Source organism: Candidatus Nitrospira nitrificans, from assembly GCF_001458775.1.
GTDB lineage: Bacteria > Nitrospirota > Nitrospiria > Nitrospirales > Nitrospiraceae > Nitrospira_D > Nitrospira_D nitrificans.
Genome location: NZ_CZPZ01000036.1, coordinates 114,689 through 159,280 on the forward strand (window position 1 = coordinate 114,689; position 44,592 = coordinate 159,280).

The 44,592-nt window shown below is 55.8% G+C and carries 42 protein-coding genes (1 of these 42 running past the window's edge); 27 read left to right on the top strand and 15 right to left on the bottom strand.

Features of this window, described 5'->3' with window-relative positions; translation table 11 throughout:
- The 6 genes from COMA2_RS19430 to COMA2_RS19455 form a co-directional block, all read left to right on the top strand.
- A protein-coding gene (locus COMA2_RS19430; RefSeq protein WP_090902494.1) for a ribonuclease HII crosses the window boundary here: on the top strand, positions 1 to 644 show its 3' portion. Its footprint begins 16 nt before the window's first position; only the last 644 of its 660 coding nucleotides appear in the window; the start codon falls outside the window, past its left edge; the stop codon is at positions 642 to 644.
- 4 nt (positions 645 to 648) lie between these two features.
- A complete protein-coding gene (locus COMA2_RS19435; RefSeq protein ID WP_090902497.1) occupies positions 649 to 1,029 on the top strand; it encodes a YraN family protein in 381 nt (126 codons plus the stop codon).
- Between the two features lie 40 nt (positions 1,030 to 1,069).
- Positions 1,070 to 1,750 carry a cell division ATP-binding protein FtsE gene (ftsE, locus tag COMA2_RS19440; protein WP_090902631.1) on the top strand — a complete coding sequence of 227 codons (681 nt, stop codon included), beginning with the start codon at positions 1,070 to 1,072 and terminating at the stop codon, positions 1,748 to 1,750.
- Positions 1,747 to 2,646, top strand: a complete 900-nt coding sequence (locus tag COMA2_RS19445; protein ID WP_090902500.1) for a cell division protein FtsX — start codon at positions 1,747 to 1,749, stop codon at positions 2,644 to 2,646. Before ftsE ends, COMA2_RS19445 begins: the two co-directional genes overlap by 4 nt.
- Positions 2,643 to 3,827, top strand: a complete 1,185-nt coding sequence (locus COMA2_RS19450) for a murein hydrolase activator EnvC family protein (RefSeq protein ID WP_090902503.1) — start codon at positions 2,643 to 2,645, stop codon at positions 3,825 to 3,827. Before COMA2_RS19445 ends, COMA2_RS19450 begins: the two co-directional genes overlap by 4 nt.
- Positions 3,828 to 3,894: 67 nt before the next feature.
- Positions 3,895 to 5,250 (top strand): S41 family peptidase, encoded by a 1,356-nt coding sequence (locus COMA2_RS19455; protein ID WP_090902506.1) that lies wholly within the window; start codon positions 3,895 to 3,897, stop codon positions 5,248 to 5,250.
- Here COMA2_RS19455 and COMA2_RS19460 read toward each other — a convergent pair.
- Positions 5,247 to 5,717: a histidinol-phosphatase gene (locus COMA2_RS19460; protein WP_090902509.1), complete on the bottom strand. Its 471-nt coding sequence runs from the start codon at positions 5,715 to 5,717 to the stop codon at positions 5,247 to 5,249. The genes COMA2_RS19455 and COMA2_RS19460 overlap by 4 nt on opposite strands.
- A 98-nt stretch (positions 5,718 to 5,815) precedes the next feature.
- Here COMA2_RS19460 and thiS point away from each other — a divergent pair, with 98 nt between their 5' ends.
- The 10 genes from thiS (at position 5,816) to COMA2_RS19510 (ending at position 15,618) form a co-directional block, all read left to right on the top strand.
- Positions 5,816 to 6,034 (top strand): sulfur carrier protein ThiS, encoded by a 219-nt coding sequence (thiS, locus tag COMA2_RS19465; RefSeq protein ID WP_245631122.1) that lies wholly within the window; start codon positions 5,816 to 5,818, stop codon positions 6,032 to 6,034.
- Positions 6,035 to 6,043: 9 nt separating this feature from the next.
- Positions 6,044 to 6,817, top strand: coding sequence for a thiazole synthase (locus COMA2_RS19470; protein WP_090902512.1), 774 nt, complete (start codon positions 6,044 to 6,046; stop codon positions 6,815 to 6,817).
- Between the two features lie 100 nt (positions 6,818 to 6,917).
- Entirely contained in the window at positions 6,918 to 7,544 is a 627-nt protein-coding gene (gene thiE / locus COMA2_RS19475) for a thiamine phosphate synthase (protein WP_090902515.1), read from the top strand.
- 138 nt (positions 7,545 to 7,682) lie between these two features.
- Positions 7,683 to 9,452: a proteasome ATPase gene (arc, locus tag COMA2_RS19480; RefSeq protein WP_090902518.1), complete on the top strand. Its 1,770-nt coding sequence runs from the start codon at positions 7,683 to 7,685 to the stop codon at positions 9,450 to 9,452.
- A 7-nt stretch (positions 9,453 to 9,459) separates the two neighbouring features.
- Entirely contained in the window at positions 9,460 to 10,959 is a 1,500-nt protein-coding gene (gene dop / locus COMA2_RS19485; RefSeq protein ID WP_090902521.1) for a depupylase/deamidase Dop, read from the top strand.
- A gap of 330 nt (positions 10,960 to 11,289) precedes the next feature.
- Complete coding sequence (prcB, locus tag COMA2_RS19490; RefSeq protein ID WP_090902524.1) at positions 11,290 to 12,105, top strand: proteasome subunit beta; 816 nt, start codon at positions 11,290 to 11,292, stop codon at positions 12,103 to 12,105.
- Between the two features lie 2 nt (positions 12,106 to 12,107).
- Positions 12,108 to 12,794, top strand: coding sequence for a proteasome subunit alpha (gene prcA / locus COMA2_RS19495; RefSeq protein WP_090902527.1), 687 nt, complete (start codon positions 12,108 to 12,110; stop codon positions 12,792 to 12,794).
- A gap of 90 nt (positions 12,795 to 12,884) precedes the next feature.
- The gene (gene pafA / locus COMA2_RS19500) at positions 12,885 to 14,261 is read left to right on the top strand and encodes a Pup--protein ligase (protein WP_090902530.1); all 1,377 of its coding nucleotides are present in this window, start codon (positions 12,885 to 12,887) and stop codon (positions 14,259 to 14,261) included.
- Complete coding sequence (locus tag COMA2_RS20980; protein ID WP_090902533.1) at positions 14,258 to 15,253, top strand: M23 family metallopeptidase; 996 nt, start codon at positions 14,258 to 14,260, stop codon at positions 15,251 to 15,253. The genes pafA and COMA2_RS20980 overlap by 4 nt, the downstream gene beginning before the upstream one ends.
- Positions 15,254 to 15,354: 101 nt before the next feature.
- Positions 15,355 to 15,618 (top strand): hypothetical protein, encoded by a 264-nt coding sequence (locus tag COMA2_RS19510; RefSeq protein WP_090902535.1) that lies wholly within the window; start codon positions 15,355 to 15,357, stop codon positions 15,616 to 15,618.
- Positions 15,619 to 15,862: 244 nt separating this feature from the next.
- Here the strand turns inward: COMA2_RS19510 and COMA2_RS19515 are convergent, their stop codons facing one another.
- From COMA2_RS19515 to COMA2_RS20395, 14 genes are all read right to left on the bottom strand, one after another.
- Positions 15,863 to 19,942 (bottom strand): hypothetical protein, encoded by a 4,080-nt coding sequence (locus COMA2_RS19515; protein ID WP_090902538.1) that lies wholly within the window; start codon positions 19,940 to 19,942, stop codon positions 15,863 to 15,865.
- Complete coding sequence (locus COMA2_RS19520) at positions 19,939 to 20,598, bottom strand: hypothetical protein (protein WP_090902540.1); 660 nt, start codon at positions 20,596 to 20,598, stop codon at positions 19,939 to 19,941. The genes COMA2_RS19515 and COMA2_RS19520 overlap by 4 nt, the downstream gene beginning before the upstream one ends.
- 682 nt (positions 20,599 to 21,280) lie before the next feature.
- Positions 21,281 to 21,481, bottom strand: a complete 201-nt coding sequence (locus COMA2_RS19525; RefSeq protein WP_090902543.1) for a helix-turn-helix transcriptional regulator — start codon at positions 21,479 to 21,481, stop codon at positions 21,281 to 21,283.
- Complete coding sequence (locus COMA2_RS20985; protein ID WP_175304743.1) at positions 21,430 to 21,789, bottom strand: HipA domain-containing protein; 360 nt, start codon at positions 21,787 to 21,789, stop codon at positions 21,430 to 21,432. The genes COMA2_RS19525 and COMA2_RS20985 overlap by 52 nt, the downstream gene beginning before the upstream one ends.
- Complete coding sequence (locus COMA2_RS20990; protein ID WP_139077531.1) at positions 21,780 to 22,301, bottom strand: HipA domain-containing protein; 522 nt, start codon at positions 22,299 to 22,301, stop codon at positions 21,780 to 21,782. The genes COMA2_RS20985 and COMA2_RS20990 overlap by 10 nt, the downstream gene beginning before the upstream one ends.
- Before the next feature lie 283 nt (positions 22,302 to 22,584).
- Positions 22,585 to 23,850 (bottom strand): ammonia-forming cytochrome c nitrite reductase subunit c552, encoded by a 1,266-nt coding sequence (locus COMA2_RS19545; protein WP_090902556.1) that lies wholly within the window; start codon positions 23,848 to 23,850, stop codon positions 22,585 to 22,587.
- 186 nt (positions 23,851 to 24,036) lie between these two features.
- Positions 24,037 to 24,354, bottom strand: a complete 318-nt coding sequence (locus COMA2_RS19550) for a hypothetical protein (protein ID WP_090902559.1) — start codon at positions 24,352 to 24,354, stop codon at positions 24,037 to 24,039.
- 56 nt (positions 24,355 to 24,410) lie between these two features.
- Positions 24,411 to 24,782 carry a hypothetical protein gene (locus COMA2_RS19555; RefSeq protein WP_090902561.1) on the bottom strand — a complete coding sequence of 124 codons (372 nt, stop codon included), beginning with the start codon at positions 24,780 to 24,782 and terminating at the stop codon, positions 24,411 to 24,413.
- A 304-nt stretch (positions 24,783 to 25,086) separates the two neighbouring features.
- Entirely contained in the window at positions 25,087 to 26,505 is a 1,419-nt protein-coding gene (locus COMA2_RS19560; RefSeq protein WP_090902563.1) for an HD domain-containing protein, read from the bottom strand.
- A gap of 14 nt (positions 26,506 to 26,519) precedes the next feature.
- Positions 26,520 to 27,032, bottom strand: coding sequence for a DUF2062 domain-containing protein (locus COMA2_RS19565; RefSeq protein WP_090902566.1), 513 nt, complete (start codon positions 27,030 to 27,032; stop codon positions 26,520 to 26,522).
- Entirely contained in the window at positions 27,032 to 28,075 is a 1,044-nt protein-coding gene (gene thiL, locus COMA2_RS19570; protein ID WP_090902569.1) for a thiamine-phosphate kinase, read from the bottom strand. Before thiL ends, COMA2_RS19565 begins: the two co-directional genes overlap by 1 nt.
- 9 nt (positions 28,076 to 28,084) lie before the next feature.
- The gene (gene lon, locus COMA2_RS19575; RefSeq protein ID WP_090902572.1) at positions 28,085 to 30,583 is read right to left on the bottom strand and encodes an endopeptidase La; all 2,499 of its coding nucleotides are present in this window, start codon (positions 30,581 to 30,583) and stop codon (positions 28,085 to 28,087) included.
- 273 nt (positions 30,584 to 30,856) lie between these two features.
- Positions 30,857 to 31,753, bottom strand: a complete 897-nt coding sequence (gene galU, locus COMA2_RS19580; protein WP_175304744.1) for a UTP--glucose-1-phosphate uridylyltransferase GalU — start codon at positions 31,751 to 31,753, stop codon at positions 30,857 to 30,859.
- A 283-nt stretch (positions 31,754 to 32,036) separates the two neighbouring features.
- Positions 32,037 to 32,207 (bottom strand): hypothetical protein, encoded by a 171-nt coding sequence (locus COMA2_RS20395; protein ID WP_175304745.1) that lies wholly within the window; start codon positions 32,205 to 32,207, stop codon positions 32,037 to 32,039.
- A 30-nt stretch (positions 32,208 to 32,237) separates the two neighbouring features.
- On the opposite strand from COMA2_RS20395, the gene bamA reads away from it, so the two are divergent.
- The 11 genes from bamA (at position 32,238) to COMA2_RS19635 (ending at position 44,317) form a co-directional block, all read left to right on the top strand.
- Complete coding sequence (gene bamA, locus COMA2_RS19585) at positions 32,238 to 34,559, top strand: outer membrane protein assembly factor BamA (RefSeq protein ID WP_245631124.1); 2,322 nt, start codon at positions 32,238 to 32,240, stop codon at positions 34,557 to 34,559.
- A gap of 13 nt (positions 34,560 to 34,572) precedes the next feature.
- Positions 34,573 to 35,148, top strand: coding sequence for an OmpH/Skp family outer membrane protein (locus COMA2_RS19590; RefSeq protein WP_175304746.1), 576 nt, complete (start codon positions 34,573 to 34,575; stop codon positions 35,146 to 35,148).
- Positions 35,149 to 35,166: 18 nt separating this feature from the next.
- A complete protein-coding gene (locus COMA2_RS19595; protein ID WP_090902578.1) occupies positions 35,167 to 35,709 on the top strand; it encodes an OmpH/Skp family outer membrane protein in 543 nt (180 codons plus the stop codon).
- An 11-nt stretch (positions 35,710 to 35,720) separates the two neighbouring features.
- The gene (gene fabZ, locus COMA2_RS19600) at positions 35,721 to 36,209 is read left to right on the top strand and encodes a 3-hydroxyacyl-ACP dehydratase FabZ (protein ID WP_407919025.1); all 489 of its coding nucleotides are present in this window, start codon (positions 35,721 to 35,723) and stop codon (positions 36,207 to 36,209) included.
- Between the two features lie 90 nt (positions 36,210 to 36,299).
- Positions 36,300 to 37,118 carry an acyl-ACP--UDP-N-acetylglucosamine O-acyltransferase gene (gene lpxA / locus COMA2_RS19605; RefSeq protein WP_090902584.1) on the top strand — a complete coding sequence of 273 codons (819 nt, stop codon included), beginning with the start codon at positions 36,300 to 36,302 and terminating at the stop codon, positions 37,116 to 37,118.
- Between the two features lie 23 nt (positions 37,119 to 37,141).
- On the top strand, positions 37,142 to 37,984 hold the full coding sequence (locus tag COMA2_RS19610; protein ID WP_090902641.1) for an LpxI family protein: 843 nt from the start codon (positions 37,142 to 37,144) through the stop codon (positions 37,982 to 37,984).
- Between the two features lie 105 nt (positions 37,985 to 38,089).
- The gene (locus COMA2_RS19615; RefSeq protein WP_090902587.1) at positions 38,090 to 39,037 is read left to right on the top strand and encodes a Gfo/Idh/MocA family protein; all 948 of its coding nucleotides are present in this window, start codon (positions 38,090 to 38,092) and stop codon (positions 39,035 to 39,037) included.
- Between the two features lie 85 nt (positions 39,038 to 39,122).
- Positions 39,123 to 40,253 (top strand): lipid-A-disaccharide synthase, encoded by a 1,131-nt coding sequence (gene lpxB, locus COMA2_RS19620; RefSeq protein WP_090902590.1) that lies wholly within the window; start codon positions 39,123 to 39,125, stop codon positions 40,251 to 40,253.
- A complete protein-coding gene (gene msbA, locus COMA2_RS19625) occupies positions 40,241 to 41,995 on the top strand; it encodes a lipid A export permease/ATP-binding protein MsbA (protein WP_090902593.1) in 1,755 nt (584 codons plus the stop codon). The genes lpxB and msbA overlap by 13 nt, the downstream gene beginning before the upstream one ends.
- A 224-nt stretch (positions 41,996 to 42,219) precedes the next feature.
- Positions 42,220 to 42,879 carry a lysophospholipid acyltransferase family protein gene (locus tag COMA2_RS19630; protein WP_090902596.1) on the top strand — a complete coding sequence of 220 codons (660 nt, stop codon included), beginning with the start codon at positions 42,220 to 42,222 and terminating at the stop codon, positions 42,877 to 42,879.
- Between the two features lie 112 nt (positions 42,880 to 42,991).
- Complete coding sequence (locus COMA2_RS19635) at positions 42,992 to 44,317, top strand: 3-deoxy-D-manno-octulosonic acid transferase (protein ID WP_090902599.1); 1,326 nt, start codon at positions 42,992 to 42,994, stop codon at positions 44,315 to 44,317.
- Positions 44,318 to 44,592: the final 275 nt, after the last annotated feature.

Consider the following 44,592-nt stretch of genomic DNA (forward strand, 5'->3'; position numbering starts at 1 on the left):
AGTTCGAGCGGGCGGCCCGGCTGTGTGGGTATCGTCGTATCGCCGGCATCGATGAAGCGGGTCGGGGTCCGCTAGCCGGTCCGGTCGTTGCCGCTGCGGTAGTCTTGCCGGCCCGTTGTCGAATTTTAGGGATCGATGATTCCAAGCAGCTGACCGAAGGGGAACGAGACCGATTGTATGCCGAGATTCTTGCGCATGCCGTGGGGATGGGAATCGGATCGGCGGATGTCGGGGAGATCGATCGGTTCAATATTCTCGAAGCGACCCGGCTAGCGATGCGGCGAGCCATCGATCAACTGGTTCCTTCCCCTGATTATCTACTCATTGATGCCGTTCCTCTTCCCGGAATGAGAATCCCTGAACGGCCCATCATCAAGGGAGACGCCCTCTCCCTCTCGATCGCAGCTGCCTCCATCATCGCCAAGGTTACGAGGGATCGTCTCATGGCAGAGTACCATGACATGTTTCCCGAATATGATTTTCTCTCGCATAAGGGGTATGGTACGAGAGGACATCTGCAACGATTGGCGCGCCATGGCCCCTGCTCCATCCATCGCCGAACATTCATGCCGGTGCACGAGGCGATCCTCGCGGCGACGCGTGAGTCTTCCGGACGGGCGAGCTCCACATTGCTCGAACAGTAACGGCATGGTCACGTCAGACCCGCGCCATCAGTTTGGCCAAGCCAGCGAAATGCAGGCCGAACAATTCTTGGTGGCCAAGGGCTATCGCATCCTCGATCGTAACGTCCGGACCACCCTTGGTGAATTGGACCTCGTCGCGGAAGATCATGGCGTCGTGGTCTTCGTCGAAGTGAAGGGCAGGGCCACAGACGCCTTCGGCGGGGCTCTGCTGGCGGTGGATCACCGCAAGCGGGTGAAGCTGACGAAACTGGCCGCGCAGTATTTAGCCCAACGGCATTGGTCCGATAAGGTTTGCCGATTCGATGTGGTGTTGGTCCAGGGGGAATCTTCCGGCCGGAAGCGGATCGAACATCTCCAGAACGCATTTGACGTGGCCGAACACTGAGCGGTGTTCGCTTTTACTCGAAGGGGTTTCCATGGATGCCATCATTCAACTCATCCATGTGTCAAAATGGCATGATCGAAGAGCCGCGTTGTCCGATGTCACCTTTGAGATCGAGAAGGGGGAGTTTGTCCTGCTCATGGGAGCGAGCGGGGCCGGGAAGTCGACCCTGCTGCGCATGTTGATCGCGGAGGAGCAGCCGGACGAGGGCCAGATTTTCGTTCACGGTAAAAATGTGACCAAGCTTCGATCGTCCGAGATCCCCTATCTTCGGCGGAAAGTCGGCGCGGTGTTTCAAGACTTTCGTCTGTTGCCGAAGAAATCCGTCTTCGACAATGTCGCGCTCCCCTTGATCGTGCAAGGGGCACCCGAGAAAGATATCCGTCGTAAAGTCACGGAGGCATTGCGCGCGGTCGGTGTCGATCACAAGAACGATCAGTTGCCGAACAGCCTGTCAACGGGGGAGCAGCAGCGTGTGTGTATCGCCCGGTCGATCGTCAATGGGCCGGTGGTGCTGTTGGCCGACGAACCAACGGGCAATCTTGATCCAGAACGTACCCGGGAAATCATTGAATTGTTCAAGTTGATCAATGCCCGAGGGACGACCGTGGTCGTCGCGACGCACGATCCTCATGTCCTGAATTATGTGAATCGGCGGGTGATTACGTTGGTGCGAGGGATGTTGCTGTCGGAGCGAAGGGTCGGGGAAGGGGTTGGAGTGTGAGACGCCTGTTTTATCTCGTGCGCGAAGCGTGGACGAACATGCGGACCAATCGGACGGCGACGATCGTCGCCGTTCTGACCACGGCATTTGCCTTGGCCTGCGTCGGCATCTTTCTGTTGCTCTATGTGAATCTCCGGAACGCGGCGGGGTCGCTCCAGGAAGATGTCAAGGTCATGGTCTATTTGGAGGATCAACTACCGACTGAACGAATGCAAGAACTCGAACGAACGCTGACGGCCGATCGTATGGTCGACGGGGTGCTCTTTATTTCAAAAGAACAGGCGCTGGGAGAATTTCGTGTTCAGTTCCCCGGTGAATCGCACTTACTCGAAGGGCTTGGGGAGAACCCGCTTCCGGCCTCGTTCGTCGTGACGCTTGCGCCGAGCTTTCGGTCTCCGGACGCGATAAAAGGTTGGGTGGAACGTGTCCAAACAATGGAAGGCGTCGCCAAGGTCGACTATAATCAGGAATGGATCAGTTTATTGGCCAGACTGATCGGATACATCGAACTGGCGGCGATCGGAGTGGGGTTCCTCCTCTCCGCGGCGGCGGTGACCATCATCGGAAATACGACCAGACTCGCACTCCTGGCCAGACGGGAAGAAATCGAAATTCTTCGCTCGATCGGAGCCACGAGCACCTTTATCCGTATCCCTTATTTCCTCGAAGGAGCCGTACTCGGAGTCTGTGGCAGCGCGCTGTCGTTGGGGATTCTCAAGTTTGCGTTCGAGCTGTTCCGGCAGCAGATTCAATTGACGGGCCGTTTCAGCGGAATCGAAGGCATGATCTCTTTCTTCCCCCTCTCGGTGTGCCTGGCTCTCGTCATGGCGGGAATGGGACTTGGCTTCGCCGGGAGCGTGGTGTCGCTTCTACGTATCGGAGAAGGGCGGGCATGAGATCCTCCTTCGCCATCCTGCTGTGGTGCCTTGCGGTGGGGGGAGGGTGGGCATCTGTGGCGGGCGCGGCGAGTGATCCGATCTCTGAAAAAATCGAGCGGGAGAGGAAAACGCTTGAGAAGCTCAAGGACAAGATCGAGGAGAAACGGAAGCGGGCTGAGGCAGCGGAGAAGAAACGAGAATCGGTACTGCAAGGGCTCCAATCCCTGGATGAACGACTGGTGCATCATCGGCAAGACCATCGCGAGATCAGCAAGAAACTGCGGCAGAAGGATCGGGAGATTGAAGAGATCACGAACCGGCTGGGAGTGATGCGAACCAATATTGATGCCCGACGTGAGGCCATTCTTGCCCGACTTCGCGTGCAGTATATGGAAGGACGGTTTGGTCGCGTGAAGACTCTCTTGACGGCGGACTCCTACAGTGATTTCCAGCGTCGTGGGCAATACCTCTCCGTCGTGTCACACAAGGACTACGAGTTGCTGGAGACGTTCCGTGCCGGCATGGAGCGGATGGAGCAGGCTGAGCGTCAGCGCGCCGAGGCCAGAGCCGGACTCGTCGCCTTCAAGCGCAACATTGAGAAAAATCTGGCCGATATCCGAGTGCTTCAGAGAGAGAAAAAAGTCTATTTGGCGAAGATCACGCACGAAAAGGATTCCTATAATCGCACCGTCGAGGAACTGGAACGTTCCGCCTCACGGGTGGATGGCTTGTTGCATGATTTGGAAACACGCCGACGCGCCACGGCCATGCCTCCTCTCTTGTCTTCACCCTCGGCGTATGGAGTCCGAGGCACACTCCCTTGGCCGGCCGATGGAAAGGTCGTGTCATTCTTCGGACGCCAGAAGCATCCGACGTTCAATACCTATGTTCAGCGCAAAGGCATTGAAATTCGAGCCGCGGAGGGAAGCTTAATTCATGCCGTCATGGCCGGGAGTGTGGTCTACGCGGACTGGTTGAAAGGATACGGACTCGTTATAATCTTAGATCACGCCAACGGGTTCTTTTCTTTATATGCGCATGCCTCCAAGATTCTGGCCAAATCGGGCGAGCAGGTTGCCGAAGGTCAACCGATCGGGGAGACCGGGGATACGGGCATGATTGGAGAAAATACTTTATACTTCGAGTTGCGGGAAGGGGCTGAGCCGGTGGATCCGCTCCATTGGTTGGCCAAACGATGAGCACGGCCTTCTTGGTGTATGCTGATCGGAGGGTCCGACAACTCAGGGCAGAAGGGATGTGAAGATTATGGAACAGCAGCCTCGGAAGAAGTCTTGGGTGGTCGTGCCGATGATTGCTCTTGCGCTGCTCGGTGCAGTCGTCATCGGAAAAGGTTGGGAGCCGACCGGTTATGCGGGCGAAACCTATGAGGAGCTCAAAACCTTCTCCGAAGTCCTGAATCAGGTTCAGAAACATTATGTCGATGAGACGAAACCGAAGGATCTCATTCAAGGGGCCATCCGCGGCATGCTGTCGACGCTCGATCCACACTCAGCCTATATGACTCCGGAGATGTACAAGGAGATGCAGGTTGAAACCAGGGGAGAATTCGGCGGAGTCGGCATTCAAATCGGTGTGAAGGATAACCGTCTGGCCGTCATTGCGCCGATCGAAGGCACGCCGGCACATCGAGCCGGGATCAAAGCCGGCGATTTTATCACCAAGGTCAATGACGACACGACAAAGGACCTGACCTTGATGGATGCGGTCCAGAAGATGCGAGGGCCGAAAGGCAGCAAGGTCAATCTCACCATTCAACGAGATGGCACGCCGGACCCCTTGGTATTCACCCTCGTCCGGGACACTATCAAAATTGAAAGCGTGAAGTCGAAGGTGATCGACAACCTCGGCTATGTCCGTCTCACGCAGTTTCAGGAGGCGACCGGACGAGACCTTTCCAAAGCGATCAAACAGTTTAAGGAACAGAAGGTCCAAGGAACGATTCTCGACTTGCGAAACAATCCCGGCGGTTTACTGACTGCGGCGGTTGATGTCTCCGAGCAATTTCTTCCCAGCGGGAAACTGGTCGTCTATACGAAGAGCCGAGAAGGGAAAAAAGACGAATGGTTCGCCAAAGCCAAGGATCAGCTGGAGGATCTACCCGTCATAGTTTTGGTCAATGAAGGATCCGCGAGCGCGTCGGAAATTGTCGCCGGAGCGCTGCAGGACTATGGACGAGGTCTTGTTGTCGGGACAACTTCATTCGGAAAGGGGTCGGTGCAGACGATCCTGGCGTTAGGCGATGGGTCGGGGCTTCGTCTGACGACCGCGAAGTACTATACGCCCAAAGGTCGGTCGATCCAGTCGACCGGGATTACTCCCGACATCGTGGTGAAACTGCCGGCACCGGCGACGGTGAAAGCGCCCGATGCCAAATCGATTGAAAAAGAGGCGGAGGGCAAGGCCGGTAAACCTCCCGTGGGAAAAGATGCTCCACCACAGAATGGGAAGTCTCCGGACGAGACGGGTTCGAAAAACGGAATGCCTCCCTCGGCCTCGCCTGAAGTGAGCGGGGAGCTCTCACTTGAGCAAGATGTTCAACTGCAGAAGGCGGTGGAGTTGTTGAAGAGCTGGAAGATATTCAAGGAGCTGAAGGTGTCTTAAGAACCGGGATTCTGCATTCGACGCTGAACGGCCTGCAGCAGCTGCTCTTCCGATCCTGAGAAGTTCGGCAACGTGCGAATCAGGTGCGATCGGACGAGCTGGTCGAGATCGGGAAGCGTCCGTATCCCGAGTCGGAAGTAGAGATAGGTCACGAGTGAATCAGAGAGCCCGGGAAGCGTCACCCAGTTCTGTACTTCCGGCGGGAGCGGGGTTTTAAGCTCTTCATAGGCACGGATGGTCCCCGTCGCAAGAAACTCTTCGATCTTTTTTGCTAGATCGGTCCCAATCCCGTCAATTTCCTCGAGCCCTTGGCGGTCAGCCACGGTCGACACATCTTCCTCGATTGCAAGCAGAGCATCCGCAGCCCGTCGATAGGCCCGCACTCGATAGGGGTTGGCCCGTTGGGAGGACAAGAGGTCGGCCATTGATCGGAAGATCGCGGCCAGTCGATGATTCTTCTCTTTCATGTGTGGGACCGTGGAGTTCTATTGTGCGGTTTCTTCAGCCCTCCAGGCAAGGGGCACTTTGTTGACAAGGTGAATTCTACTCTCATAGGATGACAGGTGTGCAGGATGCAATCCACATCCATGTCAATGGAGAGGCGCGGACTTGGCGCAACGGCGCAACGGTTGCCGATCTGTTGCAAGACCTGGGTCTGCAAACGGAGCGGGTGGCGGTCGAGCTGAACCTTGAAATCATCGACCGGGCGGCCTTTGGCCGACGGTTGCTCAAAAATGGGGATCGGGTCGAGATTCTCGGGTTTATCGGCGGCGGGTCATTTTGAGAGGGCATTATGGCGGACGATCGGCTGATCATCGCGGGGCGTGAGTTCACATCCCGTTTATGGGTCGGGACGGGGAAATATAAGGACTTTGTCGAGACAAAAAAGGCGATCGAGGTCTCCGGCGCCGATGTCGTAACGGTTGCGGTGCGGCGAGTGAATATCACCGATCGATCGAAAGACAATCTGCTCGATTACATCGATCCGAAGAAATATACGATCTTGCCGAACACGGCCGGATGCTACACGGTGGAAGATGCGGTTCGGTATTCTCGTTTGGCGCGTGCGGCCGGGGTCTCCGATTTGGTGAAGCTGGAAGTGCTCGGCGACGAGAGGACCTTGTTCCCCGATACGGCCGGATTGATCGAAGCGGCAAAGATTCTCGTCAAAGAAGGTTTTATCGTGTTGCCCTATACGAATGACGATCCCATCGTCGCTCAAAAGCTTGTCGACGTTGGCTGTCCAGCGGTCATGCCGTTGGCGGCACCGATCGGATCAGGACTCGGGATCCGCAATCCCTATAATCTCAAAATCATTATGGAGATGATCAAGGTGCCGATCATCGTGGATGCCGGTGTCGGGACTGCTTCCGATGCTGCATTTGCGATGGAATTGGGCGCAGATGCGGTGCTCATGAATACAGCCATCGCGGGCGCGCAGGATCCGATCGCCATGGCGGAAGCGATGAAGTACGCCGTGCATGCCGGTCGCCTGGCCTATAAGGCCGGTCGCATTCCCAGGAAACTCTATGCAACGGCGAGCAGTCCGATCGAGGGAATGTTGTAAAAGCAGGTAAGGGGGAAAGGCGTGAGTAGTGAAGGGTAAAGCATCGGAGCAAGAAATTCTCGTCACTCCCCTGACGCCTTACCCGTAACTGTCTTCGAGCATGCCGCCGGTACACTTTCGTCTGCTTCTTGTTACTGATCGCCACCTGGTCCGAGGACGTTCCCTCTCAACGGTACTCAGTCAAGCGATCATGGCTGGCGTGCCGTCTATTCAACTTCGAGAGCGGGATTTGCCTACGGGCGAATTGCTTCAGCTGGCACAGGAGATCCGGTCGATCACGACCTCGTACGCCGTTCCCTTGATCCTCAACGATCGTGTCGATCTCGTGCTGGCGCTGAACTTGGTGGGCGTGCACCTTCGTGCCAACAGTCTTCCGGTCTCCGTGGTCCGGCGGCTCATTGGGCCCGATCGATTGATCGGAATTTCCACGCATTCTGTTGAAGATGTTCGACGAGCGAATCATGACGGAGCCGACTACGTCATCTTCGGGCCTATTTTCGATACTCCGTCAAAGCGTTCATTCGGCGCTCCGCTCGGGCTCGATCTGCTGACCGATGCCTGCCGTCGATCCTCCATCCCCGTGTTTGCCATTGGCGGGATCACACGCGAACGAGTGCGTGACGTTCGTCATGCCGGCGCTCATGGAGTTGCCGTGAGCGGAGCGTTGCTGACTCGCGATGACATCGGCGAAGCGGTTCGAGAGCTCGCACATGCTCTGGAGACGTGAGATGCCATGGCACGGCGAGGACGAGTCTCGCGCGAGATCGTCCGTTGCTGTTGACCACCCCTAGGTCGGGTGTTAGAATCCGACCACAAGCTCATTCACGCACTCAGTGGCGTTGTGCGCGATGCCTGTTGTGGTGAAATGACGTCTAGCAAAGGTCAGCCCGGTCGACTCCGGTCCCTCCGAGATTCCGTTAAGAAGATGACGAAGCGGTTGTCCGAGGGGAATGAGGAGATGATTCACAAGAACGACGAACATGCGCGCGAGCTCGACAAGCTTCGCGTTCAGATTCAGTCGATGGAAGAAGAAATCCGTCGGCTCTATCAGTCCCGCCATCAACTCGATCAGGCGACCAAACACAACGAAAAACTTGTGGCGACGCTGCAGGATGCGAAAGCTCAGATCGAGGCGCTGCGGGCCGAGGTCGAGAAGCTGACAGCGCCTCCGTCGGCCTACGCGATCTTCTCAAGCCTGAACGAGGATGGAACGGGCAACGTGTATGTGTCGGGACGAAAAATGAAGGTCAGTCTTCATCCCTCGATTAAGCGCGACGAGTTAGGGAAGGGGCGGGAAGTTGTTCTAAATGAAGCGCTCAACGTGATCGAGGTGAAGGGGTTCGACAGCCAAGGAGAGGTCGTTCGGCTCAAAGACGTGTTGGAGGGAGGACGGGCCTTGGTCACCCTGCATTTTGACGAAGAGAAGGTGGCTGAGCTCGGCGATCCATTGCTCGCTGAACGACTGAGTGTGGGGGACCATCTCCTCTATGATCCCCGTTCCGGGTATGTCATCGAGAAGTTGCCGAAGTCCGAAGCGGAAGAGCTGGTGCTGGAAGAAGTTCCGGATGTCGACTATGAGCATATCGGTGGTCTTCAGAAGGAATTGGAACAGGTCCGTGACGCGGTCGAACTTCCGTTCCTGCATCCCCACGTATTCTCCGAATACAAGCTCAGCGCGCCGAAAGGAGTGCTGCTCTATGGCCCACCCGGTTGCGGGAAGACGCTGATCGCCAAAGCCGTCGCCAATTCAATCGCGAAGAAATTAGGCCATCGGGCAGGAAAGGAAATACGGAGCTACTTTCTTCATGTGAAGGGTCCTGAATTGCTCAATAAGTATGTCGGGGAGTCGGAGCGTCAGGTGCGTGAAGTCTTTAAGAAGGCGAAGGAACGGGCCGATGACGGCCATCCGGTGATCGTCTTTTTTGATGAGATGGATGCGCTCTTCAGGACTCGTGGGACCGGTATATCCTCGGATATCGAATCGACCATTGTCCCGCAGTTTCTCTCTGAGATCGACGGGGTCGAGCGGTTGCGCAACGTCATCGTCATCGGGGCCAGCAACCGCCAGGATTTGATCGATCCGGCCGTGCTTCGCGCCGGACGATTGGACGTCAAAGTCAAAGTGGGACGACCGGATGCCACCGCTGCCAAGGACATTTTCTCGAAGTACATCTCAACCGATCTCCCCTTTGCCGCTGAGGACCTGGAACGACACGGAGGCGATCGACAGGCGCTCGTGGATCGATTGACGGCGTTGACGGTCGAGACGATGTACGCAGCCAGTGAGGAAAACAAGTTCATCGAAGTCACCTACGCCAACGGCGAAAAGGAAGTCCTGTACTTCAAGGACTTCGCCAGCGGAGCTTTGATCGAAGGCATCGTCTCGCGCGCCAAAAAGTTTGCCGTGAAGCGCGTGATCGCGCAAGAAGGCACCGGCCTGCGCTCGGACGACTTGATCCGCGCCATCCGTGAGGAGTTCAAGGAACACGAAGATCTCCCCAATACGACCAATCCGGACGATTGGGCAAAAGTCGCCGGAAAGAAGGGCGAGAAAATCATCCATCTCCGGACCATCAGCGGCGGACCTGCCGAACATCGGCAGATTGAAACCGTCAATACCGGTCACTATCTCTAGCAATCTTATGCCTGACCATACCTCCACGAATCGCTTGCGTGTGCTTGGCACTGAAACCGAGTTCGGCATCGCGGCAAAAGATCCGTCCGCGATGGACCCTGTGTCAGGCTCCTTCGCCGTCATCGGACAGTATCCAGGATTGCCGGCTCCGGCGGCGCTGTGGGATTACGAGCACGAAAATCCACTCGTGGATGCCCGAGGTTTTGAAGTCGAAGGCGAGCGAGAACGCCCCAATCCTGACTACAACCGGCAGTTGAACAAGGTGCTGGCGAACGGCGGACGGCTCTATGTCGATGGAGCTCATCCGGAATACTCGACGCCGGAGTGTTCAAATGCCCGGGAGGTGGTGGCATTCGAACGAGTCGGAGAACGTATTCTCGCCCAATGCCTTCAGGAATTGGCTCGGGTGAGAGGAAGCGAACAGTACATCCTCTACAAGAACAATTCCGACGGCAAGGGCAACAGTTACGGATACCATGAAAATTATTTGGTCTCGAGAGCCGTGCCGTTCGACCGGATCGTTCGGGTGCTGACGCCGTTTTTTGTCACACGACCGATCTTTGCCGGAGCCGGAAAAGTTGGGGCTGAAAATCAGACCAGCCCGGCGGAATATCAAATCTCGCAGCGCGCCGACTTTTTTGAATGTCTCATGGACCTCAATACGATGGTCAAACGGCCGATCGTCAATACGCGGGACGAACCGCATGCCGATGCGGCGAGGTTTCGGAGGCTCCATGTCATCACGGGCGATGCCAATATGGCGGAACTCTCCACCTATTTGAAGGTGGGAACGTTGGACATTGTCTTGGACTTGCTGGAATCAGGAGCCGATCTGCCACAGCTTGAACTGGACGAGCCGGTTCGCGTGTTCAAGCAGGTGTCGCGCGACCTGGAGGTGAAGGAAACCCTGAAACTTACCGGTGGAAGGCCCACCACGGCTCTTGCCGTCCAGCGGGCGTACCTGAGCGCCGCCAAGACTTTTTATGCCTCGCAGGCTCACAGCCCGACCACTCAGGATGTATTGCGTCGTTGGGAGGATGTCCTAAACCAGCTCGATCGCGATCCGCGGCTGTTGGTGAACGCATTGGATTGGGTCGCCAAGCGGCATATGATCGAGTCCTACATGGAGCGTAAAGGCGTCGGATGGGATGATCCCCGAATGAAGCTGATGGATCTCCAGTACCATGATGTTCGTCCGGACAAGGGATTGTTTTATACCCTGGAACGCAGCCGCCTCATCGAACGGATCGTTGAGGAAGAAGAGATTCAGCGCGCTGAATTGCACCCTCCGACCGGCACAAGGGCCTACTTCCGTGGGCGCTGTGTCAGTAAGTTTTCAAAGGCGCTGTATGGGGCCAGTTGGACCTCGGTGCTGTTCGACGTCGGCAATACGACGATCAAAAAAGTGCCGCTGATGGATCCTCATCGAGGGACGCAGGCATTGACGCAGGAGTTGCTGGACACAACCGATTCGGTCGATGCCCTGATCGAAAAGCTCAAGGTGTGACGAAATGGTGATTCTAAGAAACTACGGAAAAACCCAGTTCATGCCAAAAATACGGCCGGCAGTTTCATTCGAGGCTAATACCAGAATAACTTCAGTATGCTCAAAAGGGCTGCTGTTCTCACCCGCCCCGCCCCGGCGCGTCCGCTTCGCCCGCTCAGCGAGGCGAGCTCGCCTCACGCCTGCGTCGACGCTCGGCGCGGCGAAGCCGAGGGCAAAGACGCACCTCTCCGCAGGCAAGGCCGCTGAGCGACGCGACTTGCCTCACGAAGCTGCTTCGGCAAGGCGGGGAAGGCTGCAGGCGGACTTTTTCAGCATCCCGCTAAGACCACGATGAAGCTGCCCTATCTCCCCGACCACGACGGCTCCAGTTTTTTTGACTTCGTCTCGACACATCATCCCGAGTTGGCGTTACGAAGCCCCGGCATGGCGCCCGTTTCAGACCAGGTGCGCGCCGTGGGGCCGGTCGCTGTGCCTTCCGCCACGACCGTGCTGGCGCTCAAGTATCAGCAAGGGGTTGTGATTGCCGGAGATCGCCGAGCCACGGAAGGGTTTCAGATCGCGGATCGTCGGATTGAAAAGGTCTTCAAGATCGACGGCTGGTCGGCCATGGCGATCGCGGGAGCGGCTGGTCCTTGCATCGAGATGGCCAAGCTATTTCAGACCGAATTGGAACATTACGAAAAACTGGAAGGCATGCCGCTCTCCTGTGAAGGAAAGGCCAATAAGCTGGGTCAGATGGTCAAGGCCAATCTTCCAATGGTGTTTCAAGGACTGGTCGTCATGCCATTGTACGTCGGATATGACGAGAACCGCGGCGAGGGCCGCATCTTCAAGTACGATATCACCGGCGGGAGGTATGAAGAGTCCGATTACCATGCGATCGGTTCCGGGGGGAAAGATGCGCGGAACACCATGCGTGAACATTTTCAACGGCAACTCTCCGAGGGGGACGCGATTAGATTGGCCTTGCTGGCGCTCTACAATGCTGCGGATGACGATGTGGGCACCGGCGGACCCGATCTCGTACGGGGCATTTATCCCACGGCGAAGGTCGTGACGGCTCAAGGCATCGCCGATGTATCCGACGACACCCTGCGTGCCGTGTGCAATGATGTGATGGCCGCACGCCGTTCACGGGAGACGTAATCATGCCGATGCCCTATTACGTGTCCCCTGAACAGATGATGCAGGATAAGGCGGAGTATGCCAAGAAGGGGATTGCCAAAGGTCGCTCGATCATCGTGATGGAGTATGTCGACGGCATTCTGTTGACGGCGGATAATCCGAGCGCCTCGCTGCACAAGGTATCGGAAATCTACGATAACATCGCGTTTGCGGGAGCGGGCAAGTATAGCGAGTTTGAGAACCTTCGAAAGGCGGGTATCCGTCACGCTGACCTCAAAGGGTTCATGTACAGCCGCGAAGACGTCACGGCCCGCTCTCTGGCGAACGGGTATTCTCAAAGCCTGGGGACGGTATTCAGTCAGGAAATGAAGCCGCTGGAGGTGGAGATTCTTGTGGTGCAGGCCGGTACCAACACTCACCCGAATGAAATCTACCGTATTTCGTTCGACGGCAGCATCATCGACGAGAAGAACTTTGCGGTGATCGGTGGAAAGTCTGAGGCGGTGCAAGCCATCTTGAAGGAAAAAAGTCCTAGTCAGGCACCGCCCTTGGACGCCGCGTTAAAGCTGTGCGTCATGGCATTGGAGCAGACAGCCAATCAAAAGCTGCAGCCGGAAGGGTTGGAAGTCGCGGTCTTGGACCGAACCCGTGCCGGTCGAAAGTTTCGCCGGTTATCGATCACCGACACTCGACCCATCCTCTCTCCCTGACCTCTGCTTTTCGTAGAGGCATCCTTGGTTGAAGATCCGCAAAGCGGCGTATACTCTGTCTAAAGGCCATTCATGATGTCTGGCGGTCCTATGAAGCAACGGATTTACGGGCTTGAGAACGAATACGGCCTCATTTTCTCCCCGAATGGCCGTATCTATCTTCCCATGGAAAAAGTCCTGGGGTACATCTTTGAAGGACTGATTCCGAACAGCTGGCCCTCGAACGCCTTCTTGGTCAACGGCGCGCGGTTCTATCAAGACACCGGCTGTCATCCCGAATACTCGACTCCGGAGTGCGACAATATCGTGGACCTCGTGGTCCACGATAAAGCGGGGGAGCGATTGTTGGAAGCCTGTTTGCCGGCTGCGGAGGAACGGCTTCGAGAGGAAGGGTTGTCCGGGGAAATCTATATTTTTAAGAACAACACGGATTCTCTGGGAAATACCTACGGCTGCCACGAGAACTTCCTCATGCGGCGTGACGTCGATTTTTGGAAAGTCACTGAACAATTGATTCCGTTTTTCGTGACGCGGCAGGTGTTCAGCGGGGCCGGAAAAGTATTAAAAGTATCCGGAAAGCCGCAGTATTTCATCTCGCAGCGCGCGCAACATATTCACGAGAAGACCTCCTCGTCGACGACGTCGTCGCGAAGCATCATCAATACCCGCGACGAGCCCCATTCGGACGCCGAACGCTATCGGCGCCTCCATATCATCGTCGGGGATTCCAACATGTCCGAGTACGCGACGTACCTCAAGGTGGGGACGGCTGCGCTCGTCTTGTCGATGATCGAAGATGGGTATACGGTGCATGGGTTGGAACTCGAGGATCCCGTCAAGGCGATCCGCGAGGTTTCGCGGGATCCGACGTTGAAGAAAAAGGTGAAACTCGACGACGGCCGGCAGATGACCGCCATTGAAATTCAACTGGCCTATCTCAAGCGGGCCAAGGAGTACCTGAATCAACAGGCGCACGAACCCATCCTCGACGATGTGTGGGGCAAATGGGAACGGATGCTTGAGCAGCTGGAGGAAGATCCGATGCAACTCGTCCATCAGGTCGATTGGGTCACGAAGAAACATTTGATCCAATCCTATGTGGACAAAAAGAATTGCGGGTGGGACGACCCAAGGGTGTTCCTCCTGGATTTGCAGTTCCATGACGTGAAGCGGACAAGAGGGTTGTATTATCTAATGGAGTCTCGCGGGCTCATCGAACGAGTCGTCGAGGAGGAGGCGGTCCAGCGCGCGATGTCCACCCCACCGCAAACGACCAGGGCCAAGGTCCGCGGGGATTTCATTCGATTCGCGCGGGCCAAGAACCGATCCTATACCGTCGATTGGACGTATCTGAAACTGAACGGGTATTGGGAAGAAACCATTCTCTGCATGGATCCCTTCAGCGCGGTGAATCGACGGGTCGAAGAATTGATTTCCCAAGTGTCCGGAGGAAAGTTCTACCGATGAAGTCGTCTTGGGATCTGCTACCTTCACGGCGCGCCCGCCCGGTTCAGTGCTTACTTGGGCTCGCTCTGTTGATCGCCGGTTGTCTCCCGGTCGATCTCTGTGCCGGATCTTTACCGGTCGGTCAAGGTGCTCATGGCCACTATACCGGCAAACAGGGCGACATTATCGTCGTCAAAGTCCCGGTTGATGATCCAGCCACCGGCGTACAGGGGAAATTCCTGGGACGCTCCATCAGCTTCTTCTCGGACATGCGACTCGACGAGCCGAAAGGATTTGTCGGATTGCTCGGGATTGATCTGCAGGACGAGCCTGGGACTCATGAACTGACCGTCGAACTGAAGACGGGCGAGCACAGTCGTACGCTGACCTACAGCGTATCGGTCGCCAAGGGAAGGTTTCATGTCGAGCATCTGACGCTGCCCAAAGACAAGGTCGATCTTGACGACAAGAGTGTGGTGCGTTGGAAAGCCGAGCAGGAGCAGGTGAAAACAGGACTGGCCGGCGATTCACCGACAAGGATATGGCAGCCTGGTTTCGTGGAGCCGGTGAACGGCAAGCGGACGGGGATCTTCGGCAGTGTCAGAGTCATGAACGGGCAGCCGCGGAATCCGCACAACGGAGAAGACATTGGAGCTCCGTTCGGAACCGATGTGCTGGCGACGAATGACGGGGTGGTGCGCCTCACCGTCGACCATATTTTCTCCGGGAAAGGTCTGTTTCTGGACCACGGCTTGGGGTTCTACTCGATGTATTTTCATCTATCCGAAGTGCTGGTCAAGGACGGCGATCAGGTGAAAGCCGGGCAGATCGTCGGGAAGGTGGGAGCGACGGGTCGCGCCACCGGTCCGCATCTCCATTGGGGGGTGAAACTCAACGGCGCGCGCGTGAATCCGTATGCGCTGCTGGATCTTCCATTCAAAGGCGCGGTACAGTCGGCAGCTCCAGTGTCCGTCACCCAACCTGCTTCCGGCGCGGGTTCGCCGGCTCCCTAGTTTCAATCGGGTTTAGTTCTCGCCCTTAGTAGGATTTCCGATTGACCTCGTTCCATCCCAAGCATACTCTTTGTCTGACTTCGAAATATGAGACCTCCGGCATGAGAATCTTCCTGTTCCTCTGCTCGGCGCTCTGTCTTCTGCTCGCCGCGCACCGGTTTTCCATTGCCGAGCCGTCCGGGCAGTACAAGGGAGCCTTATTCTTTCTCCTCATCGGCATCCAACTGCTGATCACCGCGGCGCTCATTTCCGACCATCGAGAAAGCCGGACGCCCAAGTCGCCAATGGCGACAGAAAAGGAAGACCGCGAAGAAGCCGAGCCAAGTGTTGATAAGACCTCAGTGGAACAAGAGAAGAAGTCTTGAGAGGATAGCGAGCTCCCTAGGCTTGCCGATTGATGTTTCAAAACTCGACGTTGCGCGGGGCCAAACAAACGTATCCGACCACTTAAAGTTAAGGCATGAAAGCAACATAAACGAGGGCACGACAAGGATGGCGATACATGTATAATCATGCAGGAGAATTCCTTTTCTGTTTCTCCTGGCCTGGGGCTCTCAGTCATATCTCATTTTTGTGCGTCCTCATTGTAGGATGCACCGTGGAGTCGGATTATTTGGCATTGGGATCTTTTGGGTTTGCCGCGTCGCCGATGAACATGATCGCTTGCTCATATCGGTCCAACGCGCGATTGCGATCGGCCAATATGTCCATAACCTGCTCTCCTACAATCCTGTGCACTGCAGAGACCGCATCTTTTATAGCTTGTGCCGAGGCATCGGGAGGATTTATTTCTTTAATGCGTGCCGAGAGCATCTTCTCAAGACGGGAAAGAGCGCGTACATCCTTGATGATGGCCTGACCTCGATCCTGGTCCGCTTTGTCTTTTAGTGCCGAAGCGGATTTATCCCATTCCAGAATTTCCGCTTCCAGGGCCTTATGTAAGGAAGTATAAAAACCGGAATCCTTTTTGATGCCGTCTACCGCATCCCATGCGGCAATGATGCTCGCTTGAAGTTCACTTTTTTTGTCCTTGGTATGCAGGCGTTCGAGCTTGGCCTGGATTTCGTTCGTATGGGTTGCATACGCGTCTTGATGCTTTTCCAACACTTTCTGCAAAGTTGGTGAATCTTTACTGTTTTCGGAATACTCCTCTGGGCTAGAAGCGTTCTGCAATTTTTTGGCGAGATCAATTGGTACCTTGGTCCCTAAACTGAACAGGGCAAGATTCTTGGCCGATTTCCAGATTTGTTCGGTATTGCCATAATATTGCTTCACATACCAATTGCCGACGTCGTCCTTGACCAGCGCCTGGTTGGTCAAGCCGGCTCCAGACACGCGCACGCGGTTGATGTTTTGCCAATACTGCTTATCCAAGTCGGACGTCAGTACTTGATCTTGTTTCACCGCAGGATTCAGAATATCCCGCAGCTCTGAAGAAAACGGAAGATTACGGAGTCCTTGTTTGAGCAACATGTTGTCCCATGCTAAATTGGGATCCTCTTGTAACGACGTCGAGGGGAAGCTGGTTCGCAGATAGGCGGAGGAAGGCCGGATATAGATCATGCCCGCTCGATGGCGATAAGCATTCTCGAGTGCTTCCGTCGCCTTCTTCTCCTCGGGAGAATCCTTCCCGAATCGCTCCAAGACCTCCATTTGTCGATGGCGCAGGAGGGCTATCACAGCATCCATGACTTCCCTCGGGCTTTTGTAGTCCTTAGGGTCCAGCGGCGGCATGGCAGGAGGAGGCATATAGGACGATAAGACCGTTTGAGCCGTCCGACTCGATTCGGTATGTTGTTTCTCTAACAGGGACCGTATCAACGAATATATGGTTTCCGGTGAGACAAAGTGGGTACTCTCGTTGGCTTTCTTAAAGCTATCAGCATCCTTGAGGACATCTGCCTGTACGGATGCAATCTCCGTCCTGGCGGTTTCTAATTGAGCGATTTTGTCAGGAAGTTTCGAGATCTGATCAGCCTCTGCGGTCAACGCCGCAATCTTTTCCTCAATGCTTCGAAGCTCCCCAGCGTGTGCATCCTGTTCATTTTTATAGTCTGCAATCTGCTTGCGTCGTTTGTCCTCCAATGACTGGATATGCGTGATGAACTCGTCCAATAGTGTGGATCGTTTCTCGGGTGTGGTGCCCTTGGGAGTCCTGTACTTCGTGAAGTCGTTTAAAGCGTCCTGAGATTTGACATAGCTGATCGCTGTATCAAATTTGTCACGTTTCTCGATCTCAGGCGAGGTAGTGAGATTACGAGCAGCGGTCAGTTTGTTCTCCAACGATTCACTATCGCTTGCAAGGAACTTATCAAGTGTACTCTGCTGGTCTCCCCAGTCTGTCTTCCATCCAACTTTTACCACTTCGTTCACGTGATACAACAAGACCTGATGCATCGTTTCCACTGGAGTGAATTGATCCTTATAATTGGCAATCTTGATCTTGATGGCATCCAACTTGTGCGTAGCGGTGTTTTGCTGCTCAGCGAGCCTACGTCGTTGCTCCGCAACGGTTGGCTTTCTCGCGTTTGCATCATCGAGTACCGTCTGAGCGGCTTGTTTGTCATGTTCCAGCTCGGTTAGAAGATCCGTCAATACTTTCGCTGGGTCCGGTGAGTAGATGGATTTCGCCGCAGTCACTTCAGCTACCACCTTCTTCTGGCCTTGCTCACGATAGCGGTCTCGTTCACGCAACTCATTAGCTGAAAACAAGATCGAGTTACCAATAGCTTGCAAAACGCGAACATACCGTCTTGTCATGGCTTTAGGCACATGCGGTTGACCGAATAAAGTGCTTTTTTCGTAACCATCCATGAATTCATCACCGAGCAGTCCTCGTAGGATGCCTTTACCTCCTCCAACAATAAGGCCATCGCTTCCGGGCGGTGAAGCCAAGCCCTCATGGTTGGCTAAGAAGAGTATTTTTTGTGCGAATTCCACTAAACTTTCGAGAAGCTGCTTTTGTTCATTGATATCCGCACCATTCCCCGCGCCGTTATGCAACTGTAGGTACCTCTCCGTTAGCGTGTGCAAGCCATCGGATAATCGTCCACGTCCAAATCCATTTGCCAAATCCCGGTTCACTTCCTCCACGACTTGAAAAACGGATCCCGGTCCAGACACTTCACTTCCTTCTATAAAACTATTGAGAAGCCCTAGCCGCACTATTCGTTTGGGATTAGCCGTATTAATTCCTTCGATCAACTTCTGGGCAACACTGTTCTTCGGAGCGGCATGTTTCTCCAAGCTGTCAAGGGTCAAAAGAAAAAGTGCCGTGTCCGAAGGCGTGCTGGATAGCGCTTGTTTCAAGATCGTCTCGAAGTGCGCGGAATTCTTTGTTACATTCTCTGTTGTCCATGCTATTCCCTTCGAATCACCGTCACATAGTCGTTTCCATTCACGCAGTAACGTATCCTCTAGTACCGAACAGGTGCCGTTGTCGCTTAAACGAGCTAAGGCTGATGCAATGAGACGCGGATTGGTAATTTTCATCACCAACTGAATCACCTTTTCTTTGAGGGCGTGATATCGGCCTGTCTCTTCCCGTTCCAAGCGTTCAATCCGCACCAGTAATCCCAAGCCTTCCTCCCATAGTTCGCGAGTTGCTTGTCGCACATCCCAATAGGCATCGGCTAGCTCCTTGGTTCTCTCATTCAGTTGACGGCAGGCTTCTTCGCCACGAGTGCCATCCACACACAATTTTCGGGTCTCCTTAGTAAGCTGCGTATCTTCATTTCCTTCACCCAAAAGCTTCCATACGGCTCGAAACGGCAACTTCTGATCATAAAGTTGATCTTTGGCGTTCTGTTTGTAGAATTGTGATCCCTTCCATTGATCAATGAGGTCAGGTTCTATTCCGCTCTTAAATTTGTATTTTGCTTTTCCTCCGTCACTCTCCTGACCCGCTTGGGCAAGCTTTTGGAACGCATCCATCAATCTTCCCACTCGTCGTATGGGGTCACCCGGCGTTTCCGCGGGAGGAACGAGCAGGTCTTTTTCATAGGCTTCCAACAGATCTTGAAGAAGAGGGGTAGTATCGAGGTCCTTTTTCTGTTTCAGACCTTTTGAGATAGAGGCAAATATCTTTTGATCGCGCTCCTTATTTAAATCATAGATTTTCGCTGCCCGACGCAATTGTTCCACTGCCTCTCTTAACTTTCTGCCATAGGGATCAAAATCTGGTGAATCTACATCTTCGTATAAGCTTAAGATTATATTTACGCTACGAGCATAGGGATTTTCAAAATGCGCTTGGCATGTCGGCGGCGGACCTTCGCGGACTTCTGTAATCCACTTCCATATTTTCTGAAGTGCCGGTTGAGGTTCAACCTCAGGTATGTAATCTTCTGCTGACGATACATACTGAGATCTGTACCAACTCTTGACTCTTTTGTCTCTATCTACGCATTTCTTAATGGTATCTTTGTCGTTGTCCTTGTCTTTGTCTTCTGCATAAGGCATCCCATTAGTGTGGGGCCATTCCAAAATGTCTCTTAACTGAAGCAACATCGGTTTGGCTGCAGTCGCCAAGGCCACCAATTGATGGAGTTGCACTTCTTCTTCGTTGACCAGCGCACCCTTATAGACATCGACATCTACAGTCAAGACTGCGCAGCCGACGAATAGGCCTCCGAGAAGAACTGTGACTCCTAGCCTTTTGACACCGTTCAATGTACGAGACGGATTCATGGCTTGGCTCCTTCTGTCGCCGAGAATTGCTCTTTCGCCGCCTCCAGCTGTGCCTCAATCAGTCGCTTTTCCGCTCGCACCTTCGTGATGGCTTCAAAGAGCAGTCCATTCAATGCTCGGCTGTCTTGATCGATCTTGGCTTGGCTGACGGCGCCCAAGGCTTCGTCCATGGCCTTGAAAAAATCCTCGGGATCGGAGCCCATTAGAATGACCAGACGATGATCCTTGGGCACTTCTCGAAACCCCTCCGGGCCGAATTGCATGAGGCGGCGTCCAATGGTCAGCCTAGATAATTGATCGCCTTCAGCCCTAGTCATGACAATCTTGCCGTCCTTTTTGCTAATCTCCACTGAACTTCCCAATGAGTCGATCAACTCGGCTGGAACCCAACCGGAACCGAAGCGCATCCAGCTGATAATACTGGCTTGCCCCCGTACCCGGACGCGATAGAGCGCCGGAGGAACTTGTTCCTGGGGATCGAACGAGCCGAGGTAGTACACCTGTTCGATGTCATGAGCAGGGATGATGGCCCCAACTCCCGTTCCGATCACCGCGCCCAGTGCCGCGTTTTGCGGGACGGAATTACAACCCGTGAGTAGACTCACGGCCAGTGGCAAGAACAACCAACAAGGGTTAAGGCGAAATGGTGTAGGCATTGTATGTCCTCTGTAAAATCCGAGCACACCATGCAAACTTTCTGAGACGGAACTGTATTTGTGGTAAGGAAATGTGCCGGGAAGTATTGTTATTTGTACTTGATTGAATGAACATTGAGCACTGCAGTTTCTTCCCCAGATACTTCGTTCAGTGAGCTCACTCAGCAAGGAACGGACCCAACGGAGATCAGATAAATAATGGGAATTTCTCAGAAATTGTGAGGTCGGGACGGAAGAGGATCGCCTTGAGCTGAATCGTTTTCGATTCGGGGCGTATCTGAATGGATTCATGGCTTCCTCGCGAAACCACTGGTCTCTTCAAGATGCCCCGCAGTCCTGAACCATCAGCGCTCTTCGAGGAACAGACGGTGCTCAATCGTGACGGGGATGGTAGCGCCGAAAAAAAGACAAAGATATGACTCGTAGGTTTGGGGGGATTCGGACCTATGATATAGGTAAATTAGGCCCTACATATAAATAGAGTCCATTGGAGCGACCATGATGGTTCAGCCCACGCGAAAGATACCATCCTTGAGGATTATGCCGGACCGTCAGATCTTGAATGTGAGAACGCAGTGTCTTGCGGCGGCAGGACTGCGTTGAGTTGAGCACGATGCGTCGCAACGCCAAAACTTAAGGGGTCGGATACCTTTATTTGGCCGTGCAGCGTGTAATCTCGACCTTAGGCCATCCCCAGGCAGCGGAGAATTTTCAGCGCGGATTCCAACGTAATGGTCGTCCGTTGCTGCTCGAAGGCATTGACCGTCGGCCCGCTGACTCCAGCTAGGACGGCCAACTTCTTCTGGCTCAGTTTCTGTTCCTTGCGGCGTCTTACCGCTTCTTCGACAAGGCCTTGCCAATCAAGGCGAAAGTTCCGTTCCATCGCGTTTCCATGTGGGTGAGAATTTCATCTCTTAACGCCTTGCTCCCGATCCTGCTTTTTGCCATGGCCTGCTTGCGTCTTTCGAGCTGGTCAGTGGCCATAGCCATGGCTTCCGTGGACAAACCGAACTCTTGTCCTAACCGGATCAGCGTTTGCGGCTTTAAGTTGCCTATGGGAAGGTTGGCGGCACCGTCGATCGACAAGGCGATCGTCTTGTAGCCATACAAGGACACCGATATGGCGTCGTAAGCGGGCGATAACCGCAAGCCGGCATCGGTACAAAACATGGCGAAGTTCTTCAGATGCATATCGGTATTGCCGAGCAGGAGTCCGGCGAGGATGCGCAGGTAGAGTCGATAAATTTCAGCGGGCAGGCAACGCGGATAAAGTCGGCCATGCTTTTGTGACTCTCCCCATATTTTGCTTCGGAGGGATAGCCCAGCAACTGATTAAATTCCTCGAAATGGACCCGATGTCCGTCCGCCGTCCGGTCAAAACGCTTGATGATGAGGGCCTGCTCCATAAAGCCCTCAATTCGTCCCATGTGCAGATCAACGATATTGTCGCCTGGCAAGAATGCCTTAAGCGCCATTGTGGTCAGGTATTCATTGGTAGTCAGGTCTTCATGCCGCGGCGAGGGAAATTTTCCGATATGTGTGCTCAGTTCCTTCTCACGCGCCGGACGGAATTTGCCGTCCTGCTCGATCAGAGTCAGCTTGGGCTGGATACCTGAGAGCGATGCCCTTCCGGCCATGACTGGCATGTCCATGGCGTTGTCCGGATGGACGGTGCCGCGCTCCTGCGGTTCCGGATCGATCACGGAGACGGCTCCGGCGCAGTCCTGGCCGAAGGCGAGCAGCAGTTCAAAGCGGGAGACGCGCCGCTTTGAACTGCAAACGCGTCTGCGCTTTTTCCAGCCAGCCTTCGGCTACCAGGTTGTCAAAGAACGGCGGCAGGCCGGACTCCGATATGAAGGGACTCTTTCTGAAGAGGGAGGCTATGTGCGATCGACGGCAGGCCGGATGACAGGTATTTATTAACCGATTGGTAAACAATAGCTTGCCAGGCCAGATGAACGGACATTGTTCGGAGCGCCGGGTTTTTCAACCGTGATCCGGTACAGCACAGGCAAGACGGGAGTCGCGTACGGCTTGGTCGAAAGCTTCCGTGAGGTTGCCGGTTAAGGGCGCCGCTCGTTCATAGACGGTAAAGTTGTAAGGGTCCTTCGCGGTGAGACCATATTTGTCGATGAGCATCTGGTGTTGCCGTTCCGTTTGGATGTGGTAGCGGACCTTCGCGATTAATTTGAGCCCGGCGTTCTCCTTCGGCACTTGATACTCGAACGTATAGCCCCGGCTGGCCAACGGCATGAGCCGATTGTCGTGGAGTTCGATGATCGCCGGTTGCCACATGATCCATCGCCCCATCGTATCCGACTGCTGTTCCAAGACCTTGCCGTTCTGATCTTCAACCGCAAACTCGACCGTGAAGTGACGATCGGGATCTCCCGTGGGGAGTTTATGCCCCGCGCCCGCATTGATCAGAGTCAGTGTGATCCGGACCTTGTCGCCTGGTTTGGGTTCGGCCGGGGCGGCCGCCACCTTCACGTCGATTGCCCGCTTGACCATCGCGGGGTCGTGTCCACCCCGCCAGAGATGCTGCCGTCCCTGGCGAACCGGCCCGCCGACGGCGACCGGCCGCTCGATCTCGGGCATGTGGCAGCTTTGGCAGATGAAACCCCGTTCCTTCCTCCAATATCCGTCCTCGAATTCAGGATAGGTGCCGCAAGGCCCTCCATTATAAAACTGCGCCGGTCCGCCCACGACGCTATGACAGCGATAACAGAGTTGGGTGGTACGAAACATGGGATCGTACTTCGTTGGATGTGGAGCTTTCGCGTCCTCAAATGGTCCCAGGATCATACCATCCCGCACGTGGCAGGCCGCGCAGGTGACGCCTTCCCGCTGATACTCCGAGTCGTAGTGCGGATTCGTTTCTTGGACGGCACGTTCGACTCGGTCGCGCGGAATGTCCTTGATCAAAGTCGGTTGTTGATTCTCAAGCGGTGAATGACAATTGAGACAGACCCATGTGTGTTTATCCTTCGTCCAATAGGCATGGAAAAATGGATCGTTGTAAGCCTGGGCGTGGATGCTGGTCTTCCATTCGTTGTAGATGTCGGTATGACAGGCTCCGCAGACCTCGGCCTTGAGGCTCGTCAGACCTTCAGGAACTTTTTGGTGGGGAATGGCGTGGGCATAGTCAGAACGGAGCCCGAATATGACGACCGGTTTCACTTCCGTGTAATACAGGTACGTGAGACCGCCCAACACGGCGAGTCCGATCAGAACTCTCTTCAACCACCTCATCGATCGCTCCGTGCCGTGCTCCGAAGATCATCAGCTCAGGATACATGCTTCTGTCAGCCCTGGGCTCTCGTGATTACTCCGTCATCATACTGAACCGCTTCCCGTTCTCTCAACTCTCATCTACTCATCGTCGTCGGTCGGTATGTATCGGGATTGATCACGGAGGAAGGATGCTAGGCGGCTCGCTCAATACACCATGGCTGGGCGTTTGCCGTTGACGATCAACAGCAGCCGTTTAAATTGTAACGGCTTGTCGGGATCACGCGTGTAGTGGGTGGGATCTTCTGAAACTTCGATGTCGCTCAGCGGCATCGACAGCTTCTGCCGAATGTGAGGAATGTTGGTTTCCAACTCCAGATCCACGAGTCGCTCGCCGCAGCCTGTCACGATCGTATTGACATCTCGTTGGTCATCAAACTGCACCGTGATCCGCTCTTCTGGGTTGATCCATGGCGTGATGAGGGCCGCCTTTTCTGCACGGCTCATGGCGGAAACATTACCCATGGCCCTCATCATACTTCCATTTGTTCCTGCGATGTTACTCGGGTATTCCCGAGCAATTAATTCGGCGAGATGCCCATTCCCCCCATCAACGGCATCAAGCTTTCTTCCCCCGGTCCTTTCCCCTGCTTCGATGCAGCACTGATTTCTTCAAAAAGCTGACCGGCCTCGGGGCTCAATTGTTTTAACTTTTCTCCAAGTTGTCCGGACGTCAGGCCTTGTTGAATCTCGACATCCGAGATTTTTCCCTCTTTGAGGCCCTGTTGAAGGATCTGTGCGAGGGACCGCACCTTTGCCAGGACGTCGGGCGACATGCCGTTCAGAATACGGGCCGCGTCCTGCTGACCACCTCCAAGTTGAGCATGGACTGTAATAGCTTCGGAAAGCAAAAACCCACAGAGAGCGATCATCAGCTTGCCGGTCAAACCCATATAGCCACCTCCATGTTGACACTCTCAATCGAGCCTCAGATCAACTCGTCCAATGCAGGATGCTTGCCCAGCTCCAGTAGAAGGGAAAAGGCCTTGTCATGAAAAGAGGAACAAGAATCTCAAGCGCGCAGGGAGTATGAGCACATACGGCCTGAGGAAATGGAGAACTTCTGTGACCACTTGCCTAAGTTCAACATGTTCTATCACCTGAAATTGATAGTGAGATGGAAGTCCGAGAGGAAGTGGACGAAACGGTGTCTTCGGCCTGCAGGATTGTTCAAAAATGGGACTTAGCCGCGATTGGTCAGTAATTGGATTCGAGGCTGGTCGGGGTTTTATTGAGGACAGTCGCGGCAGCTTGCGAGAGAGCGGCGTCGTGGTGGTGGTCGGGAGAATAGATTCGAAACTGGATGAGTCTTGTGGGCAGAAGATCTAAGCATTCTTCCAGCGGCTCGGTCGAAACCTGACCGGTTCCGGGGTCGTACACGTAGAGAGGATTTCCACGGCGGTCTTTGGGGTCGGGCCGTGGGTCCAACAGGGCCATGTCCACGCGAAACGGCAGCCGCCTCAAGCCGGACGGCAGCTCTTTGGTAATTTGCTGCTCAAAATGCCGCTGGCTGGGAAATGCCATGCCGCGTTCCTGTCCTTTTTCTTTCAACGTCGTGCTGTAGGCCATTTTCCATTTGATATCTCGGCCCAAGATCCGTGCCCACTCCTGTCCTAACTGCCGGCGGGCTTTGTGGCGGGACTGGGTCCATCCTCGGACTTCTTCCAAGAGCGACCAATCGGTCAGGGTGCGATACCGATCCATATTCTTACGCGGATCCATGGGAGAGAGCAGCTGCATCGTCTGGCCGAAGATGTCCCGCAGATGGATGTCGATCGCCCTGGTGGTGCGATGGAAGTAGACGTTGGAGTAGAGGTACATCCTGGTGTTCAGGAACATTTGGAGGGATGGAAGTCCTGTCTTGTGAATGGTGAATCCTTTTTCTGTCACGATCGTGTAATGAATCAACCGTGTCAGATCGACCGGGCCGACCGCCACGCCGCACATATACGAGTCCCTCAAGACATAGTCCAGATTATCTCCGGTGTAACTTCCGGAGATCACGGGCTGCAGCATGTTCAACCATCGAGGGAGGCGGGAATTATCCTTGCCTTTTTCCTTGAGGATCAAATGAGCGATTTGGTCCGGATTCAGTTCTTCCCCTTTCGCAAAGGGGCCGGACGGACTTCGGCGGATTTTCCTGATGAGGGGAGCCAAATGTTCCCGGATGATGATCTGGCCCAGCCGTTCATGGGTGAGGCCATGGGCATGGAGAAAATTGTCGTCGAAGAAATGGCAAAACGGTCCGTGTCCGATGTCGTGGACCAAGGCTGTGACACGTAGAAACTCTTCGACGAAATTTGGAGAGGGCACATCCTTCACGACTTTCTTCAGGAATGGGTACAGGTGTCGCGCAAACTGCCCCGCGACGTGCATCGTTCCAAGTGAATGCACGAACCGGGTATGTTCCGCGGAGGGATAGACCCAGCGAGCACTCTGTAGTTGGTAGATGGCCCGCAGCCGCTGAACCCAGGGCGAGTCGATCAGGTCTTTCTCGGTGTGTTCATGCGGATCAGGCTGGGCATAGGGGACGGTGAAGGTGACGTATTTGTGGATGGGATCGGCGATGAGCGCCGAGCCGTCATATGGAGCGTTCAGTCGGTCTGCTGATTCCATGGTCAATGGGCATCTTAGCCCACCCCGTTGGAGGGCGGCAACGGCTCGGTCGTGGATTTGGTGGGGGCACGATATTTTTGGAAAAACATGTAGGCGGCCGGATAGGATAACAGGGCTCCAAGCACACTGAGAACAAGTCCTCCGAGCATGAAGGGAACAGCGTAGGGAAGGACTTGCTGATAGATGCCGCTGAAACTCATATCCTGCCAGTCGAAGGTCGGTTGATCCGTACGTCCGAGTAAAAGCGCGCCGGTCCAGTAGGTTGCGCCTAAGATCGGAATGACCGTCCAGGGATTATTGACCAAAGCACCGGTGAGCAAGGCCAAGAAATTGAGCCCGAATAGCCAGGTGCACAGCACCACCAACGCGGTATGCAGGCCATAGGCCGGGGAAAACGCGATGAAGACGCCCAGCGCGAAGGCCAACGCGGTGCGTTGTGGTGACTCCTGTAAATGGAGGACTTGGCGCAAGAGTGCCCGGAATGATCGACTCCGCTGAGAGGAGGGCTGGTGACTGGTGTCGGCCATCAACGGAAATGCTCGTAACTTGTGGCCGGCAGAGGCTGTGTCCGACCGTCGGCCGTCATCTGAATCCCGAATCGTTGCGCGCGAATCGTTCCGATACGGGTTATGCGATAGCCGCATGATCGTGCTTGCCGCTCCATCTTCTCACGGTTGAGCGGCGGCGTGGTGAACAGAAGCTCATAGTCTTCACCGCCGGTGAGCGCGAGTCGAATCGGCGAGACTCCCATCGCCCGGGCATAGCCTCGGCAGGCCGGTGAAATCGGAATCTGATCGAGTTCTACCTCCGCGCCGACTCGGCTCTCTTCGCACAGACGGTAAAGATCTCCGGAGAGGCCGTCGGACAGATCGATGGCGGCGGAGGCGAATCGTTTCTCGTTGAGCCACCGGCCTTCGGCGACCCTCGCGGTCGGGAGAAAGTGGCGGCGGAGCAGAAACGCTCGATGAGCGCGTGAGAACACGGATTTTCTTTTGCTTGACGGGCCTGAGCCTGTGTGGCCCATCGAGAGCGTGAGGCCTGCGAGGGAGTCTCCGAGCGTTCCCGAAACGTAAATGAGATCTCCCGCTTTGGCGCCGTGTCGAAACAGGGCCCGGCGCTTGTTCGTCGCGCCGACCAGCGTGATGCTGAGAAAAAGTCCGGTCTTGGACGCCGAGGTATCCCCACCGACGAGTGCCACGCCATACGGGCGGCAGGCCTTCATCAAGCCGGTGTAGAGTTTGTGGATGTGCGACCGCGTCCATGTTTTCGGGATGGCGAGTGAGATGAGGAGATAACGGGGGACGGCTCCCATGGCGGCAATATCGCTGAGGTTGGCCATGGCTGCCCGGTATCCGACGGACTCAGGGGTCGCTGACTTCATGTCAAAATGAATGCCTTCGGCAAGCAAGTCCGTCGTGAGGTGCCACCACGTGGGCGAGGAGGTCGCAATCACGGCGGCGTCGTCGCCGATGCCTTGGACGAGCCCTGGCGCGCGCCGGGAAAACCGACGATCGAGCGTTCGGATGAGCGAAAATTCTCGAAGGGGAGGGCTGGCCTGACGGCGGGCCACGCTGTGATCCTACGACCGTGCCGGTGCTCGGTTTGCCATCACCGTAGCGGGAAGTTCGTGCGTCCGTCGCCCTTTGCCGGATCGAAGGGGGGGAATGCGTGATGGCGCCGGAGGCGTCGATGGCTTCCGAGAGGCCGGCGAAGCCGTGGCTTTTCGGCGGAGGGCGATCTTCATGACGTCGTCCATGGTTTCGACGAACGCCAATTGAATGCCTTTGAGGAGATGTTTGGGGATTTCCTCCAGATCCTTTTTATTCCGATGCGGGAGAATGACGGTGGTAAGTTTCGCCCGTTTTGCGGCCAAAATCTTTTCCTTGAGTCCTCCGATCGGGAGGACGCGTCCGCGGAGGGTGATTTCTCCGGTCATGGCCAAATCTCGTCTCGCGGGAGTCCCGGAAAATGCCGAGGCGATAGCCGTGGCCATCGTGATGCCGGCCGATGGACCGTCCTTGGGGATGGCTCCGGCCGGCACATGGATATGCAAGTCTTGTTTGCTGAACATATCGGGGTTGAGATTCAAAGTTTTTTCCCGTGAACGGACATAGCTGAGCGCGGCTTGAGCGGACTCTTTCATCACATCTCCCAGATGGCCGGTGAGGGTCAGTTGGCCTTTCCCCTTCATCACCGTCGCCTCGATATAGAGCACATCGCCGCCCGCTTCCGTCCAGGCCAGGCCGGTCGCCACGCCGATTTCGTCTTTTTCGAGCTCTGCTTCCGGCACATACTTCGACACTCCAAGGTATTTATTGAGATTCGATGGATCGACGGGAAATCCCTGACCTTTGCCCTCGGCGACTTTTTTCGCGACCTTGCGCATCACGTTGGCAATCTCGCGTTCCAAATTCCGCACGCCTGCTTCGCGGGTGTAATGCGAGATGATCTGTCGAATGGCCGGCTCCGTCAGACGGACATGTTTGTTCGTAATTCCATGCTCTTCGAGTTGGCGGGGAATCAGGTATTTCTGGGCGATGCCGAGTTTCTCTTCTTCGGTATATCCCGGGATCTCGATGACCTCCATGCGATCGCGCAACGCGGGAAGGATGGGATCGATCAAATTCGCCGTGGTGATGAACATCACTTCGGTCAGGTCGAATGGAGCGCCGAGATAGTGGTCGGTAAACGCACTGTTCTGTTCCGGGTCGAGCACTTCCAACAAGGCCGCCGAGGGATCTCCTCGGAAATCCATCCCGACCTTGTCGACCTCGTCGAGCATGAACACCGGATTGCTCGTTCCGGCCTGTTTCAGACCCTGAATGATGCGTCCGGGTAATGCGCCGACATAGGTGCGGCGGTGGCCGCGGATTTCGGCCTCATCTCGGACGCCGCCCAAGCTGATACGGACAAACTCACGCCCCAATGCCCGAGCGATCGATTTCCCCAGCGAGGTTTTCCCGACTCCCGGTGGGCCGACGAAGCAGAGAATCGGGCCTTTCATCTTTTCTTTGAGCTTTCGGACGGCCAGATATTCCAGGATTCGTTCCTTGACCTTTTCGAGGTCGTAGTGGTCGTCATTCAACACCTTGGCGGCAGCCTTGAGATCGAGGTTATCCTTCGATCGTTTGGACCACGGTAATTCGACCATCCATTCCAAATAGGTTCGCACCGTTGCGGATTCGGCGGTGTCCGGGTGCATTTTTTCGAGACGCTTGAGCTGCTTTTCAGTCTCCTTCAAGACCTTGTCCGGCATCTTCGCGTCCTTGATGCGTTTGCGGAATTCCGTGACTTCTTCCGCCCGTTCATCGAGTTCACCCAACTCTTTTTGAATCGCCTTCAGTTGTTCCCGTAGAAAATACTCACGCTGCGTCTTGTCCATCTCGCCTTTGGCTTGCGCCTGGATCTTTTGCTGCATGGAGAGGACTTCGATTTCCTTCCCGAGAATGTCGCTCACCTGGCGAAGGCGGTGAATCGGGTCGGAGATTTCCAAGACGGCCTGGGTGACATCGACCTTGAGGCCGAGATTGGAGGCCACCATATCGGCCAAGCGGCCCGGCTCCTCGAGGTTTTCGATGACGACCATGACATCGGGGATCAAGACTTTCCCGAGGCTCACGATTCGTTCGATCTGTTCCTTCACGGTCCGCATGACGGCTTCCGCTTCAAGCGGCGTGGCCGTCGGCTTCGTATCGACGAGCTTGTCGATCCGAACTGAGTAGTAGGGGTCGGTCTGAATGTATTTGGTGATTTTCGCTTTGGCGATGCCCTGCACCAAAATTTTGATGCGTTCATCCGGCAGCTTCAACATCCGCATGATGATGCCGACGGTGCCGATCGTATGGATGTCTTTTTGCGCGGGATTTTCGACGTCGAGCGCTTTTTGCGTCGCGAGGAAGATCATCCGATTCCCGGCAAGGGCCGCTTCGATGGCCTTGATCGACATGTCGCGTCCGACGAACAGGGGAAGCACCATGTACGGAAAGACGACGATATCCCGGACGGGCAAGAGCGGAAGCTGACCGGGCACTTCAATGTTTTGGGGAGGCTGAATGTCTTGTTCGTTTGGGTCGGTCATGTGCCTGCCTGTTCTTTATCTGACAGGATGCTGAAAAAGTCCGCCAGCGGGCGCACTGGGGCTGGACCGGTGAGAACAGCAGCCTTTTTGAGCATCCTGAAGTTATCCGGCATTCGCGCCTCTGCGGTCCATCATATGGAGCTGAGCGATCTTTCGGGGTTGCGCGTTGAATACGTGTTGAATTGGGTCGAACGATTCGTCCACATTTCAAGAGGGTGACCAACGATCGTTGCCGGAAACCTCGCGACGGAGTGACCACCACGACTGATGGGGTCATCCTCGACGAGTATTCGAGACAGCGTGCATTCTGGTCGAAAGATAGTCGCGGAACTCTGCTCCCAATGCCGGGTTCTTCAACCCAAACTCAACGGTGGCGATTAAAAAGCCCAGTTTGTCTCCGGCATCATGGCGCTGTCCCTCCACCTCAAGCGCATACATCGGAGATTTTCTTGCCAGCGTCCTGAGCGCATCGGTCAGCTGAATTTCTCCGTTCTTTCCAGGAGCGGTTTTCCTCAGGATCGGGAAAATTTCCGGAGGAAGGATATACCGGCCGATCACGGCGAGCGTGGATGGGGCATCGGTGGGCGATGGTTTTTCGACCAAATCCTCGACCCGATGCAGGCCGTGAGCGAGGCGCTTGGGAGTGACGATGCCGTACCGGCTGACGTCCGCCTTGGGAACTTCCTGCACCCCGAGCACCGCCCCATGGCGCTTTTTATAGATGTGGATCAATTGCGCAAGCCCTGGAACATCCGCGTCGATGATCTCATCGCCGAGAATAACGGCGAAGGGTTCATCGCCGATCAGGTGTTGCGCGCACAATACGGCATGCCCCAAGCCGAGGGCTTCGGATTGCCGCACGTAGCAAAAGTTCGCGAGGTTCGAGATCTGTCGGATTTGATGGAGCACCTGACTTTTGCCGGTGCCTTTCAGATTTTCTTCCAACTCGACGGAGCGATCGAAGTGATCTTCAATCGCGCGTTTGCCGCGGCCGGTAATCACGATGATGTCTTCGATGCCGGAGGCCACCGCTTCTTCGACCGTATATTGGATGAGTGGTTTGTCGACCAACGGCAGCATCTCCTTGGGGGAGGCCTTTGTGGCAGGAAGGAACCGCGTCCCAAGGCCGGCGGCTGGAATGATCGCTTTTCTCACCGTCAGGCGTGACATGGAAGGATAGTATGTGATGGGGGGGGTGAAGTCAAGAAACGGACGAACTCATCGCAGCGAACGCGACGGTGTCGCTTCCAGGAAAGAGAAGCGCATGACCGAGGAATGCTCCATAACAGATTCTCTCCGCATCGACGGAGGCGGTGAGGATCGACACACTGTCCTTCATGCAGCGACAGAATCATCGCGACATAAAGATTATGCATGCGCCGGATCAGACCAACGGCGGGTCACTTCTTTACAATGCCGGATGACCTCAATATAATCCGGAAGTTTTGCGCGGTCAGGTGACGTGAGCGATGCTCATGTGGTAGAGCTGCCTGGCTTCGGATTTCCACCAAGAACACTCGCTGGGGCGCGCGCTTCCCAGAACACGATAGGCTGACTCGTAGATGGTGAGCGTGCGGTCAACAACGGAGAGGACCTGTGTGACGGTTCCAGCCGCATCATTCATCTCCAGACTTCGTCACAGGAACCCTGCTCGGTGACCGAGCATGCCGTCTACAGACCTCGATCGTTCGTGATCGCGGTCATGGTCGTCTCTGTGTTGTGGGGCGTGCTCGAAGCCCTTGCTCAGGCCCCTGAACTCAAGATCTCCTCGATCGAGATCCGGGGTACTAAACGAATCGAAGCGCCGGCGATTGCCGGTCGGCTCACGCTGAAGGCCGGTGATCGCTATACGCCGGACCATGTGCGTGGACAAGTGAAGATTTTATACGACACGGGATTTTTCGAGGATGTGCAGGTTGAAACGGAATCGATTGCCGAGGGGATGGCGGTGACCTTTGTCGTGCAAGAGAAGCCGTTCATCACGGAAATCGTCTTCGACGGGAACCAACAGTTGACCGACGAGAAGCTGAAGGAAAAAACCACGATCAAGAGCCAGACATTTCTTGACCAACAACAGGTGAAGGAAAGCGCCGAGACCATCCTGCGGGTCTACCAGCATGACGGCTATTACAACGCGCAGGTCGTTCCCGTGATCGAGGCCCTCGATGAGGATCGGAAGCGCCTGACGTTCCATATCACGGAAGGGGAGAAAGCCAAGATCAAGACGGTGATATTCGAAGGGTTGCGCGCGGCGACGAAGGCCGAGATGTTCAGTGTCATGTCGACTCGGGAATGGATCCCGTGGTACGGCTTCTTCACGAAGCTCAAGCTGCCGTCGCTGGTGTCCGACGCGGGCGTCTTAAAACGCGACGAGGTGAGCAACGACGTTGAGCGGATCAGGGAAGTGCTGCTGAACAAGGGGTACTTCAATGTTCGGGTCGGCCAGCCGTCGGTGGAGCTCACCGAAGATAAAAAATGGTTCACCGTCAGCTACCCCATTACCGAGGGAGAGCCGTTCACCATAGCCGAAGTAGGATTTCGAGGGCACACGGTGTTTGAAGATCCTGAGCTTCGAGCGGGAGTGAGGATCAAAGATGGCGAGATCTTTCAGCGCGCCAAAATCCGAGATGAGATTACACGTATCACGGATCTGTACGGAAGCAAGGGGTATTCGTTCGCCGAAGTCGTGCCCAATGTGAATCCGAACAATGAAGAACGAACGGTCACCATCATCTTCAACATCAAAGAAGGGGAGATGATGCGGATCCGGCAGATCAATATCTACGGGAACGACAAAACACGAGACAACGTCATCCGCCGAGAAATACGAGTCGACGAACAGGATGTGATCGACACCGCCTCCCTGAAGCGAAGTTTTCAGCGATTGAACAACTTGAATTTCTTCGAGACGGTCGAAATCCTGCCCGCGCAAGTCGCGCCCGACAAGGTCGATCTGAACGTGCGTGTCAAAGAAAAACCGACGGGGATGTTCAGCCTCGGCGGTGGGTTCAGCACCTTGGATCGATTGGTGGCGATCGCCGATATCACCCAGGGCAACTTGGGGGGGTACGGCTATATGGGGCGCATCCGCGGGCAACTCGGTCAACGAAGGAGTCTCGGGTCCATTACCTTCCGCAATCCCTATTTGAACGATTCCTTGACCTCGCTGCAGATCGATGGGTACCGCAGCATCACGAATTACCTGTCCTATTTTGAGGAACGGACCGGCGGAAACGTCACGCTCGGCCGTTGGCTGTCGGAATATGTGACGGGGAGCGTCAGTATCTTTGGGGAACAAATCACGTTTAAAGATCCTCAACTCGGCATTTGTCCCGACTTAGTGCCGATCGTGTGTCGGCAGTTGGGAACACGCTCGTCCACGGGATTTCGGTTGGCGCTGTTTCGGGACACCAGAGACTATTACCTTGATCCGAGGACCGGTTGGCGGCTCGGCGGCGGGTTCGATATCGGAACGCCGTTGATGGGTGGGAGCAACAACTTCATCAAGTATCACGTGGATGTCATCAAGGTGACACCGCTTCCGCTCGATATGAGGATTTCACTGCGGGCTCGTTATGGAGAGGTTCAAGCGCTTGGAGGGACACAAATTCCGCTGAACGAGCGATTCTTCGTGGGCGGCATCAACACCATGCGCGGGTTCGCCTTCGGTCGAGCCGGCCCCACGGTTCCCACCACGCGCGCTCCGTTCGGCGCCGCCAAGCAATTGATTTTCAATGCCGAACTGATTTTTACGATTTCTTCCGAGGCGAAATTGAACGGCGTGCTCTTTTTCGACTATGGAAAGGGCTTTGACGACGGCGAACCGGTGTCGATCGATCTGAGACCGGCGGCCGGTCTGGAGGGGCGGTGGATCTCGCCCTTCGGCCCCTTGCGTGTCGCCTATGGGATTAATCTTGATGCGCGAACCGGTGAGCGATCCGGCGTGTTTGAGTTTACGATCGGGACATTATTCTAGTCGGAGTCTAAGCGTGGTACGTTGGAACGGGAATCGGTGGAAACGAGCAGCGGGACGGATCGAATGGACAGCGATGTCGGCTGCGGTCGTCGTCATGTTGGCTCTGAGCGGATGCGCCGGAAGCGGAGGCAAAGTCGATGGAAAAATCGGCGTGATCAATTCGCAGCGCTTGCTCAACGAGACGAGCGCGGGCAAGAAGGCCAAGGAGAATTTGGCGGGCTTTTCAAAAAATCGACAGGCGCTGATGGAATTGGAGGAAAAGGAGTTGCGTCGGATGGAAGAGGACTTTGTCAAACAGTCCTCCGTTCTGAGCCCCGCCGCGAAACGAGAACGGGAAGAGCAGTTTCGCCGTCGCATGCAGGAGTATCAGCAAAAGGCCTCGGAATTGAATCGGGAAGTCCAAGAAAAACAAAAAGACGTTCTGGAAGGGTTTCGTGACAAGGTCGAAATGATCGCCGCGAAAGTCGCCAAGCGTCTTGGGTTGCAGGTTGTTGTCGATAAGAGTAAGGGTGGTCCGACCATCTATCATGAAGAGGGTCTGGACATTTCGGGCCAGGTCATCGAGGAGTTCAATAGAGAATACCCCTAGTTCTGAGGGAGGTGGGTCATGACGGGTGCAGCGCGGGCGACATGGCTGGGCGTCGCGGTATTGCTGGCGCAGGGAGTTGCGCCGCTCTATGCAGGGGAGGCGATCCGGGTCGGGGTCATGGATCAGCAGATGGTGATGGAGCGAACCAAGGCCGGGAAGCTGGCCTTGGAAGAGGTGAAGGGATATTCCATGACCAGACAAAAGATCATTACCGCCGATGAGCAAGAGCTCAAAGACTTGGATCAGTCCTTACAAGATCCGAACGTCAAGCTGGCCGACCAGGCGCGGCAAGAGAAAGAAGAGCAGTTGCGCGGCAAGATGGAGGCGTATCAGCGCCGGATTCAAGAGTTCAATCGTGAAGTTCAACAAAAGCAGCGCGAGATGGTCGCGGAATATGCGCACAAGATCGCAACTGCCGCGCAGGCCGTGGCTCAGAAAGAGGGATATACGGCTATCCTCGACAAAGGCAATGAAGCGCTCATCCGCATCGTCCTCTATCATCAGCCGGCGTTGGACGTGACGGATTCGGTCATCAAGGAATTTGATCGACAGAATCCGTAGACGGTAGCCCTATTCAGGACAGAGAGGAGGAAAGCCCCATGGCATCGGTCGAGCAGGCTGAGATTCAGGCGTTACTTCCACACCGATATCCGTTTTTGCTGGTGGATCGAGTCAAAGAGTTTGAACCGCATAAACGGATCGTCGGCATCAAAAACGTGACGATCAATGAGCCGTTCTTTCAAGGGCATTTCCCGGGACGCCCTGTGATGCCGGGGGTGCTGATTATCGAAGCCATGGCCCAGGTGGGCGGCGTGCTGGTCTTCAAGTCGGGAGGCACGGTCGGAAAAACCATTATGTATCTGACGGGCATCGAAGAGGCCAAATTTCGGCGACCCGTGGTTCCGGGCGATCAGCTGCGTTTTGAAATCGAAGTGCTGAAGAAGCGTCCGCCGTTCTGGAAAATGCAAGGGAAGGCATATGTCGACAACGAAGTGGTCTGTGAAGCCGTGGTGACGGCGATGGTGATGGACGAGAAGCCGGACACGAATAAGCCGGTTTGAGCAGCGCTCGATTCTTGAAGTGTACGTCGGTGTGGGACAGGCAGTGATCCGGCAGTCGGCCAAGGTTTGACGCGAGTAAAGGGGGCATGCGTGAAGATACATCCAACAGCGATCATTCATCCCAAGGCGAGCCTCGATCATGACGTGGAAATCGGGCCGTTCTGTGTCGTGGGGGAGCATGTCATGATCGGAAAGGGGAGCCGACTTCTTTCCCATGCGACCATCGATGGATGGACGGAAATCGGGGAGCGGAATGAAGTGCATCCGTTCGCTTCAATCGGAGGGCCTCCACAGCACCTTGGGTATAAGGGGGAACCGACCAAGGTCGTCATCGGCCATGACAATATCATCCGTGAATATGTCACGATCAATCGGGGAACCGTTCAGGGAGGGGGCGTGACCTCTCTCGGGTCCAAGGGCATTCTGATGGCCTATGTGCATGTGGCTCACGATTGCCGGCTCGGCGACCACATCATTATGGCCAATGCGGCGAGCCTGGCGGGACATATTACCATCGGTGATCACGCGGTCATCGGCGGCTTGACCGGCGTTCTTCAGTTTGTGCGCATCGGAGACTATGTGATGGTCGGAGGGTGTTGCGCGATCGGCCAGGATATCCCCCCGTTTACGTTCGCAGCCGGCGGGTATCGCGCGCATCTGTACGGCCTCAATTCGGTCGGATTACAACGGCACGGGTTCTCGGCGGATCGGATCGCCCTCCTGAAGAAGGCGTTCGATTTGCTTTTCCGATCGGGCCACCGGACAGCCGAGGCGATTCGATTGGCCAAAAAGGAGTTTAAAGGACAGACGGATGTGGCCAAGATCCTTACGTTTATGGAGGGGACCAAACGTGGAATCTCGAGAGCTGTGAGCCCTGACCTCGAGCGCGAGTTCGATCAACCGGTGTGAGCGCCGCCACTATGACCCTGGCCATGCCTATAGCGGACGGTCGAATCGGGGTGATCGCGGGGAACGGACGATTTCCGATCATCTTTGCGGATAATGCCCGCAAGATGGGCCTTCAAGTCTATGCGGTGGCTCACGAGGGCGAGACCGATCCGGAGCTCGAACAGCATGTCGATCGGATCCATTGGGTCAAGATCGGCCAGCTCAACAAGTTGATCAACGCGTTCAAGACCGACGGTGTCCGGAATGTGGTCATGCTGGGAGGCATCAAGAAAACGCACGTCTATAGCCATGCTCGTCCTGATTTCCGCGTGCTGGCGCTGGCCACGAAGTTGATTCTCTGGAAGGATGACGATATCCTCCGTGCCCTCGCTGCCGAGCTCGAGAAGGACGGCATTACCATCTGCGAGTCCACGTTCGGCCTGGAAGGGATTTTGGTTGAAGAAGGAACGCTCACGTCCCGCCAACCGACCAAGAAAGAGTGGGTGGACATCCGCTATGGCTGGGATGTGGCCAAAGAGACGGGGCGCCTCGACATCGGCCAATGCGTCGTGATCAAAGACCGCGTCGTCGTGGCGGTCGAAGCGGTCGAAGGCACCGATGAAGCGATCAAACGTGGCGGCCAACTGGCCAAGGACGGCGCGGTCGTCGTGAAGCGGAGTAAGCCGCAGCAGGATCTCCGGTTTGACCTGCCGGCCGTGGGCCCCCGGACGATCGAGGTCATGCAATCCGTCAAGGCTTCTGTGCTTGCGGTCGAGGCTGGTCGATCCGTGATGCTGGATCGAGAAGTGCTTCTCCGCAATGCGGAGACAGCCGGCATCACCGTTGTCGGTCTCGCTCGCGAAGCGGAGCCAAGCACTGCGACCTGAGTCAATGAAGACGTTTCGGAATCTGAAGATCCGTTGATCTATTGATTTCAGAAACTCGACACATCAATCGAATCACGAGATTCACCGGTTCAGTCCAAGAGGTGTATGGTCAAGCTCCGTGCCGGAGTCATCGGGGTCGGGCATCTCGGTCAACACCATGCCCGCCTCTATGCCTCATTGCCGGACTCGACGCTGGTCGGCGTCATCGACCCGGATCAGGGGCGCGCCTCGGTCGTTGCTCGGAAGCATGGCGCACAGGTATTCGGTGACCTGCCTGATTTCTTGCAGCAGGTCGACCTTGTCAGTATCGCCGTGCCCACATCCGGTCACTACTCCGTCGCAAAACGTTGTCTTGAGGCTGGGAAGCATGTGCTGGTGGAGAAACCGATCGCCGTGCGGCCGACCGAGGCGCGGGAGCTTGTGAAGTTGGCAGCGCACCATCGATGTGTGCTGCAAGTGGGACATAGTGAGCGGTTCAACCCTATCATGCAGATGATGCGGCCACATATTCGGAAACCGCTGTTGGTCGAGTGCTATCGACTGGGAACGTATACAGGGCGGGGCACCGACGTTGATGTCGTCCTGGATTTGATGATTCATGACCTTGACCTGGTGCTCTCCTGCGATCCAGGCCCCGTCGAAGATGTGCGGGCCACGGGCGCCACGGTGCTGTCGTCCACCAGTGATGTTTCGAATGCGCGTGTCCGGTTTAGGAGCGGGTGCGTCGTCAACCTTACCGCCAGTCGAATTTCACCGAAGGCCATGCGACAATGGCATGTATTCCAAGACGATGGGTGCCTGTCGATCGATTTCCAGTCCCGCCAGGGCGTGGTCGGACGCCGCTCGGTTGAACCCGGTGGGAAGCTCGCGCTGGCAGCTGAAGAGATACAAGCCGGAGACGGTGAGCCGTTGAAACTGCAGCTGGAATCGTTCCTCCATGCGATTCGTTCGGACTCTCGCCCGATCGTGTCCGGCGAGGAAGGGGTTGCGGCTCTGGAACTGGCCCATCGCGTGCTGTCGGCGATGGCAGTATCTTTGCCTCGCGAGACATGAGACCATCTCCACGGATCAACCGTCCCGTGCCGCCTCGGCTGCGTGCGTCGAATCTCGGTCATGACCTGTGCTCCACTCAATCACCATGGCGCGTATCCTGATCATTACCGGCGAAGCTTCCGGCGACCTCCACGGAGCCAATCTGGCCAAGGCGCTCAGAGCCAAGGCCCCTCAGGTCTCGCTGGCTGGGATCGGCGGGGCGGCGATGGAGGCGGCCGGCGTGCAATTGGTCTGCAGGATGGGGCAGTTCGACGTGATGGGCATGGTGGGACCCTTGGTGTTGGTGGCGATCATCCGGCGATTTTTCTTCATGCGGCGATTGTTTCGGTCCGAACCGTGGGATGCGGTCATCTTTGTCGACAATCCCGGATTAAACTTGCGGTACGCCTATTTTGCCAAAGGCGCCGGGTTGCGCGTGTTCTATTATGTCGCGCCGCAGATTTGGGCCTGGGGAGCCTGGCGGATGTATTGGATTAAGAAACGAGTCGATCAGGTATTGGTCATTCTGCCTTTTGAAAAACCCCTCTATGACACGGCGGGGATGCCCTGCACGTTCGTCGGCCATCCCATCTTGGATGCCGTTGAAGGCTCCTACGACCGGACGGCGCTTCGCGCCCGGTTTGGCTTCTCTCCTGATGAGCGTGTGATCGGCTTGTTGCCGGGGAGTCGGACGCATGAAGTACAGGTGCTGCTGCCGATTCTCATCCAGGCCGCGACGCAGTTGGCCCGCCGGGATCCCAAAACGAAGTTTATCTTGGCGCAGGCCTCCACAATTCAGGATAATCTGCTGCAGCCACTCTTGCGACAAAGCTCGGTTCCTGTCACCCTGGTCAAAGAACAAGCCAGTGAAGTGATGGCCGTATCGGATTTGTTGCTGGTGGCGTCGGGTACCGCCACGCTGCAAGCAGCCGTCGTGGGCACTCCCATGGTGCTGTTCTACCGAACGACCGCATGGGAGTTTTGGATCGCGGGTTTTTTCCTTCGAGTCAAATGGATCGGACTTGTGAATTTGGTGGCAGGTCGATCGGTCGTGCCGGAGCTGTTGCAGGATGAGGCCACCGGTCAGCGGCTCTACGAAGAGGCGCTGCGGATCTTGGAAGATCCGTCAGTCTATCACGAAATGAAGCGAAGTCTGGCACAGGTGCGAGAAGCGTTGGGGGAGCCAGGCGCGTCCGTCCGGGCGGCAGAGGTGGTGTTGGCGGCATGTCAGGCATAGCACGATTCAAGCGGCTCATGAGTTATGTGAAACCGTATCGTCTGCGGTTCTATGCGGCCTTCGTCTGCTCGGGGCTGGTGGCGGTCTTGAGCGGCGTGTATGCCTGGCTCGCTCGGCCGGTTCTGGACGGCATCTTTATCGAAAAAAACGAGCAGCTGTTGTTGGTGCTGCCGCTGGCGATCTTGGGAGTGGCGGTCTTGAAAGCCCTGTTCAGCTATGGGGTGGGCTATTTAATGGCCTATGTCGGGAATCGGGTTGTGGCCGACATCCGGCAGGAACTGTTTCAACGGCTCATGCGACTCTCCATCGGGTTTCACGATGCGAATACGTCGGGGCGTCTGGTCTCTCGTGTCGTGAATGATGTGGGACTGATGGCCAACGCGGCCTCGAGTGTCGTGAAGGATATTTTTCAAAACTGCCTGACGTTTGTGGCCATGGTCGGGGTCATCCTCTATCAGAATTGGAGACTGGCGGGTCTGTCTCTGATCGTGATCCCGCTGTCGGCGCTGACCATGGTGCGGGTCGGACAGAGGTTGAAACGATTGGCTGCCAGCGGGCAAGAGCAAATGGGTGACATGTCCTCAACGCTCCAAGAAATCTTTTCCGGCATCAGAATGGTGAAGGCATTCGGGCGGGAAGATGCGGAAGCGGAGCGATTCGGCGGGCGGAACCGTAAGGTGCTTGCGACCACCCTGAAAAGCAATCAAGTCTGGTCGATCGGCCACTCGCAGATGGAAGTCATCGGGGTGATCGGTGTGGCGACCATCATCTGGTACGGCGGCTATTTGGTCATCCACGAGATGATGACCCCCGGTGCATTTTTCTCGTTCCTGGCCGCCATGTTTATGGCCTATACGCCGATCAAAAAACTCTCCGGGGCCAACAATTTGATCCAACAGGCCCTGGCGGCCGCCGATCGAGTCTTTGACGTATTGGATTTAGAAACCGAGCAGTCTCGGAATCGCGGGACGGTCTCGCTGTCGGGGATCAATCGGGCCATCGAATTCCAAGGCGTCTCCCTGCGGTATGAGAATCAATCGGTTCCGGCCCTCGCCGATATCGATCTCTCCATCAAGCCCGGCGAAGTCGTGGCGCTTGTGGGAAGCAGCGGAAGTGGAAAGACCACATTGGTTAGTTTGTTGCCGCGCTTCTATGAACCGACGGCGGGAAGTATTTTTCTGGACGGCATCCCCTTGACGTCGTATGAGTTGCAATCGCTGCGAAGCCATATCGGGATTGTCTCGCAAGAAATTTTCTTATTTGACGATACCGTTCGGAACAACATCGCGTTCGGAAGGTCCGACGCCAATCCGTTCGATGTGGAACAAGCGGCCAAGCTCGCCTATGCCCACGACTTTATCCTTCGTTTGCCGAAAGGGTACGATACGATCATCGGGGAGCGCGGGGTCAAGCTGTCGGGGGGCGAGCGGCAACGATTGGCGATCGCTCGCGCCATTCTTCGTGATCCGCCGTTGCTGATCCTGGATGAAGCGACCTCGGCGCTCGACACCGAATCCGAACGGATCGTCCAGTTGGCCTTGGCCAATTTGATGAAGAATCGAACGACGTTGGTGGTCGCGCATCGGCTCTCGACTATTCAAAGCGCGGATCGCATCATCGTCTTAGAGCGAGGGGCTATCGTTGAAATGGGCTCCCATGACGAATTGCTTCGGCGGGGAGGCGTCTATCGACGACTACACGCCCTGCAATTCCAGGATGTGACCAGCCCACATTATTCATGAACGCTTACTGCAACCGTCGATACGCCGCTGCAACAGACGTGGCTACGTGCGCAAGCGCACGGCCAAGCGGGCAGGCTCGCCGCTCGGGCGGTCGACATACTGTTTCGAGTATGCCTCCCTTCCTCGCGACTCCGCGTGCCCGTTTCGCGTGGCGGCTCGGCGGTTCCGTCACGAACCGTCATGAATAATGTGGGCTTGTATGAAGAAATGTCGGACCATGGTTGATGGGTGATGAGTTTCAGAGCGTGAAGAATTTGAAAAAATGTGTCGAACAATGGATCAAGTGTTCACTGCTGCCCCCGGTTGCCGCCGCGGTCCTTCGAAGTATCGCGCGCTCGATGCGCTATGAAACCCAAGGCCACGAGGCAATGGAGGCGGTGTATCGGGAGGGGCGTCACATCATTCTGGCCTTTTGGCATGCCCAGCAATTGATGATTCCGTTCGGCTATCGAGGAACCGGGTCCCATGTGCTGATCAGCCGGCATGGCGATGGGGAAATTATCGCTCGGATCATTGCCCGGTTCGGCCACGAAGCGGTGCGGGGGTCCAGTACGCGCGGAGGCGCCGGCGCGCTTCGGGCGCTGATCAAACTCGGCCGGTCCGGCCGGGATGTGGTGGTGACGCCGGACGGCCCGAAGGGACCTCGTCACGTGGCAAAGCTTGGAGTGATCCATCTGGCTAAAGCGACGGGCCTTCCGATCGTGCCGCTCGCCTTTGCCTGCTCAAAAAAAAACTCTTTGCGAGCTGGGATCGCTACATGGTCCCGTACCCCTTTTCGAGAGGGCTGTTTCTCTACGGCAATCCGCTCTGGGTCTCGCGCGAAGCCGATGATGCCTCGCTTGAGGCGACACGCCTTGAACTTGAAACGGTCCTCAATCGGCTGACGGAGCAAGCGGAAGAAGACGTGAAGCGTGAAACGTGAGGCGTGAAACGTAGGAGGTTCGGAAATTTAGCAGGACGTTTCACCTTTTACTTCTCACGGCTAACTTCGTCATCATGTGGAAGCTTCTCTACAATATCGGTCTTCTGCTCGCCTTCCCTGTGATTCTGGGAGTCCTCCTCGCCAAGCCACGTTGCCGACCCGGACTGGCCCAGAGGTTCGGGTTGGAGGAAGGTCTATCCGGTCTATTCGGTCTATCTCATCGACGGGACAGGCTAGACAAACCAGTCATCTGGATTCACGCGGTGTCGCTCGGCGAAGTCGTGGCCGTCACCCCGCTGGTGAAGGCGCTGCACAAACGCCATCCGGAGCTTCGTTATGTTGTCACAACCGTGACGGAAACAGGGCGGGAGGCGGTCGAACAACGCTTGGCAGGCATTGCCGAGCATCGCTACGCTCCGCTTGATTTTCCATGGGCGGTCGCTGGAAGGGTTCGACGCCTGCGTCCATTGCTCTACCTGTTTGTCGAGACCGAACTCTGGCCGAACCTACTGTGGACCTTACGCGAGCAGGATGTGCCCTCGGTGTTGGTGAACGGGAGGCTGTCGTCGCGGTCATTCGGTCGTCAGGATCTGCCCGTGATTCGCTCCTTCTATCGGTCGGTGCTTCAGACGCTGACACTTTGTTTAATGCAATCCGCCAGGGATCGACAGCGTATTGTTGCGTTGGGCGCTGAACCGTCGCGCGTTCACGTGACCGGGAATATCAAGTTTGATCAACCATTGCCGGATGCCGGCTCGGACGATTCGCTCCGTCGGAGCTTCGGACTTGATGAGGACGAACGATTAATTCTGGCGGGCAGTACGCATCCCGGAGAAGAGGAATTGCTGGTCTCGGCGTATGGGCGGATCGTCAGGACTTATCCCTCAACCGTGCTCATGTTGGCCCCTCGTCATATCGAACGGGTGGAACGAGTGGAGATCATGCTCCGAGAAGCCGGGTTTGAGGTGCAACGCAAAAGTCAGATCCGGGAGAAACGGTCCGGTCCGCGCGTGGTTATTCTGGACACGAGGGGAGAGCTGGCTCGCGCGTATCGCGAAGCCGTTGTGGCATTCGTCGGCGGGACCCTCGTTCCTGTGGGCGGGCACAATTTGTTGGAACCGGCCGTGTGGGGCACGCCCGTCATGTTTGGGCCGTATACGGACCATTGTGCCGAGGTTGCGGCGCTCTTGTCCGAGGCCGGAGGAGGTCGCCGCGTGGGGGGAATGGAGGACCTCGTTGCCGCTCTTGAAGAATGGCTCGGTCAGTCCGAAACTCGTTATCGTGTGGGGCAAGCCGCTAAACAGGCGGTGCTGGACAACCAAGGCGCCTTGAAGCAAAGTGTGGACCTGATCGAAACGTGTCTGACTCCTGTGTCGTCCTTCGTGGCTCGCTGTTCGTGAAGCCCGCTTCGCGGCCCGCATCGATGAGTCCGCGAGGCGAGCGAGCGTGAAGCGCAGGAGGAGAAGAGTGTGCCTGTATCTTCGCTTGCGAGATACGAAATACGCTTCACGATCAACGATGTTCCACAATTTCGCGACAAACTGATATGAGCAGCGCGGGCTGATATGGCGTTCTTGCATCCTGGACAACCGGTCCGCAAAGGGCTGTACTGGGTTGCTGGGTTGTACGGCCTCGTTATCCGATTGCGGCTGTGGTGCTACCGGAACGGTTGGCT

What these genes read in the sequence shown, in the direction of transcription:
- COMA2_RS19435 (WP_090902497.1), top strand. Translation starts at nt 649, where the DNA reads ATGGTCACGTCAGACCCGCGCCATCAGTTTGGCCAAGCCAGCGAAATG.
- COMA2_RS19450 (WP_090902503.1), top strand. Translation starts at nt 2,643, where the DNA reads ATGAGATCCTCCTTCGCCATCCTGCTGTGGTGCCTTGCGGTGGGGGGA.
- COMA2_RS19455 (WP_090902506.1), top strand. Translation starts at nt 3,895, where the DNA reads ATGGAACAGCAGCCTCGGAAGAAGTCTTGGGTGGTCGTGCCGATGATT.
- COMA2_RS19460 (WP_090902509.1), bottom strand. Translation starts at nt 5,717, where the DNA reads ATGAAAGAGAAGAATCATCGACTGGCCGCGATCTTCCGATCAATGGCC.
- COMA2_RS19470 (WP_090902512.1), top strand. Translation starts at nt 6,044, where the DNA reads ATGGCGGACGATCGGCTGATCATCGCGGGGCGTGAGTTCACATCCCGT.
- thiE (WP_090902515.1), top strand. Translation starts at nt 6,918, where the DNA reads ATGCCGCCGGTACACTTTCGTCTGCTTCTTGTTACTGATCGCCACCTG.
- arc (WP_090902518.1), top strand. Translation starts at nt 7,683, where the DNA reads ATGACGTCTAGCAAAGGTCAGCCCGGTCGACTCCGGTCCCTCCGAGAT.
- dop (WP_090902521.1), top strand. Translation starts at nt 9,460, where the DNA reads ATGCCTGACCATACCTCCACGAATCGCTTGCGTGTGCTTGGCACTGAA.
- prcB (WP_090902524.1), top strand. Translation starts at nt 11,290, where the DNA reads ATGAAGCTGCCCTATCTCCCCGACCACGACGGCTCCAGTTTTTTTGAC.
- prcA (WP_090902527.1), top strand. Translation starts at nt 12,108, where the DNA reads ATGCCGATGCCCTATTACGTGTCCCCTGAACAGATGATGCAGGATAAG.
- pafA (WP_090902530.1), top strand. Translation starts at nt 12,885, where the DNA reads ATGAAGCAACGGATTTACGGGCTTGAGAACGAATACGGCCTCATTTTC.
- COMA2_RS20980 (WP_090902533.1), top strand. Translation starts at nt 14,258, where the DNA reads ATGAAGTCGTCTTGGGATCTGCTACCTTCACGGCGCGCCCGCCCGGTT.
- COMA2_RS19510 (WP_090902535.1), top strand. Translation starts at nt 15,355, where the DNA reads ATGAGAATCTTCCTGTTCCTCTGCTCGGCGCTCTGTCTTCTGCTCGCC.
- COMA2_RS19515 (WP_090902538.1), bottom strand. Translation starts at nt 19,942, where the DNA reads ATGAATCCGTCTCGTACATTGAACGGTGTCAAAAGGCTAGGAGTCACA.
- COMA2_RS19520 (WP_090902540.1), bottom strand. Translation starts at nt 20,598, where the DNA reads ATGCCTACACCATTTCGCCTTAACCCTTGTTGGTTGTTCTTGCCACTG.
- COMA2_RS19525 (WP_090902543.1), bottom strand. Translation starts at nt 21,481, where the DNA reads ATGGAACGGAACTTTCGCCTTGATTGGCAAGGCCTTGTCGAAGAAGCG.
- COMA2_RS20985 (WP_175304743.1), bottom strand. Translation starts at nt 21,789, where the DNA reads ATGCATCTGAAGAACTTCGCCATGTTTTGTACCGATGCCGGCTTGCGG.
- COMA2_RS19545 (WP_090902556.1), bottom strand. Translation starts at nt 23,850, where the DNA reads ATGAGGTGGTTGAAGAGAGTTCTGATCGGACTCGCCGTGTTGGGCGGT.
- COMA2_RS19550 (WP_090902559.1), bottom strand. Translation starts at nt 24,354, where the DNA reads ATGGGTAATGTTTCCGCCATGAGCCGTGCAGAAAAGGCGGCCCTCATC.
- COMA2_RS19555 (WP_090902561.1), bottom strand. Translation starts at nt 24,782, where the DNA reads ATGGGTTTGACCGGCAAGCTGATGATCGCTCTCTGTGGGTTTTTGCTT.
- COMA2_RS19560 (WP_090902563.1), bottom strand. Translation starts at nt 26,505, where the DNA reads ATGGAATCAGCAGACCGACTGAACGCTCCATATGACGGCTCGGCGCTC.
- COMA2_RS19565 (WP_090902566.1), bottom strand. Translation starts at nt 27,032, where the DNA reads ATGGCCGACACCAGTCACCAGCCCTCCTCTCAGCGGAGTCGATCATTC.
- lon (WP_090902572.1), bottom strand. Translation starts at nt 30,583, where the DNA reads ATGACCGACCCAAACGAACAAGACATTCAGCCTCCCCAAAACATTGAA.
- galU (WP_175304744.1), bottom strand. Translation starts at nt 31,753, where the DNA reads ATGTCACGCCTGACGGTGAGAAAAGCGATCATTCCAGCCGCCGGCCTT.
- COMA2_RS20395 (WP_175304745.1), bottom strand. Translation starts at nt 32,207, where the DNA reads ATGAATGATGCGGCTGGAACCGTCACACAGGTCCTCTCCGTTGTTGAC.
- COMA2_RS19595 (WP_090902578.1), top strand. Translation starts at nt 35,167, where the DNA reads ATGACGGGTGCAGCGCGGGCGACATGGCTGGGCGTCGCGGTATTGCTG.
- COMA2_RS19610 (WP_090902641.1), top strand. Translation starts at nt 37,142, where the DNA reads ATGCCTATAGCGGACGGTCGAATCGGGGTGATCGCGGGGAACGGACGA.
- COMA2_RS19615 (WP_090902587.1), top strand. Translation starts at nt 38,090, where the DNA reads ATGGTCAAGCTCCGTGCCGGAGTCATCGGGGTCGGGCATCTCGGTCAA.
- lpxB (WP_090902590.1), top strand. Translation starts at nt 39,123, where the DNA reads ATGGCGCGTATCCTGATCATTACCGGCGAAGCTTCCGGCGACCTCCAC.
- msbA (WP_090902593.1), top strand. Translation starts at nt 40,241, where the DNA reads ATGTCAGGCATAGCACGATTCAAGCGGCTCATGAGTTATGTGAAACCG.
- COMA2_RS19630 (WP_090902596.1), top strand. Translation starts at nt 42,220, where the DNA reads ATGGGTGATGAGTTTCAGAGCGTGAAGAATTTGAAAAAATGTGTCGAA.
- COMA2_RS19635 (WP_090902599.1), top strand. Translation starts at nt 42,992, where the DNA reads ATGTGGAAGCTTCTCTACAATATCGGTCTTCTGCTCGCCTTCCCTGTG.